This window comes from Streptomyces sp. NPDC054794 (genome assembly GCF_053611585.1).
Map to the genome: position 1 here is coordinate 2688 of NZ_JBSHAQ010000047.1, position 54086 is coordinate 56773.

Annotated in this window: 53 protein-coding genes and 3 pseudogenes; 30 read left to right on the forward strand and 26 right to left on the reverse strand. The window is 72.7% G+C overall.

Features of this window, described 5'->3' with window-relative positions:
- From ACWGKT_RS36145 to ACWGKT_RS36160, 4 genes are all read right to left on the reverse strand, one after another.
- Window positions 1–4361 (reverse strand): beta-ketoacyl synthase N-terminal-like domain-containing protein (locus tag ACWGKT_RS36145; RefSeq protein ID WP_453276967.1); only part of this gene is annotated, 4361 nt, incomplete at its 3' end.
- Between the two features lie 29 nt (window positions 4362–4390).
- Window positions 4391–5245, reverse strand: coding sequence for a thioesterase domain-containing protein (locus tag ACWGKT_RS36150; RefSeq protein WP_453276968.1), 855 nt, complete (start codon window positions 5243–5245; stop codon window positions 4391–4393).
- On the reverse strand, window positions 5232–5495 hold the full coding sequence (locus tag ACWGKT_RS36155; protein WP_235451968.1) for an acyl carrier protein: 264 nt from the start codon (window positions 5493–5495) through the stop codon (window positions 5232–5234). The genes ACWGKT_RS36150 and ACWGKT_RS36155 overlap by 14 nt, the downstream gene beginning before the upstream one ends.
- A 341-nt stretch (window positions 5496–5836) precedes the next feature.
- Window positions 5837–6730 carry an AraC family transcriptional regulator gene (locus tag ACWGKT_RS36160; protein WP_453276969.1) on the reverse strand — a complete coding sequence of 298 codons (894 nt, stop codon included), beginning with the start codon at window positions 6728–6730 and terminating at the stop codon, window positions 5837–5839.
- A gap of 157 nt (window positions 6731–6887) precedes the next feature.
- Here ACWGKT_RS36160 and ACWGKT_RS36165 point away from each other — a divergent pair, with 157 nt between their 5' ends.
- Entirely contained in the window at window positions 6888–7679 is a 792-nt protein-coding gene (locus ACWGKT_RS36165) for an IclR family transcriptional regulator (protein ID WP_453276970.1), read from the forward strand.
- A 208-nt stretch (window positions 7680–7887) separates the two neighbouring features.
- Here ACWGKT_RS36165 and ACWGKT_RS36170 read toward each other — a convergent pair whose 3' ends face one another.
- Together ACWGKT_RS36170 and ACWGKT_RS36175 are read right to left on the reverse strand one after the other, a co-directional pair.
- Window positions 7888–8280 carry an SCO5389 family protein gene (locus ACWGKT_RS36170; RefSeq protein ID WP_453276971.1) on the reverse strand — a complete coding sequence of 131 codons (393 nt, stop codon included), beginning with the start codon at window positions 8278–8280 and terminating at the stop codon, window positions 7888–7890.
- Window positions 8281–8338: 58 nt separating this feature from the next.
- The gene (locus ACWGKT_RS36175) at window positions 8339–9298 is read right to left on the reverse strand and encodes an ATP-binding protein (protein WP_453276972.1); all 960 of its coding nucleotides are present in this window, start codon (window positions 9296–9298) and stop codon (window positions 8339–8341) included.
- Window positions 9299–9539: 241 nt separating this feature from the next.
- Here ACWGKT_RS36175 and ACWGKT_RS36180 point away from each other — a divergent pair, with 241 nt between their 5' ends.
- The 3 genes from ACWGKT_RS36180 (at window position 9540) to pqqB (ending at window position 12099) form a co-directional block, all read left to right on the forward strand.
- Window positions 9540–9947, forward strand: coding sequence for an SseB family protein (locus ACWGKT_RS36180; RefSeq protein WP_356148244.1), 408 nt, complete (start codon window positions 9540–9542; stop codon window positions 9945–9947).
- Between the two features lie 73 nt (window positions 9948–10020).
- Window positions 10021–11133: a hypothetical protein gene (locus tag ACWGKT_RS36185; RefSeq protein ID WP_453276973.1), complete on the forward strand. Its 1113-nt coding sequence runs from the start codon at window positions 10021–10023 to the stop codon at window positions 11131–11133.
- Window positions 11134–11199: 66 nt separating this feature from the next.
- The gene (gene pqqB / locus ACWGKT_RS36190) at window positions 11200–12099 is read left to right on the forward strand and encodes a pyrroloquinoline quinone biosynthesis protein PqqB (RefSeq protein ID WP_453276974.1); all 900 of its coding nucleotides are present in this window, start codon (window positions 11200–11202) and stop codon (window positions 12097–12099) included.
- Window positions 12100–12126: 27 nt separating this feature from the next.
- Here pqqB and ACWGKT_RS36195 read toward each other — a convergent pair whose 3' ends face one another.
- Both ACWGKT_RS36195 and ACWGKT_RS36200 read right to left on the reverse strand, forming a co-directional pair.
- On the reverse strand, window positions 12127–12525 hold the full coding sequence (locus ACWGKT_RS36195; protein ID WP_356148253.1) for a MarR family winged helix-turn-helix transcriptional regulator: 399 nt from the start codon (window positions 12523–12525) through the stop codon (window positions 12127–12129).
- A gap of 72 nt (window positions 12526–12597) precedes the next feature.
- The gene (locus ACWGKT_RS36200; protein ID WP_453276975.1) at window positions 12598–12948 is read right to left on the reverse strand and encodes a VOC family protein; all 351 of its coding nucleotides are present in this window, start codon (window positions 12946–12948) and stop codon (window positions 12598–12600) included.
- 316 nt (window positions 12949–13264) lie between these two features.
- Here ACWGKT_RS36200 and ACWGKT_RS36205 point away from each other — a divergent pair, with 316 nt between their 5' ends.
- The 11 genes and pseudogenes from ACWGKT_RS36205 (at window position 13265) to ACWGKT_RS36255 (ending at window position 23324) form a co-directional block, all read left to right on the forward strand.
- The gene (locus ACWGKT_RS36205; protein ID WP_356148259.1) at window positions 13265–13552 is read left to right on the forward strand and encodes an ArsR family transcriptional regulator; all 288 of its coding nucleotides are present in this window, start codon (window positions 13265–13267) and stop codon (window positions 13550–13552) included.
- Window positions 13553–13757: 205 nt separating this feature from the next.
- A complete protein-coding gene (crcB, locus tag ACWGKT_RS36210; protein WP_453276976.1) occupies window positions 13758–14303 on the forward strand; it encodes a fluoride efflux transporter CrcB in 546 nt (181 codons plus the stop codon).
- Window positions 14300–14674, forward strand: a complete 375-nt coding sequence (gene crcB / locus ACWGKT_RS36215) for a fluoride efflux transporter CrcB (protein WP_453276977.1) — start codon at window positions 14300–14302, stop codon at window positions 14672–14674. The genes crcB (ACWGKT_RS36210) and crcB (ACWGKT_RS36215) overlap by 4 nt, the downstream gene beginning before the upstream one ends.
- Window positions 14675–14932: 258 nt before the next feature.
- Window positions 14933–15769 carry an undecaprenyl-diphosphate phosphatase gene (locus ACWGKT_RS36220; protein ID WP_453276978.1) on the forward strand — a complete coding sequence of 279 codons (837 nt, stop codon included), beginning with the start codon at window positions 14933–14935 and terminating at the stop codon, window positions 15767–15769.
- A gap of 167 nt (window positions 15770–15936) precedes the next feature.
- Window positions 15937–16614 carry a FadR/GntR family transcriptional regulator gene (locus ACWGKT_RS36225; protein ID WP_453277021.1) on the forward strand — a complete coding sequence of 226 codons (678 nt, stop codon included), beginning with the start codon at window positions 15937–15939 and terminating at the stop codon, window positions 16612–16614.
- Window positions 16615–16661: 47 nt separating this feature from the next.
- Window positions 16662–16913, forward strand: a pseudogene (locus ACWGKT_RS36230) (amino acid permease); the annotation flags it as partial.
- Window positions 16914–16957: 44 nt separating this feature from the next.
- On the forward strand, window positions 16958–17974 hold the full coding sequence (locus ACWGKT_RS36235; RefSeq protein ID WP_356148271.1) for an asparaginase: 1017 nt from the start codon (window positions 16958–16960) through the stop codon (window positions 17972–17974).
- A gap of 241 nt (window positions 17975–18215) precedes the next feature.
- Complete coding sequence (aspA, locus tag ACWGKT_RS36240) at window positions 18216–19628, forward strand: aspartate ammonia-lyase (protein ID WP_453276979.1); 1413 nt, start codon at window positions 18216–18218, stop codon at window positions 19626–19628.
- 50 nt (window positions 19629–19678) lie between these two features.
- Window positions 19679–20617: a glutaminase gene (locus ACWGKT_RS36245; protein ID WP_453276980.1), complete on the forward strand. Its 939-nt coding sequence runs from the start codon at window positions 19679–19681 to the stop codon at window positions 20615–20617.
- A 98-nt stretch (window positions 20618–20715) separates the two neighbouring features.
- Window positions 20716–22110 (forward strand): polyprenol phosphomannose-dependent alpha 1,6 mannosyltransferase MptB, encoded by a 1395-nt coding sequence (gene mptB / locus ACWGKT_RS36250; protein ID WP_453276981.1) that lies wholly within the window; start codon window positions 20716–20718, stop codon window positions 22108–22110.
- Window positions 22107–23324, forward strand: a complete 1218-nt coding sequence (locus tag ACWGKT_RS36255) for a glycosyltransferase 87 family protein (protein WP_453276982.1) — start codon at window positions 22107–22109, stop codon at window positions 23322–23324. The genes mptB and ACWGKT_RS36255 overlap by 4 nt, the downstream gene beginning before the upstream one ends.
- Here the strand turns inward: ACWGKT_RS36255 and ACWGKT_RS36260 are convergent.
- Window positions 23207–24349 carry a D-alanyl-D-alanine carboxypeptidase family protein gene (locus tag ACWGKT_RS36260; protein WP_453276983.1) on the reverse strand — a complete coding sequence of 381 codons (1143 nt, stop codon included), beginning with the start codon at window positions 24347–24349 and terminating at the stop codon, window positions 23207–23209. The two genes, ACWGKT_RS36255 and ACWGKT_RS36260, sit on opposite strands and share 118 nt — an antisense overlap.
- Before the next feature lie 178 nt (window positions 24350–24527).
- Between ACWGKT_RS36260 and ACWGKT_RS36265 the strand changes: the two genes are divergently transcribed.
- Both ACWGKT_RS36265 and ACWGKT_RS36270 read left to right on the forward strand, forming a co-directional pair.
- A complete protein-coding gene (locus ACWGKT_RS36265) occupies window positions 24528–25133 on the forward strand; it encodes a GOLPH3/VPS74 family protein (RefSeq protein WP_356148289.1) in 606 nt (201 codons plus the stop codon).
- 335 nt (window positions 25134–25468) lie between these two features.
- Window positions 25469–26534: pseudogene (locus ACWGKT_RS36270) on the forward strand (alginate lyase family protein).
- 25 nt (window positions 26535–26559) lie between these two features.
- Here the strand turns inward: ACWGKT_RS36270 and rho are convergent.
- A complete protein-coding gene (gene rho / locus ACWGKT_RS36275) occupies window positions 26560–27705 on the reverse strand; it encodes a transcription termination factor Rho (protein WP_356148295.1) in 1146 nt (381 codons plus the stop codon).
- 420 nt (window positions 27706–28125) lie between these two features.
- On the opposite strand from rho, the gene ACWGKT_RS36280 reads away from it, so the two are divergent.
- Together ACWGKT_RS36280 and ACWGKT_RS36285 are read left to right on the forward strand one after the other, a co-directional pair.
- Complete coding sequence (locus tag ACWGKT_RS36280; RefSeq protein WP_453276984.1) at window positions 28126–28548, forward strand: YciI family protein; 423 nt, start codon at window positions 28126–28128, stop codon at window positions 28546–28548.
- Between the two features lie 204 nt (window positions 28549–28752).
- On the forward strand, window positions 28753–29004 hold the full coding sequence (locus tag ACWGKT_RS36285; RefSeq protein ID WP_453276985.1) for a hypothetical protein: 252 nt from the start codon (window positions 28753–28755) through the stop codon (window positions 29002–29004).
- A gap of 3 nt (window positions 29005–29007) precedes the next feature.
- Here the strand turns inward: ACWGKT_RS36285 and ACWGKT_RS36290 are convergent, their stop codons facing one another.
- On the reverse strand, window positions 29008–29406 hold the full coding sequence (locus ACWGKT_RS36290) for a nuclear transport factor 2 family protein (RefSeq protein WP_356148301.1): 399 nt from the start codon (window positions 29404–29406) through the stop codon (window positions 29008–29010).
- Window positions 29407–29506: 100 nt separating this feature from the next.
- Between ACWGKT_RS36290 and ACWGKT_RS36295 the strand changes: the two genes are divergently transcribed.
- Entirely contained in the window at window positions 29507–30265 is a 759-nt protein-coding gene (locus ACWGKT_RS36295) for a class I SAM-dependent methyltransferase (RefSeq protein WP_453276986.1), read from the forward strand.
- Here the strand turns inward: ACWGKT_RS36295 and ACWGKT_RS36300 are convergent.
- The 3 genes from ACWGKT_RS36300 to ACWGKT_RS36310 form a co-directional block, all read right to left on the reverse strand.
- Window positions 30243–30986, reverse strand: a complete 744-nt coding sequence (locus ACWGKT_RS36300) for a GntR family transcriptional regulator (RefSeq protein ID WP_453276987.1) — start codon at window positions 30984–30986, stop codon at window positions 30243–30245. The two genes, ACWGKT_RS36295 and ACWGKT_RS36300, sit on opposite strands and share 23 nt — an antisense overlap.
- A gap of 130 nt (window positions 30987–31116) precedes the next feature.
- Window positions 31117–32298 (reverse strand): serine hydrolase domain-containing protein, encoded by a 1182-nt coding sequence (locus tag ACWGKT_RS36305; RefSeq protein WP_453276988.1) that lies wholly within the window; start codon window positions 32296–32298, stop codon window positions 31117–31119.
- Between the two features lie 91 nt (window positions 32299–32389).
- The gene (locus ACWGKT_RS36310) at window positions 32390–32581 is read right to left on the reverse strand and encodes a hypothetical protein (protein ID WP_453277026.1); all 192 of its coding nucleotides are present in this window, start codon (window positions 32579–32581) and stop codon (window positions 32390–32392) included.
- Here ACWGKT_RS36310 and ACWGKT_RS36315 point away from each other — a divergent pair.
- Window positions 32532–33249: pseudogene (locus ACWGKT_RS36315) on the forward strand (amidohydrolase family protein). The gene ACWGKT_RS36310 and the pseudogene ACWGKT_RS36315 sit on opposite strands and share 50 nt — an antisense overlap.
- A 36-nt stretch (window positions 33250–33285) precedes the next feature.
- On the opposite strand, the gene ACWGKT_RS36320 reads toward ACWGKT_RS36315, so the two are convergent.
- From ACWGKT_RS36320 to ACWGKT_RS36330, 3 genes are all read right to left on the reverse strand, one after another.
- Complete coding sequence (locus ACWGKT_RS36320) at window positions 33286–33870, reverse strand: Rv1733c family protein (RefSeq protein WP_356148316.1); 585 nt, start codon at window positions 33868–33870, stop codon at window positions 33286–33288.
- Window positions 33871–34113: 243 nt separating this feature from the next.
- On the reverse strand, window positions 34114–34869 hold the full coding sequence (locus ACWGKT_RS36325; protein WP_453276989.1) for a ferredoxin reductase: 756 nt from the start codon (window positions 34867–34869) through the stop codon (window positions 34114–34116).
- Complete coding sequence (locus tag ACWGKT_RS36330; protein WP_453276990.1) at window positions 34862–35467, reverse strand: sulfite oxidase-like oxidoreductase; 606 nt, start codon at window positions 35465–35467, stop codon at window positions 34862–34864. The genes ACWGKT_RS36325 and ACWGKT_RS36330 overlap by 8 nt, the downstream gene beginning before the upstream one ends.
- Before the next feature lie 174 nt (window positions 35468–35641).
- On the opposite strand from ACWGKT_RS36330, the gene ACWGKT_RS36335 reads away from it, so the two are divergent.
- Both ACWGKT_RS36335 and ACWGKT_RS36340 read left to right on the forward strand, forming a co-directional pair.
- Window positions 35642–36568, forward strand: coding sequence for an NADP-dependent oxidoreductase (locus ACWGKT_RS36335; RefSeq protein WP_453276991.1), 927 nt, complete (start codon window positions 35642–35644; stop codon window positions 36566–36568).
- Window positions 36565–37317 carry a GNAT family N-acetyltransferase gene (locus ACWGKT_RS36340; protein ID WP_453276992.1) on the forward strand — a complete coding sequence of 251 codons (753 nt, stop codon included), beginning with the start codon at window positions 36565–36567 and terminating at the stop codon, window positions 37315–37317. Before ACWGKT_RS36335 ends, ACWGKT_RS36340 begins: the two co-directional genes overlap by 4 nt.
- Before the next feature lie 43 nt (window positions 37318–37360).
- Here the strand turns inward: ACWGKT_RS36340 and ACWGKT_RS36345 are convergent, their stop codons facing one another.
- Window positions 37361–37762: a MarR family winged helix-turn-helix transcriptional regulator gene (locus ACWGKT_RS36345; RefSeq protein WP_453277022.1), complete on the reverse strand. Its 402-nt coding sequence runs from the start codon at window positions 37760–37762 to the stop codon at window positions 37361–37363.
- Window positions 37763–37886: 124 nt separating this feature from the next.
- On the opposite strand from ACWGKT_RS36345, the gene ACWGKT_RS36350 reads away from it, so the two are divergent.
- Complete coding sequence (locus tag ACWGKT_RS36350) at window positions 37887–38936, forward strand: hypothetical protein (protein ID WP_453276993.1); 1050 nt, start codon at window positions 37887–37889, stop codon at window positions 38934–38936.
- A gap of 254 nt (window positions 38937–39190) precedes the next feature.
- Window positions 39191–39976 carry a putative protein N(5)-glutamine methyltransferase gene (locus tag ACWGKT_RS36355; RefSeq protein ID WP_453276994.1) on the forward strand — a complete coding sequence of 262 codons (786 nt, stop codon included), beginning with the start codon at window positions 39191–39193 and terminating at the stop codon, window positions 39974–39976.
- A gap of 39 nt (window positions 39977–40015) precedes the next feature.
- On the opposite strand, the gene ACWGKT_RS36360 is transcribed toward ACWGKT_RS36355, so the two are convergent.
- Both ACWGKT_RS36360 and ACWGKT_RS36365 read right to left on the reverse strand, forming a co-directional pair.
- Entirely contained in the window at window positions 40016–40576 is a 561-nt protein-coding gene (locus ACWGKT_RS36360; protein ID WP_453276995.1) for a hypothetical protein, read from the reverse strand.
- A gap of 400 nt (window positions 40577–40976) precedes the next feature.
- Complete coding sequence (locus tag ACWGKT_RS36365; RefSeq protein ID WP_453276996.1) at window positions 40977–43043, reverse strand: SpoIIE family protein phosphatase; 2067 nt, start codon at window positions 43041–43043, stop codon at window positions 40977–40979.
- A 300-nt stretch (window positions 43044–43343) separates the two neighbouring features.
- Between ACWGKT_RS36365 and ACWGKT_RS36370 the strand changes: the two genes are divergently transcribed.
- From ACWGKT_RS36370 to ACWGKT_RS36385, 4 genes are all read left to right on the forward strand, one after another.
- Complete coding sequence (locus tag ACWGKT_RS36370; protein ID WP_453276997.1) at window positions 43344–44228, forward strand: hypothetical protein; 885 nt, start codon at window positions 43344–43346, stop codon at window positions 44226–44228.
- Window positions 44229–44349: 121 nt separating this feature from the next.
- Window positions 44350–44718 (forward strand): hypothetical protein, encoded by a 369-nt coding sequence (locus tag ACWGKT_RS36375; protein WP_453276998.1) that lies wholly within the window; start codon window positions 44350–44352, stop codon window positions 44716–44718.
- Between the two features lie 127 nt (window positions 44719–44845).
- Entirely contained in the window at window positions 44846–46861 is a 2016-nt protein-coding gene (locus ACWGKT_RS36380) for an oxidoreductase (RefSeq protein ID WP_453276999.1), read from the forward strand.
- A gap of 31 nt (window positions 46862–46892) precedes the next feature.
- Complete coding sequence (locus ACWGKT_RS36385) at window positions 46893–47450, forward strand: PadR family transcriptional regulator (RefSeq protein WP_453277000.1); 558 nt, start codon at window positions 46893–46895, stop codon at window positions 47448–47450.
- A 51-nt stretch (window positions 47451–47501) separates the two neighbouring features.
- On the opposite strand, the gene ACWGKT_RS36390 is transcribed toward ACWGKT_RS36385, so the two are convergent.
- Both ACWGKT_RS36390 and ACWGKT_RS36395 read right to left on the reverse strand, forming a co-directional pair.
- Entirely contained in the window at window positions 47502–48041 is a 540-nt protein-coding gene (locus ACWGKT_RS36390; protein WP_453277001.1) for a hypothetical protein, read from the reverse strand.
- 170 nt (window positions 48042–48211) lie between these two features.
- Window positions 48212–49207: a fibronectin type III domain-containing protein gene (locus ACWGKT_RS36395; protein ID WP_453277002.1), complete on the reverse strand. Its 996-nt coding sequence runs from the start codon at window positions 49205–49207 to the stop codon at window positions 48212–48214.
- Window positions 49208–49598: 391 nt separating this feature from the next.
- On the opposite strand from ACWGKT_RS36395, the gene ACWGKT_RS36400 reads away from it, so the two are divergent.
- A complete protein-coding gene (locus ACWGKT_RS36400; protein WP_453277003.1) occupies window positions 49599–50294 on the forward strand; it encodes a glycoside hydrolase family 75 protein in 696 nt (231 codons plus the stop codon).
- Window positions 50295–50333: 39 nt separating this feature from the next.
- Here the strand turns inward: ACWGKT_RS36400 and ACWGKT_RS36405 are convergent, their stop codons facing one another.
- From ACWGKT_RS36405 to ACWGKT_RS36420, 4 genes are all read right to left on the reverse strand, one after another.
- On the reverse strand, window positions 50334–50744 hold the full coding sequence (locus ACWGKT_RS36405; protein ID WP_235460921.1) for a PTS-dependent dihydroxyacetone kinase phosphotransferase subunit DhaM: 411 nt from the start codon (window positions 50742–50744) through the stop codon (window positions 50334–50336).
- Window positions 50737–51336, reverse strand: a complete 600-nt coding sequence (dhaL, locus tag ACWGKT_RS36410; RefSeq protein ID WP_235460922.1) for a dihydroxyacetone kinase subunit DhaL — start codon at window positions 51334–51336, stop codon at window positions 50737–50739. The genes ACWGKT_RS36405 and dhaL overlap by 8 nt, the downstream gene beginning before the upstream one ends.
- Before the next feature lie 46 nt (window positions 51337–51382).
- Window positions 51383–52375, reverse strand: a complete 993-nt coding sequence (gene dhaK, locus ACWGKT_RS36415) for a dihydroxyacetone kinase subunit DhaK (RefSeq protein WP_235460923.1) — start codon at window positions 52373–52375, stop codon at window positions 51383–51385.
- 106 nt (window positions 52376–52481) lie between these two features.
- On the reverse strand, window positions 52482–54086 hold a 1605-nt coding region (locus ACWGKT_RS36420), incomplete at its 5' end, for an ATP-binding SpoIIE family protein phosphatase (RefSeq protein WP_453277004.1).

The following is a 54086-nucleotide window of genomic DNA, read 5'->3' on the forward strand; positions in this document are numbered from 1 at the left end:
TCGACGCGCTTGATGGAGTCGATGCCGAGGTCGGCTTCGACGTCCATGGTGAGGTCGAGCATCTCGGCCGGGTAGCCGGTCTTCTGCGACACGACATCGAGGAGGGCGCCGCGAACGTCGTCGGCGGTGGCGGTGGCGGTCGCCGCGACCGGGGCGGACGGAGCCGTCGCGGTCGTCGCCGTGCGGCTGCCGGTGCCGGGCGTGGTGCTCGTGCCGGGAGTGGTGCCGGTGCCGCCCAGCTCCAGCACGAAGCCGACGATCTCGTTGAGGGTGCGGAGCTCAGCGAGTTGTTCGGGTCCGACGGGGGTGGGGCTGGGGAACCGCTCCTGGAGGAGGCCCATGATCTCGACGCGCTTGATGGAGTCGATGCCGAGGTCGGCTTCGACGTCCATGGTGAGGTCGAGCATCTCGGCCGGGTAGCCGGTCTTCTGCGACACGACGCCGAGGAGGGCGGCGGTGACGGCCTCGGTGCTGATGCCGATGACCGGGACGGAGGCGACGGCCGGTTCGGGGTCCGGCGTGCCGCCGAGGCTGAGTACGAAGCCGACGATCTCGTTCAGGGTGCGCAGTTCGGCGAGTTGCTCGGGGCCGACGGGGGTGGGGCTGGGGAACTGTTCCTGGAGGAGGCCCATGATCTCGACGCGCTTGATGGAGTCGATGCCCAAGTCCGCCTCCACGTCCATGCCGAGGTCGAGCATGTCCGCCGGGTAGCCGGTCTTCTGGGAGACCACGTCGAGCAGGGCCGCCGACACGTCGTCCGCCGAGACCGAGGACGTCGGCCGCGCGGCGGATGTGGGAGCGGGAGTGGTCGGTGCCTCGGAGTGCGCCGTCGGGGCGGCGGTGGCGGGGGCAACCGTGACGGCGGTGACCGTGGCCTCGGGGAGCGCCATCGGTGCGGCGGCGGCCGGCCCCTGGGCGAGCGCCGCCGGTGCGACGGTCGCGCCCGGCTGGACGGTCGGGGTCACGGGAGTCGCCACGGGCAGCTCGGCGACCGGAGCGGCGGAGTCCGCCGGTGCGCCCGCGCCGAGTTCCAACGACGCCAGGTCCCGCAGGATCTCGTTGGCCCGCAGATGCGTGCGCCCGATGGCCAGCCCGTGCTCCTTGACGGAGGCAACGCCCTGGATCACGGAGTCGACCCGGCCCTGCTCGTCGGCCCGCTCCAGGAGCCCCATCATGCGCTGGGCGCTGCTGAGCTGGCCCTTCAGATAGTCGTCGTGCAGGGCCAGGTGGTCGGCGATCAGCGAGGACAGCCGATCCTCGGCCTGTGCGGGGACGGGGGCGGGGTGATGTTCTGCCACGGGCTCGCTCTCCAGGACGTCTTCGGGGAGGGACAGGGCCGCCGGCACCGGCCGCGCGGCGCGCGGCCGCTCGGCCACGGCCGCGGCCGTCGCGGTGGCCGGCACCGGCAGGGGGGCCTTCGCGTCCCGTGGTACCGGCGGCGCGGCCTCGGCCGGCCGGTCCGTGTGGACGGGGCGTGCGGCCGGGTCGGACGGGGAGTCGCCCGGACGCTCGACCCGGTAGCCGTTCTCCAGGGCTTCGCGATACGCGGCCCTGCGGGCGTCGGGCACATGGTTGATGCCGTTGAGCGGCACGGTCATGCCCTTGACGGGCTCGACGGCCGGCGGCTCGGCGGCATAGCCGTCGTCCACCGTCAACGGAAGGCCGAGAACCGCGAGTTGAGCCACGGCGCGCTTGAGGGCGACGTCGGCGTCACCGCCGCTGCCCGGGTCCAGCTGCACCGCGTAGTGCTCGCGCTCGCCGAGGATGCGGTCGACCAGCCGGGTCAGCACGCCCTTCGGGCCGAACTCCACGAACGTACGGAAGCCCGCCGCGTACATCTCCTCGACCCGGTCGGCGAACTCGACGGGCTTGACGAGCTGTTCCACCAGGGTGCGCCGGTTGGCGTCGGCGTCCGAACCGTAGGTGGCGCCGGGCGAATTGGCGAACACCGGACGGCGCGGCGCGCCGATCCCGGCCTCGGCGACCCGGCGTCCGAACTCCTCCACCGCGTGGGCCACGAAGGGGGTGTGGAAGGCCGCGGACACCGGCAGCCGCAGGGCCCGTACGCCGGCCGCGCCCGCCGCCTCCACGAACCGCTCCACGGCCTCGGTGGCACCGCCGACCACGATCTGGTCGGGGGCGTTGCGGTTGCAGACGAGCAACTCGGGGTGCTCGGCGAGTAGTTGACTCGCCTGCTCGGCGAGCGCGGTGACGGCGGCCATGGCGCCGGCGTCGAAGCCGGGCTCGGATCCGGCGCCCCGCGGCGGCGCCATCGCCGCCCCGCGGGCCCGTGCCAGGGCGAAGTACGTGTCGTCGTCGACGGCGCCCGCGGCCCACAGCGCGGCCAGCTCGCCGAAGCTGTGCCCGAGGAACCCGTCGGCATCGAAGCCGAGCCCGGTCAGGTAGCGGTAGTGGCCGGCCGCCAGCGCGCCGATGGCGGGCTGGGCGTACTCGGTGCGGCGCAGCTCGCTCTCCTGGGCCGCGCGGGTCGCCTCGTCGAAGGCCGGCGGCGGGAACGCCACCCGGGACAGCGGCCGTGCGTGCTTCCCGAACGCGGCGTTGGCCCGGTCGAAGGCCGCCCGCAGCGGCGGCAGCGCGAGCACCGCGGCGCGGCCGGGCTCGACGTACTGGCTGCCCTGTCCGGCGAAGAGGGCACCCACCTTGCCCGTGGCGGCGGCCGAGCGGCCGAAGTAGAGGCCCTTGGGGTGCGACCAGGCCTCGGCCGCGGGCCGTGCGCGCAGCTGGGCGGCCGCGAGGGCGCGCAGTTCGGCGAGTTCCGCCTCGGTGCGGGCGACCAGGGCGAGCCGTGGATGGTCGGCGGGAGCCGGGGTGGACACGGGCTCCGCACCGCCCTCCACCGCCCGGACCAGCTCATCCATGTCAGGCGCATGCCATAGGTGAACGCGGCTCACGGGGAACATCACCCGCAGGTCGTCCCCGTCCCCGTGCTCCTCCAGCACCAGGTGGAAGTTGGTGCCGCCGAAGCCGAACGACGAGACGGCCGCCCGGCGCCGAGGACGGCGCGGGTCGCGGATCCAGGGCCGGGTGTGCGTGCCGACGTAGAACGGACTGGTGGGCCAGTCGATCGCGGGGTTCGGCCGCTCCACGTTGATCGTCGGCGGCAGCAGCCTGTGGTGCAGGGCGAGCGCCAGCTTGATCATCCCGGCAGCGCCGGCGGCCGCCTTGGTGTGGCCGATCTGCGACTTCACACTGCCGACGGCGGCGAACTGACGGTCCTCGGTGAACTCCGAGACCACCGCCGAGAGCGCGGAGAGTTCGGTCGCCTCACCGACCGCGGTACCCGTGCCGTGCGCCTCGAACAGCTCGATCGAGTCCGGGGTGACGTCCGCGTCCTCGTAGGCCCGGCGCAGCGCCGCCATCTGCCCCTCCTTGCGCGGGGCGTAGATGGACTTGAACCGGCCGTCGCTCGACGAACCGATGCCCCGCAGGACGGCGTAGATCCGGTTGCCGTCCCGCTCGGCGTCGGCGAGCCGGCGCAGCGCCAGCATGCCGATGCCCTCACCGATGAGGGTGCCGTCCGCGTTCTCGTCGAAGGGGCGGATGCGGCCGGACCTGGAGAAGGCGGGCGTCTTGCTGAAGCACAGGTACATGAAGATGGTGTTCTCGGCGTCGCAGCCGCCCACCAGCATCGTGTCCGAGCGGCGCTCCAGCAGGTCGCCGACCGCGGCCTTGACCGCGCCGAGCGAGCTGGCGCAGGCGGCGTCGATCGTCATGTTGGTGCCGCCGAGGTCGAGGCGGTTGGCGATGCGGCCGGCCACGACGTTGCCCAGCATGCCGGGGAAGGAGTTCTCCTCCCAGGGTGCGAAGGCCAGCTTGAACTTCTCGGCGATCTCGTCGGCGTCCCGGTCGGACAGCCCGCAGCTGCGGACGACCTCCTTGAGGACCGGCGTCTGCAGACGGGCGGAGAGCGGCTGGGTCAGCTGGTTGGCGCCGGTGACACCGAGCACGACGCCGGTGCGTGAGGCGTCGTACCAGCCCTCGTCGGCGCCCGCGTCCTTGAGCAGGTCGCGGGCCACGACGAGGCTCAACAGCTGGAGTACGTCGGTGACTTCGAGGGTGTTGGGCGGGAGCCCGAACTCCAGCGGGTTGAACGGGACGGTGGGGATGAAGCCACCGCGCTTGGAGTACGTCTTGTCGGGTGCGGCGGGGTCGGAGTCGTAGTGCTGCGAGACGTCCCAGTGGGTCGCGGGGACGTCCTCGACGCAGTCCGCGGCCGAGACGACGTTCGTCCAGAACTCGCGCAGGTCGCGGGACTTGGGATACAGAGCGGACAGTCCGACGATCGCGACCGGATCCTTGGCCAGTCGGCGATCGAGGTCGGCGGGGTTCGAAGCGTTCACGGCGAGGCTCTCTTGTCGGACGGGGACGGTCAGACGGCGTGCAGCAACGGTGCGATCACGTCGAGCGAGTCGGGCCGGCTGAGCATCGTGTAGTGGTCGCCCGGACAGACCTGCACGGTCAGTCCGTGCGGGGCGAGCGGCTGCCAGCCGAGCGTGGGATCGCCCGGGACGAGGCTGCGCTCGGCCTTCACCAGCACCAGGGGGAGTGCGGCGGGGGAGGGGTGGTGCGGGGCCGTCAGGCGGTTGTTGCGCAACAGCCCGTCGACATAGGTCTCGTAGAGCTTGCGAAGGCCGGGCAGCGGGGTCTCCGGGAGCAGGGCCCGCGCGGCGACCGCCGCGTCGAGCACCGCGGCGAGGCCCTCATCGGTGCCGCACCCGGCGAGCGCGCCCGGGTCGGGTACGACGCAGCGGCCCCGCTTCGCGCCCAGGTACATGGCGAACCAGCCGAGCAGCAGCTCGGGTTCGAGGGCGTCGTCGGGCTGCTTGTACTCCTCGGTGGGCGCGATGCTGTCCAGGAGCACCAGGCGCTCCGGCCGGCGCTCGGCGGGCATCGCCCCCGTCATGGCGAGCGCCAGGACACCGCCGAAGGACCAGCCCGCCAGGGTGTACGCGGTGGTTGTCGGCTCCAGGTGGCCCAACAGCCCCTGAGCCAGGGCCTCCACGGTCGTCGCGGCCCGCCCGCCGGTCAGCGCCGCCTCCGCGTAGGAGGGGACGGCACCCAGGTCGAGCACGGTCAGGCCGTCGCCCTCCGGCAGGGCGTCGGCCAGGCCCCGGTACACCTGTGCCGCGAGCGCGCCGGGGTGGACGACGTACACCGTCCGGTGGCCGGGGGCGGCGGCGCGGAACGCCCGGGCGACCGGCGGCCGCACATCACGCGGCCGCACGCTGCGCGCTCTCCTCGGCTATGTAGGCCGCCAGCTCCTTGACCGTCGGGTGGTACCAGAGGGTCGTCGTGCTGAGCTCGAAACCGAGCCAGTTCTCCATCTCCCCGGCGAGGATGAGCGCCTCGGTCGAGTCCAGGTCCAGTTCGTCGAAGTACACCTCGCGCGAGACCTCGCCGGTCGCCACGCCCAGACGGTGGGCGATCTTCTCGATCAGCCAGTCCTCGGCCTCACGAGCGGTCACTACGGCCATGGTCGGTCGTCCTTCCCTGAGAACACGGGAATGCCCCGGGATTTGAGAGGCACGCCATTTCCTGCGAATACCGCGGGTAACAAGGACGGCAACTCATCAGTAAGTTGTCGTCGCGCGGAACGGAGCCCAATGGGGCATCAATGGTTCAGACATTTAGTTCGCTGGTTCGCCGAAGACTTCGGAGTGGCCGCCCGAAGCACGCAGGCCACAGTCTTGCCACGTTCCCGAATCCCGAACAACCGCTCTTCCGGAGAGTGGAAAGAAATCCGGGTTGACGGACGTGGACCTGCGCACGGCTAAAGTGTCCGGCGGGTGAAGGACCGAGGTGCGGCGCCGGATTACTACTGGTGGCGTGCCTGCGCCTCGCGTCGGAAGGCGCCGGGGGTCGAATTCACCCGTCGTGTGAAGAACTTGCCGAAGTTGGTCACTTCGGAGAATCCGAGCTGCCGGGCGATGGCGCTCAGGGGCAGGTCCGTGTGGACCAGGAGGCGGCGCGCCTCCAGGGCGACCCGGGCGTCGATCACGTCCTTGGTCGAGGTGCCCGCGACGGCGCGGCAGGCCCGGGCCAGGGCGCGTGTGCTGCAGTTGAGGGCGGCGGCGTAGTCCTCCACCAGCCGGGTGGAGCGGTACGAACGGTCCAGTTCGTCACGGAACTTCAGGAAGAGCTCGCCGTGGTCGCCGCCGAAGGTGTCGGGTTCTGTGTCCTTGTGGCGGAGCCGGCACGTCTGGTCGATGTGGAGCAGCACGACGGCCAGCAGATGCTTCAGGAGCTCCTGGCCCCGGCCCCGGTCCGGCCGCTCGAACTCCTCCTGAAGAAGCCTCAGGACCCCGCGCAGCGCCGTGTGTTCGTTGCTCGTCAGCTGCCAGTGGGAGGGGCGCAGCACGTCGTCGAGCATCCCCGTTCGGGCGCCCAGCCGCAGTGGGAAGTTCTCCGTGAACATCACGACGTCGGCGTCCATGCCGGACGGCGCGAAGCACTGGACCACCTGGTTCGGCCGGGTCCACAGCAACGTGCCCGGACGGCAAGGGAATCGGGTGGAGTCGATCGAGTAGCTCCCGGTCCCCTCCGTGACCAGAACGATCTGGTGGAAGTCGAGCCGGTGCGGGGCGGAGCGGAAGTCCGCGGAGACCGTGCCGCGCAGCTCGCCCAGGGTCGTCGTCGCCAGGCCGAGGCGCGGTCGGCAGGCGGGGGAGTAGGGGATGACGGGGATCCGTAACGATGCGAAATCGACCATGAACGTTCCGGGATCGACCTTTCAATGGCCACTTGAGGGTTCAATGATAGAGGCGGTCGCCCGGTGCCAGGTCACTTCTGGTGCACACAAAAGTCAACACGCACCCATGCCGTGCTTCACGCGCTCATGGCGTGAAGGTGAAGGGAATCAGAACGGGATGACCGCTCCCCGCTCCGCCGCTCCGGAACGCTCAGTCGTCGATCGGACGCTCAGCATCCTCGGCGCCTTCGACAAGGACAATCGCACTCTCACGCTCAGCGATATCAGCCGCCGCTCGGGGCTGCCCGTCGCCACGGTCCACCGCATTGTGAACAAACTCCACGGCTGGGGTGCTTTGGAGCGGTGTGCCGACGGCGGATACAGCATCGGACTGCGTCTGTGGGAGACGGCCGTACTGGCGCCGCGCTCCTCCGCCCTGGCCGCCGCCGCGCAGCCGCACCTGGTCGCGCTGCACGGGCAGACCTCGCTCGCCACGACCCTCGCGATCCGCGACGGCGGCGAGAGCATCTGCCTGTCGTTCGTCTCCAACGACGCGGACGCCGTGGCCTGTTACGGCGGTCCCGGCCGCCGGCTGCCGCTGCACGCCACGGCCGTGGGGCTGGTGCTGCTCGCCCACGCCGGTGACCTCGTCCAGAAGGAGGTGTGCGCCGGCCCGCTGCGCCCGTACACGCGGCACACGATCACCAGCGGCACGCTCCTGAAACGCTGTCTGGCCAAGGTCGGACGGGAGGGCCACGCGGTCGTCCACGGCGCGCTCACCGAGGGCCGGGGCGGCTTCGCGGTCCCCGTGCGCGACGGGCGCGGCGTCGTGGTCGCCGCCGTGGGGGTGGTCGGGGCGGTCGACGTCATCCGGCCGGCGCGGCTGGCACCCCAGGTCCGTGCCGTGGCCGACGCCGTCTCCCGGTGCCTGAGGGCGGACCGTCCGCGGGTCGCGGAGGTCGGCGCCTGACAGGGCGGGGCGAGTCCCAAGACCGGCGCCCGAGTGGGGCGGGCGCCGGTCGTGCGTGGGGGGACGTGCGCGGGGCAAGGCCTTGGGCTTCGCACGGGGCGAGCGCGGCGGTGTAAACGCTCTCATGCTTCCCCGTGCGACCGCGCTGCACACGGTGAGCAAAAGGTATGGCGAAATGGTTCACGTGGCCGCCCCCGCACCGCCGGTCTCAGCAGTCCCGGAACTCCGGTGACTGGTTGAGGATCTGGGCGCGCGGCGAGGTGAACCGGGTGTGCGTCGAACCCCCGCGCGACTCGGGGCGGAAGGCCGCGACCCGGTGGCAGTTCTGGAACGCGAGCGCGACACCGAAATGGCGCTCCAGGCTGCCCCGGATCGCGTCACTGGACAACGCGCGCAGCAACTGCCCGCGTTCCCGCTCCGAGGGCGGCGGGGTCTGGTTGTCGGCGAACTCGGCCTCACCGCCGCGCAGTTCGGCGGTGAGACGGGCGATGAGGTCGTAGGCGTACGGCAGGGACGTGCGGACCGTGGTCACGAAGTCCTCCTCCCGCACCGGGCCGTTCTCGGCTTCGGCGAGCAGCTGCGGGGAGACGTCGAGCGACATGAAGAAGTGTCCTGTCTGTTGTTCGGGTGGATACGTGGGGGACAGTCGCGAGCGGTGGTCAGGCGAGGGCGGCGAACGCCTGTGGCCCGGGCCGGAATTCGGGATCGACCTGGGTGGCGAGCTCCAGCCCCGTGGCCGCGTCGGCCCAGGCGGCAGCGTTGCGCAGATGGAACTCGACGGCGTGCCGGTGGAAGGCGGCCCAGTCCTTGGGCCGCGCGTCGACGGCCGTGCGCAGCCGGTCCAGGGCGCGCGCGTTGTGCGGCTCCAACTCACCGTGGTCCCGGCCCTGCTCCTGGGCGCGCACGAAGGGCGACAGCAGGCAGTGGGCGAGTAGGTCGCCCCCGACGTGGGCGCGCAGGAAGTCCAGGTCGTCCTCGCCGGTGACCTTGTTGCCGACCACGGCGACCGGGACGCCGAACTCGGCCGCGTGGTCGCGGTATTGCCGGTACACCGACAGGCTCTTCAGGGTCGGCTCGACGACCAGGAAGGTCAGGTCGAAGCGGGTGAACAGACCGGAGGCGAAGGCGTCGGCGCCGGCCGTCATGTCGACCACGACGTACTCGCCGGGACCGTCCACCAGATGGTTCAGGTACAACTCGACCGCGCCGAGCCTGGAGTGGTAACAAGCCACCCCGAGATCGCTCTCGTCGAACGCGCCCGTGACCATCAGCGGCACCCCGCCGACCACCCGGACATGCCGGGAGTGGAGCTCGTCGTCCCCCAGGAGGCGCAGCAGCCGCGAGCCACGGCCCGGCGGGGTCGTCTTGACCATGGCGTCGCGGGACGGGATGCGCGGGTTCGTACCCCTCAGATAGTCCTTGATCTCCCCGGTCCGCGTGCTGAGCGGCGGGCCCGCGAACGGTTCCTCCTCGCCGAGCCCGAGGGCGTGCGCCAGGTGCTGGTTGATGTCGCCGTCGACGGCGACGACCGGCGCGCCGCATCGCGCCAGATGACGTGAGAAGAGGGCCGACAGGGTCGTCTTGCCGCTGCCGCCCTTGCCGACGAATGCCACACGCATGACCAACCCCCCTTGTTGAAAATGGATGTCATGATCACATGTTGGTGAGGGTCCGACGCCGTGTCAAATCGGCGGGCGCCCCCGGCGGGTCGCGCCGCCGCGGCGAACTCCGTGGTCCCACGCGGCGAACTCCGCGGTCCCGTGGGTGTGGTCCGGGCCCGGCCGGGTACGCGAGCAGGGCCGCGCCGCCCGCCACGGGTCCGGAGCGGTCCGTACCACCGCCGCTACCAGGGGATACGCCATGGAGACACCCGCCTACGACTACTTCCCGACGCCCGCCCAGCAGGCGCTCGACGCGCTGGCCGTGAACGCCGAGGACCCGGCCGCCCTGGACACGCTCGCGAGCAGCGACGTGCTCATCCCCGTGCCCGACGACGCGTCGGACGCGGACGCCGCCGACCCCTCGGCGGTGGCCCTGCCCGTGATGGACCGGCCCGGAGGCCAATCGGTCGTACCCGTGTTCACCTCGGAGGGGGCGATGGCCGACCTGCTGCCGTTCGTCTCCCGCTACCGACTGGTCCCGCTGGGCGCCCTCGCCTCGCAGTGGCCCGACGACGACCTCGCCCTCGCCATCGACGGCAGCTCCGCCCACGCCCTGACCCTCACCTCGGAAGGCGTCCGCACGCTCCTGGCCCGCCCGACGGGCTGAACGGGGCCCGGCTGCCGCACGCGGGCGGCCCGACCCGGCGGTACGCCCGCCGGGTCCGGTTCAGAATGGCCGCATGGAATGGATCTCCGGCGTGGCCGGGGCGCTGTTGCTCGCAGTGGTCCTCAGCAGCATCCTGCGCACGCTCGTGGTGCCCCGCGGCCTGTACTCCGGGCTGGTGTTCCGCCTGTGGTGGACGCTGCGCCGACTGCTGCGCCTCACCAGCCCCCGCGGCGGCTACGAGAACATCGACCGCGCGCAGACCTGGCTCGCCCCGCTGATGCTGATCGGCACGCTCGCCAGCTGGCTCGGCGGCGCCCTCCTCGCCTTCGGCCTGCTCCTGTACGCGGTGTCCCCGCTGTCCTGGTCCAACGCCTTCCGCGAGGCCGGCTCCAGCATGTTCACCCTCGGCTTCGCCAGCGGCAACCGGCTCAAGCTGTCGGTCCTCGACTTCGTCGCGGCGGCCACCGGACCGGTCGTCATCGCCCTGCAGATCGCCTACCTGCCCACGCTCTACGCCGCCTACAACCGCCGCGAACTGGAGGTCACCCTCCTTCAGTCCCGGGCCGGCGAACCCTCCTGGGGCCCCGAGATCCTGGCCCGGCAGTGGCTCGTCGACACCGAGACCGCCCTGCCCGAGCTGTACCGCTCCTGGGAACGGCTCGCCTCGGACATGGGCGAGAGCCACTCCACGTACCCGATCCTGCTGACCTTCCGCTCCCCACGCGCGCACCGCAGCTGGCTGGTCGGTCTGATCGCGGTCATGGACGCGGCGGCCATGCAGCTGGCGCTCGCGCCGCGCAGCGCCCCGCCGGAGGCCCGGCTGGTGCTGCGCGCGGGGTTCAGCGCGCTGCGCGACATCGCCCGCGCCCTGCGCATCCCCTTCGACGCCGACCCGCGGCCGGACGCCGCCCTGCAGCTGACCCTGGTCGAGTTCGACGCGGCGGCGGCGATGCTGGAGGCGGCGGGCTTCAGATCCGAGCGCACCGTCGAGGAGGCGTGGCCGCAGTTCCGCGGCTGGCGGATCAACTACGAGACGATCGCCTACGAACTGTGCCGCCGCTGCGACGCCGTACCCGCCCTGTGGACCGGTCCGCGCGACTTCGCCGCGAGCCCCATCCCGCCCCGGCGCCCGGCGGACCGCCGTCCCGGCGAAGGTCGGCCGGAACTGCCCCCTGCCAGGGGGTAGTGCACCCGGTTCCGGAGGGAAGATCCCAGCGAAGGACGCTAAGGACAGGGATGGCGAGAGGGGCGGATGATCGTGAGGGTCGTCCTGCTGGGCACGGCCGCCGGCGGCGGATTCCCGCAGTGGAACTGCGCCTGCGTGCTGTGCGTGGCCGCCCGGGACGGCAAACTGCCCTCCCGCACCCAGGAATGCGTGGCGCTCAGCGGCAACGGACGCGACTGGTGGCTGCTCAACGCCTCGCCCGACATCCGTACCCAGCTCAACGCGGCCCCGGTCCTGTGGCCCGGGCCCGGACCGCGCGACACCCCGCTGCGGGGCGTCCTGCTCACCGACGCCGAGGCCGACCATGTCACCGGCCTGACCGTGCTGCGCGGGGCGGCCGGCCTGAAGGTGTACGCGGCCCCGCCGGTCCGCGCCGCGCTCGCCCCCGCACGCGTCGCGCTCGACCGCTACGCCCCCTGGGAATGGGCCGACAGCCTGGCCGACGGCGGGTTCGTGCTGGCCGGCGGGCTGGTGGTCACCGCCCACCCGGTGGGCACCAAGGTGCCGAAGTACGTACCGGTCGCCGGGTCGCCGGAGCCGGACGACCGCTGGGTGACGGCCTACCGTGTCGAGGACCTGTCCACCGGAGGGGTCCTGGTGTACGCGCCCTGCGTGTCCGCCTGGTCGCCGGTGCTGGACGAGTTGTGCGCCTCGGCCGACTGCGTGCTGCTGGACGGCACGTTCTTCGGCGCCGACGAGATGGGCACGGCCGTGCGACCGGGTGCCGGGCAGGCGGAGATGGGGCACCTTCCGGTCATCGGACCGAACGGCAGCCTCGCCGCGCTGCAACGCCACCCCGGCGCGCGCCGGATCTACACCCACCTCAACAACACGAACCCGCTGCTCGACCCGGCATCGGTGGCCCGCGCGCAGGTGGCCGAAAAGGGTGTGCAAGTCCTGCCGGACGGGGCCGAGTTCAAGGTCTGATCAGCTGTACTGCCGGCCCGGCGCCTGCTACTCGGCCGGCTCTTCGAGCATCCGGGCCAGTACTCCGCGCTGCAGCGGCAGTACCTCCGTGTGCAGGTCGCGGCCCTTGCGGGTGAGGGCGACCCAGACGCCGCGCCGGTCCTCCGCACAGACGGACCGCTCCACCAGGCCCTCCCGCTCCAGCCGTCCGATCAGCCGGGACAGCGCGCTCTGGCTGAGGTGGACCCGCCCCACCAGGTTCTGCACGCGGTACTGGTCACCCTCCCGGAGCGACTCGGAGGCCAGGATGTCGAGCACCTCGAAGTCGCTCGCGCCCAGCCCGTGCGGATGCAGTGCCCGGTCGATCTCGCACATCGTGCGCGCGTGCACCGACAGGATGTCCCGCCAGCGCTGCTCCAGCAGGCCCTCGGCCGTCTTGACTGCCATACCCGCACGGTAACACCGATTCAGCCAATTGTTGAGCGTGCAACTAGTGCGGGTGCGGGCGGTCGTCGGGCCTCAGGCCACCGGGTCCTGGATGAGCCCCAGCAGGTTGCCGTCGGCGTCCTTCACGGAGGCGATCAGCTTGCCGCCGCCGACGTCCGTCACGTCCTGGAGCGTCTCGGCGCCGGCCTCCAGCAGGGCCGCGAGCCGGGTCCGGATGTCGGAGACGTGCCAGTACGGAACCGGCCCGGTCATGCCCTTGGCGTGCCCGTTCGGGTCGAGACCGATCTCCTGCCCGGCGGTCCGGAAGCCGACGTAGTACGGCGCGTCGGCGTAGGGCTCGACACCCAGCGCGGCGGTGAACAGGGCCTTCGCCCGGTCCAGGTCCTTGACGGGGTAGATGATCGTCTGCAGGCCGGTGGTCATGGAACTCACTCCTTCGCAGGATGGACGCCGACACGTTCCGTCGGCGCTTTCACGCTAGGTCCTGCGACCACGCCACGGCTTCTCCGATCCTGACCGCTTGGCACCCGCTTCGGCCATCGCCGAGCCCGCGCCGACCGGGCCCGGCCGTACGGGGGTGACCGGGCTGTTCCGCCTGTTCCGGCCGCCGGGGGCGAACGGGCGCCCGTCATGGGGCCGTTCGGTCCCGGACAAGGGCCGCGGAGTCCCGGGCGTGGCGGCTTCGAGTGCGGGACAGTGGGAATTCGGGGTACGAGGAGGCTCGGACGGAGGCGACGAGATGTTGAGGACTCCCGTCGGTGACAGGCGCCTGGACATCCTGGAGTGGCTGAAGGACCCGGCCGCCCACTTCCCTTCCCCACGTCATGCCGACCCCGCCGAGGACGGCGTCACCGCGCGTGCGGTCGCCGCCAAGCTGGGCGTGTCCCGCCGCGTCGCCGACACCCACCTCGGCCTCCTCACCCGCATCGGCCTGCTCCGCACCAAGAAGATCCGGCACCGCACGTATTACCGGCGCGACGAGGTCCGCATCGCCGAGGTGGCCCGGATGTTCGAGAAGGGCTGGTAGGGCTGATAGGGCTGGTGGGGGAGCGGGCCCGGCCCGGCCGCCTGCCGCGGGGGCGCTGACCGGGCTGCGGTACCTGCTCGGCGTGCTGGAGGCGATCGGCTCACGAACGCGGTGAAGTACGCGAAGTGACCCCGGTGGACACCCGCCGGTAGCCTGTGGCCCGGCCGCGAGCGCTCGGCAGGGGCCGAACAGGAGACGTACGAGGATGACCGCCCCGGAAGCAGAGAGCCTCCGTGTCCGCCCCACCCCACCACGCCGGTCGGCCTGGCGTGCCCAGCTACCGGTCGTGGGGGTGGTCGCACTCGGCGGGGCCCTCGGCGCCACCGCCCGTTATGCCCTCTCCCTGGCCTGGCCCACCTCGATCGGGGGCTTCCCGTGGGCCACTTTCCTGATCAACGTCGTCGGCTGTGCCGTGATGGGCGTGCTCATGGTGCTCATCACCGAGGTGCGGACCGTCGACCGACTGGTGCGCCCCTTCTTCGGCACCGGCGTGCTCGGCGGCTTCACCACGTTCTCGACGTACGCCGTCGACGTGCAGCAGCTCGCCGACGACGGCCACCCGGCCGAGGCGCTCGTCTACCTAGCCGCGACCCCCCTCGCGGCGCTCACGGTGGTCTGGCTCGCGTCGGCCACGGCCCGCCGCGTCCTGTCCGGGAGGCGACGGCGACCGGGCTCGCCCGCCGCGCCGCTCGGTGCGAGCGAGGCGGACGAATCGGGCGAAACGGTCACCGGAGGTAAGAAGTCGTTGTGAACTGGCTGTTGGTCGTACTGGGGGCCGTGGTCGGCGCCCCGCTGCGCTATCTGACCGACCGCGCCGTTCAGTCGCGGCACGACTCGGCGTTCCCCTGGGGCACTTTCGTGGCGAATGTCACCGGCTGTCTCGTTCTCGGCCTGCTGACCGGCGCGGTCTCCGTGGGCGCGGCCGACGCTCACCTGCGGCTTTTGGTGGGCACCGGGCTGTGCGGGGCCCTGACGACCTACTCGACGTTCTCGTACGAGACGCTGAAGCTGACCGAGACCGGTGCGGGGCTCTACGCTGCGGCCAACGCCGTCGCGAGCGTGACGGCGGGTCTGGGTGCGGCCGTCGGCGGCGTGGCGCTCGCCGAGGTGTTCTGGGCGTAGGCACACCGCGGATGTCCGGGCATACTTGCTTCGTCTACAGCGCTGTCGACCAAGTCTCCGGAAGGCCGGGCCTTCGGGAGACCGGCCTCGGGGAGACCGGATCTCGGAAGTCGGGCTTTTGGAAGGCCGGCCCGCGCAAGGCATCCTCGGAAGACCGCATCGCCGGCACATCGACCCTCACCACGCCGCATCCCGGAACAACGCACCCCCCGCAGAAGACCACACCGCCCGAAGACCACCTCGTCAGAACTGGATCCTATGAGCGCCATCTCCGTCGGTCAGGCCGTCGTCCTCGGAGTCGTCGAGGGGGTGACCGAATTCCTCCCCGTGTCCTCCACCGGTCACCTCAAGATCACCGAGGGGCTCATGGGCATCCCCGTCGACGACAAGTCCGTCGTCGGGTTCTCGGCGGTCATCCAGGTCGGCGCCATCGCCGCCGTGCTCGTGTACTTCTTCAAGGACATCGTGCGGATCGTCTCCGCCTGGGGCCGTGGCCTGCGCAACCGCGAGGAGCGCCAGCACCACGACTACAAGTTCGCCTGGTGGGTGATCTACGCGACGATCCCGATCGTCCTGGTGGGCCTGGCCGCCAAGGACCTCATCGACGGTCCGCTGGCCTCGCTCTGGGTGGTCGCGGGCTCGCTGATCGTCGGCAGTGGTGTGATGTGGGCGGCGGACCAGATGGGTCGCCACAAGCGTGGTGAGGACGACACCTCGTTCAAGGACGCGATGCTGGTCGGCTGCTCGCAGATCCTCGCCCTGCTCTTCCCCGGCTTCTCCCGCTCCGGTGCCACCATGTCCACCGCGCTCATCCTGGACCTGGACCGCGTCGCCGCCACCCGCCTCTCCTTCTTCCTCGGCATCCCGGCCCTGACCGGCGCCGGCCTGTACGAGCTCAAGGACGCCCTCGGCGCCGGCGTGGGCGCCGCCCCGCTGGTCGTCGGCACGGTGGTCTCCTTCGTCGTCGCGTACGCCTCCATCGCCTGGCTGCTGAAGTTCGTCGCCAAGCACAGCTTCAACGCGTTCGTGATCTACCGGATCGTGGTGGGCCTGGCGCTCTTCGGGCTGCTGACCGGCGGGGTCATCGACAGCTGAGCGACTCCGCTCCCGACACGGGGTGCGATGCCTGCATTCAGGCGTCGCACCCCGTGAATGTTTTCTTTCCACCGGTCTTGACAGTTCCCTCCCGCAACCCGCACGATCGCACCGTGAACCTGTCAGACAGCCAGACAGGTGGCCGGGCCCCTCGGCGCGTCAGCGCCATGGAAGCGGTGCTCGCCCACCTCCGCGGAGCCATCGAGCGCGGCGAGTACGCCATCGGCGACAAGCTGCCCTCCGAGGCGGAGCTCTGCCGCACCCTTGAGGTCTCCCGGCCCGTGCTGCGCGAGGCCCTGCGGGCGCTGCAGACGATGGGCCTGACCGTCTCCCGGACCGGCAAGGGCACCTTCGTCGTGGCCGGGGCCGTCGAAGACCCCACCTTCGGCGACTACGCGGCCAGCGATCTGCTGGAGGTGCGCCGTCACATCGAGATCCCGGTCGCCGGGTACGCGGCCGCGCGCCGTACGCCCGAGAACCTGGACCACCTGGCCCATCTGCTGGACCGGATGGAGCGGGAGACGGACACCACCGCCTGGGTCGCGATGGACACCCTCTTCCACCTCGCCGTGGCCGAGGCCGCCCAGAACCCGGTGTTCCGCCGGGTCATCGAGGAGATCCGCGACGCGCTGGCGCGTCAGTCGGCCTTCCTCAACGAGCTCGGCGGCCGCCGCGAGCAGTCCAACCGGGAGCACCGGGCGATCGTCGAGGCGCTGGTCGACGGCTGCGAGCACGACGCGGTCCAGGCCATGAGCCACCACCTCGACCGCGTCGAGACGACCCTCACCGACATCGTGCGCCCCACGCGCGCGGACACTCCCACGGAAGGCGGACCCGAGGCGTGAGCGAGCAGTTCCTCATCCGCCGACGTGTTCCAGATCGTCCTGAACCCTGCCACCCGCTCTTCCGGCGGAAGACCCAGCAGGGCGAGCTCACCCGGCCCGGCCACCGACTGCCGGGTTCCCCCTGGACCGAACTCGTGACGCCGGCCTTCCCGGCCGCCGTCCTGGTCCTCATGTACGCCGACGGCGGCGCCGGACGCACCACCGTGCTGTGCCTGCCGCTGATCGTCGGAGCGCTGGTCGCGGGCTGGTACGCCATCCGCGGCCGTGTGGCGCGCAAGTCCACCGGAGCCGACGCGTGAAACCCGTGTCGGTCCACTCCCACCCACCAGTGATCCGGGCAGTCATGTACAGCAGTTCACCCGCGGACGCACCCCTTGTCCGTGAGCCCCTCCACGCTCCCGTCGCCCACCTGATACGCGGCGGGGTCGTGGAGGGCATCCACTACGGTTCCGTCGTCGTCCTCGGTGTCGACGGCCAGGTCCAGTTCCAGCTCGGCGACATCGAGGCCGCCTTCTACCCGCGTTCCGCCCTCAAGCCCGTGCAGGCCGTGGCCATGCTGCGGGCCGGGCTGCCGCTCGACGGCGACCTGCTGTCGCTGGCCGCGGCGAGCCACTCCGGCGAGGAACGCCACCTCGCCGGCACCCGGCGGATCCTTCAGCTGGCCGGCCTCGCCGAGGACGACCTGCGCAACGTCCCCGACATGCCCTTCGACCCGGTCGTCCGGGACGCCTGGGTGCGCGAGGGTCGACCGCCCTCCCGCCTCGCCCAGAACTGCTCCGGCAAGCACGCGGCCATGCTCTGGACCGCGAAGCTGGCCGGCTGGTCCCTGGACGACTACCTCGACCCGGCCCACCCCCTCCAGCAGGCGATCGCGGCGACGGTCGAGGACCTCACCGGGCAGCGCGTCGCTCGGGTGACGGTCGACGGCTGCGGCGCCCCGCTGTTCTCCATCTCCCTGCACGGCCTGGCCCGGGCCCTCGCGCGTATCACCACGGCCGCGCCGGGCACCCCCGAGGCGCGGGTCGCGGACGCGATGCGCGCACACGCCGAGATGGCCTCCGGCGCCGGCCGGGACGTGGCCGCGCTGATGCGCGCCGTGCCCGGGCTGCTCGCCAAGGACGGCTTCGAGGGCGTCCAGGTCGCCGCCCTGCCCGACGGCCGGGCCGTCGCCGTCAAGATCGCCGACGGTGCGAACCGCGCCCGCGTCCCGGTGGCCGCGTCCGCCCTCGCCCGGGCCGGCGTCGACCCCGCCCTGCTCACCGAGTTCGCGGGCGAACCCCTGCTCGGCGGCGGGCAACCGGTCGGCTGCGTCCGTCCGGTGCGCGCCCTGGACGCGGTGCCGCTGACGGCCTGCGCGTAGGGCTCCGCCGGTTCGACACGTTCTTCGTCCGCGGGCCGTCCGTCTCTGTCCGCGGGTCGTCCGTGGCTGGTCGCGCCGTTCCCCGCGTCCCTTTGGGGGCGCTCGTCCGCCGGCGGTCTGCGTGTAGTGCTCCGCCGGTTCGGCCGGTTCTTGGTCTGCGGGTCGTCCGTGGCCGGTCGCGCAGTTCCCCGCGCCCCTTCGGGGCGCTCGTTCTCACCCCTCAGAAAGAAGCCGCACCCTCATGACGACCGCCGCCACTCGAAGTGAGCACGACCTGCTCGGCGACCGCGACGTCCCCGCCGACGCGTACTGGGGCGTGCACACCCTGCGCGCCACGGAGAACTTCGCCATCACCGGCACCCCGATCTCCGCCTACCCGCATCTGATCGACGCCCTGGCCGCCGTCAAGGAGGCCGCCGCCCTCGCCAACGAGGAACTCGGCCTGCTGGAGCCGAGGAAGGCGGCCGCGATCGTCGCCGCCTGCCGGGAGATCCGGGCCGGCGAGCTGCACGACCAGTTCGTCGTGGACGTCATCCAGGGCGGGGCCGGCACCTCGACGAACATGAACGCGAACGAGGTCATCGCCAACCGGGCGCTGGAACTGCTCGGCCACGAGAAGGGGCAGTACCGGCACCTGCACCCCAACGAGGACGTCAACCTCGGTCAGTCCACCAACGACGTCTACCCGACCGCCGTCAAGGTCGCGACCGTCTTCGCCGTGCGCGGGCTGCTCAAGGCGATGGCCGTGCTCCAGGACACCTTCGCCCGCAAGGCCGTCGAGTTCCGCGACGTCCTGAAGATGGGGCGCACCCAGCTGCAGGACGCGGTGCCGATGACGCTGGGGCAGGAGTTCTCGGCGTACGCCGTCATGCTCGACGAGGACCGCAGCCGGCTCGCCGAGGCGGTCGAGCTGATCCACGAGATCAACCTGGGCGCCACCGCGATCGGCACCGGGCTCAACGCCCCCGCCGGATACGCCGAGTCCGCCCGCCGCCACCTCGCCGACATCACCGGGCTGCCCCTGGTGACCGCGGCCAACCTGGTCGAGGCGACCCAGGACTGCGGCGCCTTCGTCCAGATGTCCGGCGTGCTCAAGCGGATCGCCGTCAAGCTCTCCAAGAGCTGCAACGACCTGCGCCTGCTGTCCTCCGGTCCGCGCGCGGGCCTCGGCGAGATCAACCTGCCGCCGGTGCAGGCCGGTTCGAGCATCATGCCCGGCAAGGTGAACCCCGTGATCCCCGAGGTGGTCAACCAGGTCGCCTTCGAGGTGATCGGCAACGACGTCGCCATCACCATGGCCGCCGAGGCCGGGCAGCTCCAGCTCAACGCCTTCGAGCCGATCATCCTGCACTCCCTCTCGGAGAGCATCACCCACCTGCGGAGCGCCTGCGTGACGCTCGCCGAGCGCTGCGTGGCCGGCATCACCGCCAACACGGCGGCGCTGCGCGCGACCGTGGAGAACTCCATCGGCCTGGTCACCGCCCTCAACCCGCACATCGGGTACACGGCGGCCACCGACATCGCCAAGGAGGCCCTCGCCACCGGCCGTGGGGTCGCCGAACTCGTCCTGGAGAAGGGCCTGTTGCCCGCCGAGACCCTCGCGGACCTGCTCCGTCCCGAGATCGTCGCGGGCAGCACCGCTCCCGCCGCCTGACCTGCGTACACCCACCCGCGACCACGCGCCCGAACCGGCTCGGAGGCACAATGGTGATCATGACAACGACGTCGTCCCTCGCCTTTCTGCCGGTCCTGGAGCGCATCGCGGAGGAGATCGAGCGGACGCCCGGCCGCGGGCGTCCCGCCGACTACATCCCGGCGCTCGCCGCCTGCGATCCGCGCCGCTTCGGCATGGCCGTCGCCGAACTGGACGGGACGGTGTACGGGGTGGGGGACTGGCGGCAGCCGTTCTCGACGCAGTCCATCACCAAGGTGTTCACCCTCGCCCTCAGCCTGGCCCGCGAGGGCGACGAGCTCTGGGAGCACGTGGGCCGCGAGCCCTCCGGCAACCCGTTCAACTCCCTGATCCAGCTGGAGTACGAGAACGGCATCCCGCGCAACCCGTTCATCAACGCGGGCGCGCTCGTCGTCACCGACCGGCTGCAGACCCGTACCGGCGACGCGGCCGGTGAGCTGCTGGCCTTCCTGCGGACCGAGAGCGGCAACCCGGAGCTCGACTTCGACCAGGAGGTCGCCGCCTCGGAGTCCGCGCACGGCGACCGCAACGCCGCGCTCGCCCACTTCATGGCCTCCTACGGCAACATCGACAACGACATCCCGGTCCTGCTCGACCAGTACTTCCGCCAGTGCTCCGTCGAGGCATCCTGCGCCGACCTCGCCCTGGCCACCTCCTTCCTGGCCCGGCACGGCATCCGCGCCGACGGCACCCGGCTGCTGACCCGCAGCCAGGCCAAGCAGGTCAACGCGGTGATGCTGACCTGCGGGACGTACGACGCGGCGGGCGACTTCGCCTACCGGGTCGGGCTGCCCGGCAAGAGCGGGGTCGGCGGCGGGATCATCGCGGTCGTACCGGGGCGGTGCACGCTGTGCGTGTGGAGCCCCGGACTGGACGAACGCGGGAACTCCGTCGCGGGTGTGGCCGCCCTCGACCGGTTCACGACCCTGACCGGACTGTCCGTGTTCTGAGACCGGACTCACACTCCGGTCACGCGCAGGCCGCTCTCCAGAGGGCGGCACGTCGCTTTCCGGCCACCCGGCCTTGACACGCTTTCCGAGTGTTGGCCATGGCTTTTCCCGTCGATCTCCGCCGCTGCCAGATACTGGGTCTGGCCGGTACCGCCTCTCTCGCCCTGGGCGGTGAGACGGCCGGAGCGCTACCCGTCCGGGAACTGCTGGCCCCCGCCTCCGCCCAACGGGCCCTCGGCCTGGTCGGGGTGTACTTCGGCGTCGTCCTGCTGATAGCGGCCTGGCTGCTGCTCGGACGCCTGGTCCGCGGCTCCGAGCCGCCGACCCCGCGCTCCCTGCTGCTCGTGCTCGGCGTCTGGGCGGCCCCGCTGCTGCTCGCGCCCCCGCTGTTCAGCCGGGACGTGTACAGCTACCTCGCGCAGGGCGCCATGGTCGACGCGCACATGGACGTGTACGCGCACGGGCCGGCGCAATTGGGCGGACCGCTGGCCGACGAGGTCGCCCCGGTCTGGCAGAACACCGCCGCCCCGTACGGCCCGGCCTTCCTCGCCGTGGCCTCCGCGCTGTCCGGCCTCACCCGCGGTGAACTGCCCGCGGGACTCTTCGGGATGCGGCTCGTCGCCCTCCTCGGGGTGGCGCTGATGGCGGCCGCCCTGCCCCGGCTGGCCCGGCACAGCGGCGCGGACCCGGCCGCCGCCCTGTGGCTGGGCGCCCTCAACCCGCTCGTCCTGCTGCACCTGGTCGCGGGCGCCCACAACGACGCGATCATGCTCGGGCTGCTCGGCGTCGGACTGGCCGCGGCCCTGGGCCGCTGGCCCGTCCTGGGCGCCGTCCTCGTCACCCTGGCCGCCCTGGTCAAGGCTCCCGCCGCGCTCGGCCTCCTCGCCGTCGTGGCGGTCCAGGCGCGCGCGGGCCGCCACCCGTTGCGCGCCGTCCTCACGACGACGGCCGCCGCCGCCGCGACCACCGCGGTGGCGACGGCCGTCGCCGGTACGGGCTACGGCTGGATACGCGCCCTGGACACCCCGGTGTCCCCGCACAACTGGGCGCTCACCAGTCTGTTGGGCCGCGCCACCGGCGCGCTCCTCGACCACCTGGGCAGCGACCTCGCGCCGCTCGCCGTCCCGGCCTGGCACCTGCTGGGCCTCGCGGTCACCGCCGTCGCCGTCCTGTTCATATGGCTGCGGCTCCGCCTGAGACCGGTGTACGCGCTCGGCCTCAGCCTGCTGACGGTGGCCGTGTTCGGCCCGGCCATCCGCCCCTGGTACGTGCTGTGGGGGCTGTTCCTGATCGCGGCCGCCGCGCCCAACACGTCGGTACGACACCGGGTGGCGGCCCTGGCCGGAGTGCTTGCGCTCGCCGTCCTGCCGAGCGGAGGCCCCGCCGACACGGGGCAACTGGTGCTCGCCGTCTCCGGAGGTGTCCTCGGCGTGGTCGTCCTGTGGCAGGCCCATCAGGCGGCGCAGGCCCCGGCGCTAGGACGGACGGCATGAGCCGGCCCCGTACCGAACGAGGGCGCCTGGCCCTCGTCCTCGTCCTCGCCGCCGCCGTCACGGTCTTCACGGCGACCGTGCCGCTGCTGCGCGACTGGTTCGACCTGCGCGTCTACTACGGGACCGTGGACGCCTGGGCCCACCACGGCGGCCGGATCTACGACTACCTGGTGCCCGGGACGACGTACGGCTTCACCTACCCGCCGTTCGCCGCGGTCGGCATGCTGCCGATGGCGGTGCTGGGCTGGCACGCGGCGGTCGTGGTGGCGCTGCTGCTCAACCTGGTCGCGCTGGCCGTGGTCCTGCGTGTGCTGGCCGGACCCGAGTGGCGCCGGTACGGCTGGTACGGCTGGTCCCTGGCCGCCTGCGCTCTCGCCCTGTTCGAGCCGCTCCGCGACACCTTCAGCTTCGGCCAGGTGAACGTCCTGCTGCTGGCGCTCGTGCTGGGCGACTGTCTGCTTCTGGCGACCGGGCGGGGCCGTTGGGCGGGCGCCGGGATCGGCCTCGCCGCCGCGATCAAACTCACCCCGGCCGTCTTCATCGGACTGCTGCTGCTCGCCCGCCGGTGGGGGGCCGCCGCTGTCGCCACCGCCGTGGCGATCGGCGCGACGGCGCTCGCGGCCTGGGTCGATCCGGGAGCCTCGCGCTTCTACTGGACCAAGGCGCTGTGGGACACCAGCCGGGTGGGCCGGCTCGACTACGTCTCCAACCAGTCGCTGCAGGGCGTGCTGGCCCGGCTGGGCGAACCCGGCCGCCCGTTCTGGGCGGCGGCCGTCCTGCTCGTCCTGTGCGTGTGGGCGTGGCGGGTGCACCGGGCCGTGGAGGCGGAGGACTGGATTGCCGCGTTCGCGCTCACCGGTCTGACGGCCTGTCTGATCAGCCCGATCACCTGGGTGCACCACCTGGTGTGGCTGCTGCCGTCCTTCGCCGTGCTGGTCCGCGCGGGCCACGCGCGGGTCGCGGGCGTCCTGTACGCGCTGATGTGCACGAGTGTGGTGTGGCTCTGGTTCGAGGACGCGGGCGGCATCGACGGGTTCCTCGGCAGCAACACGTACACGTGGATCACGCTGGGGCTGCTGCTGGGGCTGCCGACGGGTCAGTCGCGCGACGCCCTACCGTTCTTGCCCCGCAGTGCCAGCACCAGCGCTCCGGCGCCGAGCCCGGCGGCGCCGGCGATGACACCGGTGTCGGGCCAGTCGGACTCCCCGTCCTGACCGGTCGTCGCGGCGGCCGCCACCGCCGCGGCGGCACTGGGCCGGGCCGCGCTGCGCAGGCCGTCCAGCGAGCCCACCGGTTCGACGCGGCCGGCCGCCCCGAAGCCCCAGTCCAGCAGCCCGCGGGCCTCCTCGTAGACGGTCAGCCCGCCGTCCTCCTGGGGGTTCATCACCGTGACCACGAGCGTGCGTCCGCCCCGGCGGGCGGCGGCGACGAGCGTGTTGCCGGCCTCGCTGGTGTAGCCGTTCTTGATGCCGATCAGACCCGGGTACCGCGCCACGCCGTCCTCGCCGGTCAGCAGCCGGTTGGTGTTCTCGATGCCGAACGTCCCCGCCTCGCCGGGGAACTGGGCCGAGGCGGTGGAGCAGTAGCGGGCGAAGTCCGGGTTGCGCAGCCCGGCCCGGCCGAAGACGGCCAGGTCGTAGGCCGAGGAGACCTGGTCGGGCGCGTCGTAGCCGTCCGGGGAGACGACATGGGTGTCGCGGGCGCCCAGGTCGCGGGCCTTGGCCTGCATCCGGGTCACCGTGGTGTGCCAGCCGCCGTTGAGGGAGGCCAGCACGTGCACGGCGTCGTTGCCGGAGCTGAGGAAGACTCCCCGCCACAGGTCGGCCACCCGGTAGGTGTGCCCCTCTTCGACGCCGACCAGGCTGCTGCCTTCGCCGACGCCCGCCAGCTCCTCCGCCCGCACCGTGTGCTGGACGCCGCCGGGCAGGGTCGGGAGCACGGTGAGGGCGAACAGGGTCTTCAGCGTGCTGGCGGGGGGCAGCTTGCGGTGCGCGTCGTGCGCGGCCAGCACGTCGCCGGTGCCGGCGTCGGCCACCAGCCACGACAGCGCGGAGACGTCCGGGACCTCGGGCGCCCCGGGCAGTGGCCTGACCTGCGTACCGGACCGGTAGAGGACCGACGGCTGCGGCACCGTCGCCCCGGTGCGGGGGCCGGCGGCGGCGGGCGTGATCATCAGGACGCCCGCCACCCCGAGGGCGCAGGTCGACACGAGCACCCGGGAAGAGAATCCGATCGTCATATGATCAACCTAGAAACGGAGCCGTCGTGCGGCGCGGTGCCCGGGCCGGACGGTGGACGCGAGCAACCCGGATGCCGCACTGGCGGGGCGGGACGCGGGCCCGCATCGGGTGCGACCGCCGTCATCACTCCCTAGGCTCGGCGTTGCCGTACCGATGCCTGTGAGGTGGAGTGTCCTCATGACCACAGCCCGGGACCTGACGTTCACCGCCATGGACGTGTCGCCCAGCCGCCCCGTGGAACAGGGGGACCTGTCGCTCGCGCTGGCGGGAGCCGAGCTGATCGACCTCCTCACCGGCGAGGCCGTCACGCTGGACGACGACCTGATCGTGCCCGGTATGCGGGTGGCCACGGCCGACCGTCTGCTGGGGCAGGCCGACGAGGCGCTGGTCCGGGAGCGGCCGTACGAGTCGGTCGAGGACTGGCTGTGGCGCCGGGGCCGTGGCCTGGCCTCGGCGTATGTGGCCGCCTTCGAGAAGGAGGGGCAGCTCGCGCGGCAGCGGCACCGCTGGCTGCCGTTCCGGGAGGGGCGCACGGAACTGGCCGACTCGCCCGACCGCCACGCGGCGGCTGACCGGTGGGCCTCGCGGGAGCCCGTCCTGGTGGCCCTGGCGGCGGCCGTCGGGATCGGTGAGAAGACAACCGGGGACACCTCGGGGGTGGAGAACGCGGACGTGGAGACCGTGCTCGCCACGGTCGACGACGCGCTCCTGGAACTGGAGGCCGTACGGCAGCGGCGCGCCATCGAGAAGGCCGCCTTCGACAACGTCTGGCGCGGCGAGTGACGAGCGGGCCCACCTCCCGGCCCGGTGCGCGAAGGCGCGGTCTTGAACCGGCGATGAACTTCGTGGGCCCCAACCACCGTGCGTGTGGCGCGAATTGACGTGTGAGTCGCGGGAATCGTACGTTCCCCGCGTCTTCGCCGACCACGCGACGGAAGGTGCTCCATGCGCCGGACCACAGGGGCAGCCATCGCCATGGGGGTGGCGGCAGGTCTTGCCGTCGCCGGCGGTGTCGCGCACGGCGCCAATACCGCCCCGGCCACGCCCCGGCCACCACGACGTCATCGGCCGCCGCGCCGGCCCGGCCCGCGGCGCCCGCGCGGTTCGCCCACCCGGGAGTGCTCAACAGCCGGGCACGGCTGGACTTCGTACGGTCCAAGGTGCGGGCCGGCGCCGAGCCGTGGAAGTCCGCGTACGCCCGGATGACCGAGAGCCCGTACGCCTCGCTGTCCCGCAGGCCCAAGCCCGCGAGATCGTCGAGTGCGGCAGCGGTTCCCGCCCCCACCTGGGGTGTTCGGACGAGCGGCAGGACGCCGTGGCCGCCTACACGGACGCGCTGATCTGGTACGTCGGCCGGGACACCCGGTACGCCAGGAAGGCGATGGAGATCATGGACGCCTGGTCGGCCAGGATCAAGGACCACACCAGCAGCAACGCCCCCTGCAGACCGGCTGGGCGGGCTCGGTCTGGCCGCGCGCGGCCGAGATCGTCAGGTACACCTACACCGGCGGCTGGTCGCACCAGCCCCGCTTCGCGAAGATGCTCCGCGAGGTGTACCTGCCCAAGGTGATCGCCGGTGCGCCGAAGAAGAACGGCAACTGGGAACTGATCATGATGGACGCCGCCGTCGGCATCTCCGTCCACCTGGACGACAGGGCCAGTTACGACAAGGCGGTCTCGCTGTACCTCCGGCGCGTGCCGGCGTACCTCTGCCTGCGCTCGGACGGCGCGCTGCCGAAGGCCCCGCCGCGCACCGACATCGACACCCGCGACGAGTTCGTCAAGTACTGGAACGGCCAGAGCACGTTCACCGACGGCCTGGCGCAGGAGACCTGCCGGGACTTCGGGCACACGGGCTGGGGCATCGCGGCCACCGCGCATGTCGCGGAGACCTCCCGTATCCAGGGCCAGGACCTCTATCCGCGGGTGAAGGACCGGCTGCGGTACGCGCTCGGCCTCCACACCAAGTACGAGCGCGGCGCGGCGGTCCCGTCCTGGCTGTGTGGTGGCACGCTGCACACCGGCCTGGGACCGGTGACCGAGGTCGCCTACAACGCGCTGCACAACCGCATGGGCGTGGCCATGGACAACACCCGCCGTTTCACCGAGGCGCACCGCCCCTCGGGAACGGACGGCTACTTCGTGGCCTGGGAGACACTGACCCACGCCGACAACCCCGAGTAGGCCCGGACGCAGGCGAAATCCCCGGCTAGCCGGTCGGCAGCGTCGGCTGCACGCGGCGCAGGAACGTGGCGTTGTCGGGGGTTTCACGCATCCGCTCCAGGAGGGTTTCCAGGTTCGCCGGGCCGCCGTCCCGGGAGCGCAGCGCGCGGCGCAGGCCCCGGGCGACCGCCAACTCGGCCGGGGACAGCAGGAGTTCCTCGCGGCGGGTGCCGGACGCGTCGAGGTCGACGGCCGGGAACAACCGGCGGGAGGCCGCTTCCCGGTCCAGGCGCAGCTCCATGTTGCCGGTGCTCTTGAGCTCCTCGAAGTAGAAGCCGTCGGCGCGTGAGCCGGTGTCCACCAGGGCGGTGGCGAGGATCGTGAGCGAGCCGCCCTCCTCGGCGTGGCGGGCGGCGCCGAAGAACCGCTTGGGGCCGATCAGCGCCGTCGCGTCGACACCGCCGCTGAGGGTGCGGCCACCGGCGGCGGCCGCGTTGTTGTGGGCCCGGCACAGCCGGGTCAGGGAGTCGAGCAGGATGACGACGTCCTCGCCGTCCTCGACGAGCCGCTTGGCCCGTTCGACGACGAGTTCCGCGAGCGCGATGTGCTGCTTGGGCGCCCGGTCGAAGGTGGAGGCGTACACCTCGCCGCGCACGGAGCGCCGCATCTCGGTGACCTCCTCGGGGCGTTCGTCGAGCAGCACCACCATCAGGCGGCACTCGGGGTGGTTGCCGGCGACGGCCGCCGCGATCTGCTGGAGCAGCACGGTCTTGCCGGTCTTGGGTGGGGCCACGACGAGCCCGCGCTGGCCCTTGCCGACCGGAGCGAACAGGTCGGTGACCCGTCCGGCCAGGCCCGATGCCGGGTGTTCCAGACGGATCCGCTCGCGCGGGTGCAGGGGAGTGAGGTCGCGGAAGTGGCGGCGGCCCCGGAGTTCGTCGGGCGTACGCCCGTTGATGCGTGCGACCTCGGTGAGGGCGCGCTGCGGCCCGCGGACGCCCTCGACGAGGTCGCCCTTGCGCAGGCCGTGCCGGCGGATCAGCGCGGGGCCGACCTGGGGATCGGAGGGGGAGGGCAGGCAGCTCGCGGCGCGCAGCTGTCCCTTCCCGTTCGCGTCGATGTCGAGGACACCGGTGACGAGCCGGGGCGCCGGCTGCTGCTCCACCTGAGGGTGTTCGAGTGTGGTGGTCATGGACGGTCCTTTCACGGACGGATGGCATGAGAAAGAGGGGGAAGGGGCCGCGAGCGGGAGGCGTACGGACGTGCCTCCGGGCGGCGGGAACGTCACCTCGGACACGAGGTGTTGTGGGAAGACCAACGCGCCTGGCCGTTCGACACGACGGCCGGATCAGCGCGATGAGGGAGGAACTGGCACCGGCGCCCACAGCGGGGGCGTGCACAAGTGCTGACCGCAGAGTACCACTCGACCGAGCGGCATGTCCGCGAACACGTCAACACGTCAACACGGCGTCCGCGCGACCTATTCCGTTCCGGTGGGGTGTCGATCCGGCCCGGCCCCGTTCGTCGGTGGGATGTAGGAAGCTCAGGAACACCGGGAGGAACGAAAGTACATGCTGCTCGTCTGTGGCGACGACACCGCCGACGCCCGGCGATGCCGCCCGTCGAACCGTGGGTCGAGGAACTCGGCGACCGCCGGGTGCGTCTGCACGGCCACCGGCTGCGGCGGCCCGACGGCCCGTTCGCCGAGACGAAGGAGTACGTCGCCGGCTTCGACGTCCTGGAGTGCGACAGCCTGGAGGAGGCCGTCGAGGCCGCCGCCAAGCACCCGGTGGCGACCGTCCGGGCCATGGAGGTACGGCCGTTCTGGGACGACGTGGACGCGCGGGAGGAGATCCGCCGGCTCGACGCGGAGCTGACCGAGGCGGCCCGCGAGCGCGACGTCGACCGGCTGCTCTGCTGCTACACGCCCGACGTCGCGGCGTTCCACCTCGCCGACGGACGGCCGCTGCACGGGCTCGACGCCTTCCGCGAGAGCGGCGCGGCACCCGCGTCGACGCGGCCGGGGAACTGGTGACGCTGCAGGAGCAGGACCGCACCGCCTGGGACCGCGCCGAGATCGACGAGGGCGCGGTCCCGCCTGGAGGCGACCCTGCGCCGCGGCCGTCCGGGCCCGTACCAGATCCAGGCGGCCATCGCGGCCTGCCACACCACCGCGCCGACGGCCGAGGACACCGACTGGGCCGACATCGCCGGCCTGTACGGCGCACTCGAACGCCGGGTGCCCTCCGCCGTCGTACGGCTCAACCGGGCGGTGGCGGAGGGCATGGCCGAGGGTCCGGAGGCGGGCCTTGCCCTGGTGGCCGAGCTGACCGGCTACCACCTGCTGCCCGCGACCCGGGCGGACCTGCTGCGCCGCGCGGGCCGCGCCGACGAGGCCGCCGCGGCGTACGGGCAGGCCCTGGACCTGGTCGAGAACGACGCGGAACGCCGCTTCCTGGCGAAGCGGCTCGCTCAGTGCCGGCCCGGGTGAGGCTCAGGCCTCGCGCGCCTCGGCCTCCTTCACGATCCGGTCGAACTGGGCGCCCATGGCCTCGGCCAGCGCCTGCGCGCCCGACAGCGGGCGCACCATGACCGTGAACTCGTCGATCAGACCGTCCTCGTTCAGGTGGATGAAGTCGCAGCCGCTGAGCTGCCGGTCGCCGACCCGCGCCGTGAACACCAGCGCGTGGTCGCGGCCGTCGGCGCCGGCGAGTTCGCGCTCGTACCGGAAGTCCTCGAAGACCCGCGACACCCCGTTCAGGATCGCCGCGGTGATCGCCTTGCCCGGATACGGCTTGAAGACGACCGGGCTGGTGAAGACGACGTCCTCGGCCAGCAGCGCCTCGACGGCGTCCAGGTCGCCCGCCTCGACCGCCTCGCGGAACGCGCGCATCGGATCACCCCATAGTCAATTTGTTGAGTAGATGCCGATGAGAGTAATCACCCGCTCCTGCGCTGTCCACCGCATCGGCCCGGTCACCTAGGCTGACCGCATGTTCAGCCCCGAAGGCCCGAGCCTGCGCGAACTCGCCGTCCAGGCACTGTCGTCCGTCGAGCGCGGCTACGACCTGCTGGCCCCCAAGTTCGACCACACCCCGTTCCGTACGCCGGACTCGGTGCTGGAGTCCGTCGCGGCGGCGCTCGACCGGCTCGGCCCCTTCGAGGACGGGCTCGACCTGTGCTGCGGCACCGGCGCCGGAATGGACGTGCTGGCCCGGGTGTGCGGCCGGAGCGTCACGGGCGTCGACTTCAGCGCCGGCATGCTCGACGTGGCCCGGCAGGCCCCGCAGGCCGGCCCCGGAGGGCCGCGCGTCGCCTGGGTGCGCGGCGACGCGCGGGCCCTGCCCTTCGCGTCGGCCTTCGACCTGGTGGTGAGCTTCGGGGCCTTCGGCCACTTCCTGCCGCGGGAGCTGCCGGGGCTGTTCAGCCAGGTCCGGTCCGTGCTGCGGCCGGGCGGCGGCTTCGCGTTCCCCGTCCTCGCGCCGCCCCGGCCGTCGAGCCCCGGGTACTGGATGCTGCTCGGTTTCGACACGGTGATGCGGGTGCGCAACGCCGTGTGGCGGCCCCCTTTCGTCATGTATTACCGGGCCTTCCGGCTCGGCCGCGTGCTCGACGAGCTGGCACGGGCCGGATTCACGGTGGACCTGCACACCCTGCCCGAGTTCGGGCACCGCGCCGACGGCAGCCCCCGGGTCCGGCTCGTGCTGGCCCGGGTGCCGGGCGCCCCGGTCAGCTCGCCGCCGGGACCGTGAACTCGTAGACCAGCGCGTCCTGTTGGGCGTCGACCACGAGGTCGGTGATCTCCAGCGGACGGGCGTACTGGTCGTGCACGCGCCGGGTCACCCGTACCGAGGCGGCGTCGGCGACCTGGGTGATGGAGTCCCGGTGGTGCAGCGACAGGCCCGCCTTGCGCATCCAGTCGTAGGCCCGGCGCAGCTGTGCGGCGGCGGCACCGTCGGCGCGGTCCCGGTACCGGCCCAGCTCCTCGACCTCGGACAGCGCCACCGCCGAGAAGGAGGTCACCGCCGCGCGCAGGGTGCGGCCGTCGGGCGCGGCGGACTCGTAACGGTGCACCAGCGTCGGCCGGTGCGGGGCGAGCCCCAGCGCCTCGGCATGCTCCGGCGGGGGCGTCTCCCAGGTCACCGTGGCCCGGTCGACCGCGCGCGGGTCGGCGGTCCGTGCCCCCACCGGGAAGGCGAGGGACACCGGGTCCTCCATCGGGTGCCCGGACAGGTTGGCGTGGCTGCCCCGCCGGTCGGTGACGACCAGGCCGTCGCGGCGCAGCACCTCCAGCGCCTGCCGGACGGTCTCCCGGCTCACCCCGAAGTGAGCGGCCAACTGCCGCTCCCCCGGGAGCCGTTCGCCAGGCGGAATCACCCCCTCGCGCAGTGCGGCGAGCAATTCCGTCGCGATCCGCCAGTACAGAGGCCGGTCCTCCGTCTGCGGGTGGTCGTGGGGGGTGGTGCGGGCCATGCCGCGCCTCCTGTTGGTCACAAGACGTAGCCGTGCGGGCTCATTGCGCGACCACATCTAGCATTGGTCTAAACCATCAGGGAAGAGCGGCCCGCCGTTTCGGCCGAAACCGGACCGCGCGGCTCCCGCCTCACAGTGCCCCGTACACGGCGTCGACCAGCGCCATCTTCCGTGGGTCGTCGGCGATACGAGGCCCCATCCGGTTCATCACATAGCCCAGCGACACACCGGCCTCCGGGTCGGCGAGCCCGCAGGAGCCGCCGAAGCCGTCGTGTCCGAAAGCCCGCGGGTTGGGCCCGTACGAACCGTTCGGTCCGCTGAGCCACACGCCCAGCGCGATCTCCGTGTCGTTCTCGAAACCGGCCCCGAGCACCAGGTCGCGGCAGCTGCCCTGCCCTTCGCGGACCCGCTCGGCCGCCTCGGGGGACAAGACGCGTCGGCCGTCGTGGGACCCGTGCCCGGCGAGGACGCCGTACAGCGCCGCGACGGCCCGCGCCGTGCCGTGCCCGTTCGCGGCCGGGATCTCGGCCGCCCGCCAGCGCGATGAGTTGGCCTCGGCCGCGCCCACGATCGGGTTGGCCAGCGCCGCGATCGCCGTGGGTGTCAACTGGCTGAAGATCGCGGCCTGTTCACTGCTCCGGCCGGCCGGTGCGTGCACCAGCTCGGCCGCCCGGCCGGACTCCTTCTCCGGCAGGCCGACGGTGAAGTCGATCCCGAGGGGCCCGGTCACCTCCCGTGCCAGGAAGGCCCCCGGCCGCAGCCCCGAGACCCGCCGCACGACCTCCCCGACCAGGAAGCCGTAGGTGAGCGCGTGATAGCCCGTCCGCGTCCCCGGCTCCCACCAGGGCTCCGTCGCCGCGAGCCGCGCGGTCGTCAGCTCCCAGTCGTACAACTCCTCCAGCGAGTGCGGTTCGCGCAGACCGGACAGGCCGGAACGGTGCGAGAGCAGATGCCGCACGAGGACCTTCTCCTTGCCCGCCGCGGCGAACTCGGGCCAGTGATCGGCCACCGGCGCGTCGAGGTCCAACAGCCCCCGGTCGGCGAGGAGATGGGCGCACAGCGCCACCGGGCCCTTCGTCGTCGACCAGACGTTGACCAGGGTGTCCCGCTCCCACGGCCGGGTACGGGCCGCGTCCGCCCAGCCGCCCCACAGGTCCACCACCGGCTCGCCGTCGACGGTCACCGACACCGCGGCGCCGAGCTCGCCCCGGTCCCGGAAGTTCTCCTCGAACGCCTCCCGGACCGCCGTGAAGCGTGGGTCGCAGTGGCCGTGCACCGGTGACTCGTTCTCCTGCTGCTCCTGCTCCGACATCGGCCCTCCGTCGTCCGCCGGGACTTCGGGCCGCGAAGCCGCGGCCCCGGGCCCCAGAACGTACCGACTGGTCGGACCGGAGGGAAGACCCTCAGGTGTACGACCGCAGCCGGCGCAGCTCGGCCGCCCGGTGGTGCGGGCCGCCTCGATCGCCCGCACCGTGTCCGTGAACACCCGCCGGTGTCCGGGTCGCGCTCGCGCCCTGCTCGCTGTTCTCGGTGACCAAGGAGGTGATGACCGCGAGCGCCGAGCTGGCCGAGCGGTACGACGTGCGGTTGCACACGCACCTCGCCGAGGACCCGCACGAGGACACGTACTGCCGGGAGACCTACGGCTGGCCGGCCCGTCGAGTACTTCGAGGACTGCGGCTGGCTGACCGACCGCGCCTGGGTCGCCCACTGCATCCACCCGAACGACGACGAACTGCGCCGCCTCGCCGCCGCCGGGGTCGGCGTGGCCCACTGCCCGAGCTCCGACATGCTGATCGGCGGCGGCACCGCCCGGGTGACCGAGATGCGCGACCTCGGGATGCCCGTCGGCCTCGGCTGCGACGGCTCCGCCTCCACCGACCACGCCTCGCTGTGGCTGGTGACCCGGGCCGCCCTGCTGCTGGCCCGCTACCGCGGCGGGCCCGGCGCGATGAGTTCCCGGGGCGCCCTCGACATCGCCACCCGCGGCTCGGCCGGCTGCCTGGGCCGCGCCGACGAACTCGGGCACCTGCGGCCGGGCGCCTGCGCCGACCTCGTCGTCTGGGACCTCCATGAGGTCGCCCTGGCGGGCGCGCTCAGCGACCCCGTCGAGGCCTGGCTGCGCTGTGGGCCCGCCCGGGCCTGGACGACGGTGGTGGCGGGACGGGTCCTGGTCGACCGCTCGGAGCCGACCCTGCCGGCCCTCCCCGACGCGCTGCGCGCCCACGCGCGGATCGCCCGGCGCCGGCAGGAACAGGCCTAGCCGCCGCGGTACTTGGCGTGCCCCCTGGTGCCCTGTTCACGCCTCCCGGCGTGTCCACTCCGGCTCCGTGTGGGCCCAGTCGCGCTCCCACTCGGTCATGCGGTGGCGCAGCGAGGCGCGCCGTACGACGCCGTGCGCGACGAGGGCGAGGGCCGCCGCTCCGCCGGCCGCGCACACGCCGACGGTGACGGTGTGCTGCCAGACGGCCGCCTCGTCGGGCGGCGGGGCGACCCCGCGTCCGCGGGTGTCGAACCACACGTCCACCACGTCACCCTGCCGGGCCCCCGCCGGGACACGGGCCAGGGCCGTGTGCGTCTCGTTGCCCGGCTCCGTCCAGCGCACCGGCGCCCGGAACGCGTGCTCCCGGCCGCCCTGGACCGCGGGGAGCCGGTCGGTCCGGTCACCGATCACCTGGGCGCGGACGTGATGCCGCTCGGCCCGCTGGGCGGCGGCGAGCGTCCGCGCCTCGCCATGGGCCCACAGGCCCGCGAGCGCCCCGGCCAGCGGCGCTCCCACCACCAGCAGCACGGCGACGACCAGCGCCGTCCATGCCTCCACGACGTCCGACCGGCGCCGCAGCGGGTTGTACCGCCAGCGCCAGCCACGAACCCGGGTTCGCATCCCGACCTCCTCGGCGTCACCGGAGCCCGAGAGCCGGAGCGGCCCCTGCCGGGGCCGGCCCCACAGCTCCCCGCTCACCGCCTGCGCGTGCGAGCGTCCACACCGGTGTGGTACCCCGTACGGCGCAGTCGCCTCACCTCACCGACCCCCCGGAGCGGCACGCCCTCACACCCCGGATGTACCGACCATGGCAGAGAGCCCCACAGGGTCACTCGACAGTTGCTGGCGCCCGCCCGCGTCGCCTCAGCCGAAACGCTCGATGCGGATCCGGTGCACGGGCTGGCCCGCCTCGACGAGCAGCCGCGAGGCGTGCTCGGCGAACCCGTTCGACCCGCACACATAGGCCTCCCATCCACCCTCGGGCTGCTCGGCCAGGAGTGGCGCCACATGTGCGGCGGTCATACGTCCCACGGACACACCGTCCGGCGCGGTCCGGGTGAAGACGGGTGTGGTCTCGGCGCCGAACTCACGCGCGTAGATCAGCTCCTCGGGACCGCGGGCGGACACCAGCAGCCGCAGCGGCACGGTCAGGCCCCGCGCCCGGTGGTGCCGCACCATCGACATCAGCGGTACGACCCCGGAGCCGGCGCCGAGCAGCAGCGCGGGCCGGTCGCCGGGCCAGGCGAAGAAGCCGCTCAGCGGGCCGCGCACCTCGACGGTGTCGCCCGGCCGGGCCACCGTGTGGAACCACCCGGAGACCTCGCCGCCCTCGACGTGGTCGAGGGTCAGCTCGATGTGGTCCGAGTCGTCCGGCGCGGACGCGATCGAGTAGTGGCGCTGGGCCACATAGCCGTCCGCGGCGGTGAGCCGCAGTTGCAGGTGCTGTCCGGGCAGGTGGCCCGCCCAGGCCGGCACCGCGAACCGGAAGGTGGCGGCGTGCGGGGTCTCGCGCCGGATCTCGGTGAGGGTGGCCGTCTGCCACAGCGTCGCGGTCTGCTCGCCGACCGCGATGCGGCCGGGCACGGCGAAGCGCGTCGGGGGAGTGAAGGTCTCAGTCACCGGAGTAGCGCTGCTCCTCCCACGGGTTGCCCCGCGCGTGGTAGCCGTTCTGCTCCCAGAAGCCCGGCGCCTCGTGGTCGAGCAGGGTGAGGCCCGCGATCCACTTGGCGCTCTTCCAGAAGTACAGGTGCGGCACCAGCAGCCGGGCCGGACCGCCGTGCTCGGCGGCGAGCGGCGCGCCGTCGTACTCCCAGGCGATCCAGGCGCGCCCGCCGGTCAGATCGGCGAGCGGGAGACTCGCGGTGTAGCCGGTGTGCGCATAGGCGACGGCATGGGTGGCGGACCCATGGGGCCGGACCACATCGAGGAAGGCGTCCAGGGACACGCCGGTGAACCGCACCCCGAACTTGGACCAGCTCGTCACGCAGTGGATGTCACCCTCGTACGCCGAACCGGGCAGCTCGTGCGCCGCGTCCCAGCCCCAGGTGCGCGGCTCGGCGACCAGACCGTCGACGCGGAACGTCCAGTCGGCCGGCGTGAGATCGGGGGTGACCTCGGCGGACAGGACGGGCCAGTCGTCGCCCGCGTCGTACTGGCCGGGCGGCAGCCCCGGACGGTGGGCGCGGGCGCTCCCGGTGAAGCCTCGGGTGACGTTCATGTTTCAACCGTACGTGGCCGCCGGGGGTGCTCCGTCCACGGGGCCGGTGGCCCGATCACGGCGGCGCCACGCACACCCGCGCGCGCCCGGGAATAGCCGCCGGGCACTGATCCTTGCAGCTCAGTGGCGACACCGGTGCTCCGGTGACGGCGCGAGGAGAGTGAGGGAGCTCAGATGCCGAAGGCATACGTCTTCACGCGGTACGGCGGGCCGGAGACCGAGGCGTTCGCGGAGGTGGACCGGTCGAGTCCCGGGCCCGGTCAGCTCCTGGTCGCCGTCCGTGCGGCGGGCGTGAACCCGGTCGACTGGAAGCTGCGCGGGGGCCTGCGCCGTCCCGGCGACACGGGTGAGCGGGTCTTCCCCGCCGTCTTCGGCAGCGAGGTCTCCGGCGTCGTCGAGCAGCTCGGGGACGGCGTGACGGGCTTCGCGGTCGGCGACGAGGTGTTCGGCAACACCGTAGCGGGCGGGTACGCCGAGTACGCGCTGCTGGCCGCCGAGGTGACCGCGCACAAGCCCGCGAGGCTGTCCTTCGCCGACGCCGCCACCCTGCCGGTCGCCGCGGCCACGGCGTACGACGGTGTCCGCCAGCTCGACCTGCCCGCCTGCGCGACCCTGCTGATCACCGGAGCGGGCGGTGGGGTCGGGGCCGCCGCCGTACAGATCGCCCGCAACTTCGGGCTGCGGGTCGTGGGCGTGGCGAGCGCGGCCAAGAAGGACTTCGTCGAGTCGCTGGGTGCCGTGCACGTGCCGGCGGGGCCCGGTCTGCCCGAGCGGGCACGCGCCGCCGCGCCGGACGGCGTCGACGCCGTGTACGACCTCGTCGGCGGCGCGGTACTGGCCGAGGCGGCCGGCCTGCTCGCCGACCGCACGAAGCTGATCAGCGCGGGCGCCGCGCCCCGGACCGTCGCGGAGCTGGGCGGCTCCCGGGTCGCCCGCGCCCGCACCGCCGCCGTCCTGGACGCGGTGGCGGACCTCGTGGTCGGCGGACGTCTGAACCCGTACGTCACACAGCGCTTCCCGCTCGACCGGGCCGACGAGGCCCTGCGCTCGGTCGAGGACGGCCACGCCCTGGGCAAGACCGTCATCGAGGTCGCCGAATGACCCGGGAGAGCGGGATGCGCGCCGCGCACACCGGTGCCCCGCACGTCCTCGACAACCCCGCCCGCGCCTCCCTCACCGGCCCGCACGCGCACTTCGCCGAACGGCGCGGCCGCGTGCTGCGCTACCCGGTGGACGTGTCCCCCTGGCTCGCCCTGCCCGACGAGCCGGACGCCGGCGACTGGGCGGACCTCGCGGCGCTGGCCGGACCGGGCGCCGAGGTCCCGTTGCCGGGCTTTTGCGGACCGGTCCCGGACGACTGGGAGATCACCTTTCGGGTCGAGGGCGTGCAGCTCGTGGGCGACGGCGTGGCCGGCGCACCGGAACCGGAGGCGGTCCGCCTCGGCCCCGCCGACGTACCCGAGATGCTCGACCTGGTGGAGCGCACCAGGCCGGGACCGTTCGAGCCGCGCACCATCGAACTCGGCACCTATCTCGGCATACGCCGGGACGGCGCGCTGATCGCGATGGCGGGGGAGCGGCTGCACCCGCCCGGCTGGACCGAGATCAGCGCGGTCTGCACCGACCCCGCCGTCCGCGGCGAGGGCCTGGCGACCCGGCTGATCCTCGCCGTCGCGCACGGCATCCGGGAGCGCGGCGAGAGCCCGTTCCTGCACACCGGCGCCGGCAACGCGAACGCCATCCGCCTGTACGAGTCGCTGGGCTTCCGGCTCCGCCGCACCACGGTGTTCCTGGCGGCCCGGGCCCCGCAGCGGCTGGCCGACGGACGCGAGGCCGTACCGGTTCCCTAGGGCGGGAAGCCGTACCGGCGCCCCGGCAAGGGCGCGGGTCCGCTCAGTCGGGGTCGGCGGCGGTCGTCGGCCCCGCGTTGTACCGCTCCAGATAGCGGGCGAACCTCGTCAGGTCCTCCTCCGGCCAGTTGGCGAGCCGCTCCCGGAACGCGGCCCGCCGGCTGAGTGTGACCTGGGCGAGGATCTCCGCGCCCGCCTCCGTCAGATGCAGCACCTGGACGCGGTGGTCCTCCGGGTCGACACGGCGCTCGATGAGCCCGGCCCGCTCCAGCGCCGTCACCTGACGGCTGACCGTGGACTTGTCCAGGGCGTAGTGCGCGGCCAGGTCGGCGGCCCGGCAGCCGCCGCTCTCCTCGACGTGGCCGAGCAGGGTGTACGAGACCAGGGACAGTTCGGGGTGCATGCGTCCCGCCGAGGCCCGGGCCCGGCGGGCGAAGATCGTCATTTCGCGCTGGATGGCCTCGACGGCCGTCTCCGCTGCTGTCACGGATGCCTCCTCCGGCGTTCTAGTTGTATAGTACAACTTGAAGTGAGAGTTGTATAAGCCAACTATGAGGAGGTCGAGCGCGATGAGGTCCCCGGCGCTGCGCCATGTGCTCACGCACCTGATCACCCCGCTGCTGATGTGTCTGGGTATGGGGCTCGCGTACATGGGGGCCTTCGTGACCCCGGAGCCCCACCATCTGCCCGTCGCCGTCGTCGGCCACGGACCGAAGGCGAAGGTGTTCGCCCAGACGGTCAAGGACGCCGCCGGCGACAAGCTCGACATCCGCACCGTGCCCACCCGGGCCGACGCCGTCGACCTGCTCAGGTCCCGGGACGTCACGGGGGCCTACGTGCCCGCCAAGACGGCGCCGGAACTCCTCGTCGCCAGTGCCGCGTCCGACATGGGGGCCACGGCGGTCGAGAAGGTCTTCACCCCCGTCGCCGCCGAGCAGGGCGCCCCGCTGAAGGTCACCGACGTGGCCCCGCCGGCCGCCGACGATCCCACAGGGCAGGGCCTGTTCTTCCTGCTGATCGCGCTGAGCATCGGCTCGTACGCCTCGGTCGCCGCGATCGGAGCCGCCGGTGCCGCGCTGTCCCTGCGGGTCCGAGCCCTGCTGGCGCTCGGCGTCTCCGCCGTCGTCGGCGGCATCGGCGCGCTCCTCGCCGGGCCGGTGTTCCACCTCGCGGACCACGACCTCACGAGCCTGTGGGGGATGGCCTGGCTCTACTCCGCCGGCATCCTCTTCATCGGCGTCGGCCTGCACACCTTCCTCAAGCGGTGGACCACGCTCACCATGATGGTGCTGTTCGTGATGCTCAACTTCACCAGTTCCGGCGGCCTGTTCCGGCCCGAGCTGCAGAACGGCTTCTTCGGCACCCTGCACGCCTTCTGGAACGGTGCCGGGTTCGTCGAGGGCGCCCGCAGCCTGCTGTACTTCGGCCACGACGGTCTGCCCCGCAACGTGTGGACGCTCGCGGTCTGGCTGCTGCTCGGCCTCGCGATCACCGCGACCGCGGCGGCCTACGAGCGGGCCGCGGCGCCCACGGAGGCGGCTGTCGTCCTGTCGCACCGCGTGAGCGAGGGGGAGCGAGCCGAGGGGAGATCGAAGAGACCGTCGGCGTCTGAGCGTTGACCGACGTCCGACCGTTGACGGATCCGAGCGTCGACGGGTCTGAACGTCGACCGGTATCCGCGTGTTGCCGTCCGGTCGTTGGGATAGGGTGGCCGTCCGGCCGGGGAAGTCCCGGCCCGAGTCGACGAGGAGGTGAGACCCATTACCGCTGTGTCAGGTCGGGTGCTCTCTCCTCCGGACGGCGCGGATCACCGCCCGTAGGTGACCGCGGGAGCGCCCTTCGGCCCCAGGCTTCCGAAAGGCTCTCGGCTTCCATGCCCCCATTGCCCTCGCTTTCCCCCACCGCCGTCGTCACCGCGCTGCGCGCCGCCGGGTGCGTCTTCGCCGAGGACGAGGCGGAGTTGATCCTCACCACCGCCCGCACACCGGACGAGCTCGCCGCGATGGTGGACCGGCGCGTCGCCGGACTGCCCCTCGAACACGTCCTCGGCTGGGCCGAGTTCCACGGACTGCGCATCGCCGTGGAACCGGGCGTCTTCGTCCCCCGCCGCCGCACCGAGTTCCTGGTCGACCAGGCCCTCGCGCAGGCCCCGGACGCGTCCGTCGTCGTGGACCTGTGCTGCGGCTCCGGCGCGGTCGGCGCGGCCCTGGCCGCCGCCCTCGGCCCGGTCGCACTGCACGCCGCCGACGTCGACCCGGCCGCCGTGCGCTGCGCGCGGCGCAACCTCGCCGCGTACGGCGGTCACGCCCACGCAGGTGACCTGTTCGAGGCGCTGCCCGCCGAACTGCGCGGCCGTGTCGACGTCCTCGCGGCGAACGTGCCGTACGTCCCCACCGACGAGGTGCAGCTCCTGCCGTCGGAAGCCCGTGAACACGAGCCCCTGGTCGCCCTCGACGGCGGCGGGGACGGCCTTGAGGTCCTGCGCCGCGTCGCCGCCGCCGCACCCGGGTGGCTCGCCCCCGGCGGCTGCCTCCTGGTGGAGACGAGCGAACGCCAGGCCCCGTCGACGATGGACGCGTTCCGGCGGGCCGGGCTGACCACGCGTCTGGCGGTGTGCGAGGAGCTGTACGCCCACGTGGTCATCGGCATCCGGTCGTAACGGCGGGTCCCGGAGGCGGTGCGTCGCGGCGCGCCGACGTCAGGTCGTCGCGCCGCTCCCGGTCGGGCTCGGAGACATGGTGCGGTCGGGGCCGCCCCACGGCCCGTGGCCGCGGAAGCCGCCGTGTCCGCCGTCCGGTCCCCAGTCGGTGAAGGCGCCCTTGACCGCGACCACCGCGGTCCGGGTGCTGCCGGAGCGGGTGCCGGCCAGCACGGCCTTGTCGCCCTTCTTCAGCGCGCCGGCGCCCGAGCCCGAGGAGCCGTCGCCGAACGTCTTCGTGTCGGACCCGACGGTCCAGGTCCACGCGGTTCCGTCGTCGCTCTTCACGGTGACCTGGTCACCGGCCACCTTGTCGACGGTGCCCCGCTGGAAGGCCCGGACGACCCACTTCCCGGAGTCGCGGTCCTTCACCGTGGCCTCGCCGTGCGCGATCTCGCCACCGAGGCCGAACCAGCCGGGGCCGTGTCCGTGCCGGTGGTCCGGCGAGGGCGACCCGGACGGGGATCCGGCGGCGGGTACGGCCTGTGAAGTGGAACCGCCGGAGGTGGCGGCGAAGGCGACCGTGCCGCCCAGGGCCAGCGCCGCGACCGTGACCGCCACGGCCACCGCCCGGGCGCGCGCCGATCGCCTGCGCCACCGCGTGCGCGGGGGCACACCGGGCTCAGGGCCACCGCCCGGTCCGGCGATCACTTCCGTCCTGGGGTCCGCCTCCGCCCCGGGGACCGGTTCCGCCCCGGCGGCCCACGGCGGATGCGCGGGCCTCGGCGGAATAGGCGAAATCGCCGGGTTCGATGGATCCGGCGGATTCGACGGATTCAGCGGATTGGGCACATTCGACTCGGCGGGCCGGTCGGCGTGGCCGTGTTCCCGCTCCGGTTCGTGCATCACAGCTCGCTCCCATCGGCCATGACACGCGGCATCCCGTGCGCATGCCTCCCTGTGATTGTCGTAGGGCACCGATAAGACCCCGGTAATAAATCGCTGTGAATCGGGCGGCGGGCTACGTCAGCTCCTGCGCCCGTGCGATCAGCAGGGCCACGTCGTCGTGGTTGTCGGGGTGGTGCAGGGTGCGCAGCAGCAGGTCGCAGGTCTCCTCCAGCGGACGCGCCGGGTCGTCCAGGAGGGAGAGGAGGAAGTCGAGGCGCTCGTCGAGCGAGTGGTGGCGGGTCTCGACCAGCCCGTCGGTGTAGAAGACCAGCTCCTCGCCGGGAGCCAGGTCGACGGTGGTGGTGGAGAAGGCGACACCCCCGACGCCCAGGGGCACCCCGGTCGGCAGGTCGAGGAGCTCCGGCGGGTGCCCGGCGCGGACGCGGGCCGGGGGCAGGTGGCCGGCGTTGGCGATGCGGCACTGGCGCAGCTGCGGGTCGTGGACGGCGTACACGCAGGTCGCGATGGAGTGGTCCAGGCCCGAGGTGATCTTGTCGAGGTGCTCCAGGAGCAGCGCGGGATCGAGGTCGAGCGCGGCCAGTGTGGCGGTCGCGGTGCGCAGTCGGCCCATCGTGGCGGCCGCGCCGATCCCGCTGCCCATCACGTCACCCACCACCAGCGCGGTCTTGCCGCCCTCCAGCGGGATCACGTCGAACCAGTCGCCGCCGACCTCGCTGGTGGCCCCGGCGGGCTGGTAGCGGGAGGCGACCTCCAGGCCGGTCGTCACGGGCGGGTGGCTCGGCAGCAGGCTTCGCTGCAGGGTGAGGGCGGTGTTGCGGGCGTTCTGGTACCAGCGCGCGTTGTCGATCTGCACGGCCGCGCGCGAGGCCAGCTCCCGGGCCAGCAGCAGGTCGTCCTCGCCGAAGGGCACCGGATTGCGGGTGCGCTTGAGGTCGAGGGCGCCGAGGACCTCGCCGCGCGCGATCAGCGGCACGGCGAGATACGAGTGCAGACCCGCCCGTCCCAGCTGCACGGCCGCCTCGGGCGAGCGGGCGATCCGCGGCAGGTCCTCGTCCTTCACCTGCGGCACGAGGACCGGGCGGCCGGTCCGTACGCACTCGGTGACCAGGCGGTCGGGGCCGTACCGGGCGAGCTTCCCGGGCGGATCGGCGGCCCGGAGCGCTTCCCCGTCCTGCTCGGCCCGCACGGCGAGGGCGCGGATCAGAGCGGGCTCGGACGGGCTCAGCATGCTGGGGCGGCCCTCCACCACCGCGTCGAGCAGGTCCACGGCGGCCACGTCGGCGAGTTCCGGCACGGCGACGTCGGCCAGCTCCCGGGCCGTGCGCTCCAGTTCGAGCGTGGTGCCGATGCGGGCGGAGGCGTCGGCGATGACGGTGAGGCGGCGCCGCGCGGTCTCGGCGGCGAGGGCCGCCCGGTGCTGCTCGGTGGTGTCCACGACCGACATCGCCACACCCAGCGCCCGGCCCATGGGGTCCTCCAGCCGGTACAGCGACATCGACCAGGCGTGATCCTGGTCCGGGTCCGCCGGGGTCCGGCCGACGGAGGACCGGTCGACGAGCGGTGCCCCGGTCTCCAGCACCCGCCGGAACGCGGCCTCCAGGCTGTCGTTGTCCAGCATCGGCAGGATGTCGCGCATCCTGCGCCCCACGTGCTCCTCGGGGGGAACGCCGTTGATCCTGGCCAGGGCCGGGTTGACGGAGACGTACCGCAGCTCGGTGTCCAGCACGGCCAGTCCGATGGGCGACTGGTGCACGATCCGTTGCGAGAGCGCCAGGTCCCGTTCGAGGCGGCGCACCGTCGACCGGTCGGCGGCGAGCCCCAGTGCGTAGATGTCGCCGCGGTCGTCCATCAGCCGCATGTTGCGGAACTCCACCAGACGCGTGCTGCCGTCCTTGACCCGGACGGGGAACGCCCCGGCCCAGCTCTGACCGGTCTCCATCACGTCGGCGAAGAGCTTGCGGATCAGTTGGAAGTGCTCCTCGTGCACCACCAGCCGGGCGGCGTACTGCCCGAGCGCCTCCTGCGCCGGATAACCGAACAGCTCCTCCGCCTGGGGGCTCCACAGCACGATGCGGCCCTTGGAGTCGAGCACCACCGAGGCCACGCGGAGCATGTCGAGCAGCCCGCTGGGCCGCACCGGACCACCACCCTCGGCCACGGGAGCTTCGGCTGCACCCATCACACGCACCGCCTTCGACAGATCGCACGGCACGCCGTCCCCCGTGCCGACTCCCCTTGTTCTATCGCGCTCACACCGAATCTCCGACGCTGCCGACGACTGTCTCCACGATCCCTCAACACGGCGGCGGTCGTCCGGCGAAGCCGCGGCCGCGAGGCCGGGCGAGCGTATGACGCGCATCACCGCCGGCCGTACCTGTTCACCTCCCGTTTCGAATTTGGTCTGTACATGACTATCCGGTCGGGCCAGACTGTCGGCCGCAAGCGCGTCCCCACCCCCGAAACCGAGGAGTAGGCCCCCATGCCCGCGCCCGCCCGGCAACGTTGTCACGCGCTCCTGTCCGCACTGGTCACCCTCGCCACCGCCGTCGTCCTGTCCCTCACCGCGCCCGCCGCACCCGCCTTCGCCGCCGACACCTGGACCGAGCTCGGCTCCGACCGCGCCGACCCGCTGACCGAGAGCCAGGGCCTGACCTCGGTCGAGGTCCCGGCCGGCAGCCCCAACCGGTACACCGGCATCGGCACGATCCCCCTCGGTGTCAGCAGCCGTGGCTGGAACCACGTCGGCGACCCCGACGCCTCGTACAACGGTTACTACATCGAGCCGTACCAGCGGGACTCCGGCAACTCGAAGATGTTCCGGGTGCAGGCGCCCGGCGGCGCCTGGTCCGAGTACGTCCACGCGCTCGGCCCGGGGGAGGCGCTGAACAACTCCTGGGTCGCCGTCTCGCCCGACGGCCAGTGGATGCTGGCGGGGGAGTACGGCACGATGAGCCGGCTGCTGGTCTTCCCGACCCCGGGTGTGAACGCGAGCACCTCGCCCTCGGCGAACCTGCCGCAGGCCTCCACGGTCAACCTCGACCACGCCGTCCGCGACGTCCAGGGCTGCGACTTCTCCGGTCCCACGACCCTGCTCTGCTCCTCCGACGACCCGGCCGGCACGCTCTTCGGCGTCACCAAGCCGCTCCTCCAGGTCGACCTGTCCGGCCCGCCGAACGGCTCGGCGGACGTGTCAGGACACGTCACGGCGCTGCGCCAGTTGCCGCTGCGCAGCTCCTGTTCCGGCACCTTCGAGACCGAGGGCATCGACTACGACCGGCGTACGGGCACCCTGCGGGTGATCGTGATCTCGCCGGGCTTCTGCGTGCTCACGGACAGCAAGACGTACCGGTTCACTCGCGGCTGAGGTCTCGACCGAGACCCGCGACGGGTGGTGCGCGCGCGGAAAGTGGTGGTTTTCTGGGGAGGTGGCGCGGTGCACGGGGGACCGGCCGTGCCGCGCCGCCGCCACGAGAGGAGCGATCACGATGGCCCGTGAGCGAACCCACGACGAGTCCGTCTCGGTCGAGATCAGCGGATGCAGCAAGGAAGACGCCCGGATCGTGTTCGACGCGCTGTGCACGTGCTTCGAGTCCGACCGGTGCGCCGAGGACGTACCGCAGCAGCTCCACGAGACCCGCCCGATGGTGTGGCTCGGCACGTTCGAGGTCACCGACGCGCACGAGTGCACGATCCCGGCACGCCTCTCGTCCACCGTCGAGGCCGACGCGCACGGCGGTTACTGGGCGATCGACCGGCTCCGCACGACCCTCGACTCCCTGTTCACGGTGAGCAACCTCTCCTCGGTCTCCGGCGACCAGGAGAAGGAGCTGCACGTCCTGCTCGAAAGCCGGTGACGCAGGCCCCGCCGCGCGGCGCCCGGTGACGTGGCCGGGCTCACCCCTCCGCCATTGTGCAACTAGTTGCACAATGGGTCGGCCGTCCTCTACAACAGAGGCGACGACACCGCGCACGGAGGGCCCCATGAGCCGTTACCCGCACCTGATGACCCCGCTCGACCTGGGCTTCACCACACTGCCCAACCGTGTGCTCATGGGCTCCATGCACGTGGGCCTGGAGGAGGCCGAGCGCGGATTCGAGAGGATGGCGGAGTTCTACGCCGCCCGCGCGCGCGGCGGCGTCGGCCTGATCGTCACCGGCGGCATAGCCCCCAACGACGAGGGCCGGCCGTACGAGGGCGGGGCCAAGCTCACCACCGGGGCGGAGGCCGAGCAGCACGCCGAGATCACCGCCGCCGTGCACCGCGCGGGCGGGAAGATCGCGATGCAGCTCCTGCACTTCGGCCGGTACGCCTACCACCAGGACCTGGTCGCGCCCAGCCCGGTCCAGGCGCCGATCAGCCCCTTTTCGCCCCGTGAGCTCACCGACGCCGACGTCGAGCGCACGATCGACGACTACGCCCGCGCCGCCCGCCTCGCCCGGCAGGCCGGCTACGACGGCGTCGAGATCATGGGCTCCGAGGGCTACCTGATCAACGAGTTCATCGCCGCGCAGACCAACCAGCGCACCGACCGCTGGGGCGGCTCGTACGAGAACCGCATGCGGTTCCCCGTCGAGATCGTCCGGCGGGTGCGCGAGGCGGTCGGCGAGGACTTCATCATCATCTACCGGCTGTCCATGCTGGACCTGGTCCCCGGCGGCTCCACGTTCGACGAGGTCGTCACCCTCGCCAAGGCCGTCGAGGCCGCCGGGGCGACCATCATCAACACCGGCATCGGCTGGCACGAGGCCCGCATCCCCACCATCGCCACCTCGGTGCCGCGCGGCGCGTACACCTGGGTCACCAAGAAGCTCATGGGCGAGGTGTCCGTGCCGCTGGTGACCACCAACCGCATCAACACCCCCGAGCTCGCCGAGGAACTGCTCGCCGGTGGCCACGCGGACATGGTGTCCATGGCCCGCCCGATGCTCGCCGACCCCGACTTCGTGAACAAGGCCGCCGCGGGCCGCCCCGAGGTGATCAACACCTGCATCGGCTGCAACCAGGCCTGCCTCGACCACACCTTCAGCGGCAGGATCACCTCCTGCCTGGTCAACCCGCGCGCCTGCCACGAGACCGAACTGGTCCTCTCCCCGACCCGGCGGCGCAAGCGCGTCGCCGTCGTCGGCGCGGGCCCGGCCGGTCTGGCCTGCGCGGTGAGCACCGCCGAGCGCGGCCACGAGGTGACGCTGTTCGACGCCGCGAGCGAGATCGGCGGTCAGCTGAACGTGGCCCGCAAGGTCCCCGGCAAGCAGGAGTTCGACGAGACGCTGCGCTACTTCCGCCACCAGCTCGACGAGCACGGCGTGGACGTCCGGCTGAACGCCTGGGTGTCCGCCGACGACCTGGCCGACTACGACGAGGTCGTCGTCGCCACCGGCGTCACCCCGCGCACCCCCGACATCCCCGGCGTCGACCACCCCCGCGTCCTCGGCTACCTCGACGTCCTGCGCGACGGCGCCCCCGTCGGCGACCGGGTCGCCATCCTCGGCGCCGGCGGCATCGGCTTCGACGTGGCCGAGTTCCTCACCGACGCCGGCGACAAGGCGCACGAGGACCCGGCGACGTACTTCCGTGCCTGGGGCGTCGACATGGACTACCAGGCCGCGGGCGGTCTCACCGCACCGCGGCGGCCCACCCCGCCGCGCACCGTCCACCTGCTCCAGCGCAAGGCCACCAAGGTCGGCGCCGGCCTGGGCAAGACCACCGGCTGGATCCACCGCACCGAGCTCAAGCACCGCGGCGTGACCATGGTCCCGGGCGTCCAGTACGACCGGATCGACGACGCGGGCCTGCACGTCACCGTCGACGGGCGGAGCACGGTCCTGGAGGTCGACACGGTCGTGCTGTGCACCGGTCAGGAGCCGCGCCGCGACCTGTACGAGGCACTGCTCGCCGCCGGCCGGAGCGCGCACCTCATCGGCGGTGCCGACGTCGCGGCCGAGCTGGACGCCAAGCGCGCCATCCAGCAGGGCACGGAGCTGGCGGCGAGCCTGTAGGGGCCACGCGGCGCGTCTCTAGGATGAGGTCATGTCACTCCCGCACGCGATCCTCACCGCCCTGCTCGAAAGGCCGTCGTCGGGGCTGGAGCTGACCCGCCGCTTCGACAAGTCGATCGGCTACTTCTGGTCGGCGACGCACCAGCAGATATACCGGGAGCTGGGACGGCTGGAGGCCGAGGGGTACGTCCGTGCCCTTCCGGCCGAGCAGCCGGCCCGCGGGCAGAAGAAACGCTACGAGGTCCTGCCCGCGGGCCGCGCCGAACTGGCCCGCTGGACCTCCGCGTCCCAGGACCCCAAGCCGCATCGGGACGCGCTGCTGCTGCGGCTGCGCGCCGCGGCGGTGGTCGGCACGGGCGGCCTCAAGGACGACCTGCGCCGCCACCTCGAACTGCACCGGCGCCAGCTGGCCGAGTACGAGGAGATCGAGCGGCGCGACTTCCCGCCCGGCAGGGACAGCACCGAGGACCGGCTGCGCCACCTGGTGCTGCGCGCGGGCATCGACCTGGAGACCTTCTGGACCCAGTGGCTCACCCACGCCGTGAAGGAGTTCGACGGCTTGCCGGGCGCCGAGGACACGGCGGACTGAGGTCCGCGGTTCTCCTCGACCGCCCGGCTCCCGCCGGTGCCGCCGGACGGTTCAGAAGCGGTACGGCTTCGAGCGCTTGCGCAGGTACCAGGCCGTGGCGATCACGCCGGTGCCCACGAGAGCCGCGCCGATGCCGAAGGTGATCGGGCCGTAGTCGCGGGCGGCGCCGCCCAGACCGCCCATGACGCCGCGGGACGGCGACGAGGTCGCCGAGGTCGAGGAGATCGTCGGGCCCGAGCCGGCGGAGACGATGACGGACTGGGTGCCCGCCGTGGTGCCGTTCGAACAGACCACGACGACCGTGTAGGTCCCCGGGCTGACGCCGGACCACGCGGCGGACTGGCTGATGGTCGTCCCCGCGAGCGCCACCTGCCGGCCCTGGGCGAAGTTCGCCTGACGGCTGGTCAACAGGGACGCGTTGCCCCAGTTGCCGTTGGTCTGGGAGCAGGCGCTGGTCGTGACCGAGACGGTGGACCCGATGGTGCTCACGGAGATCCCCGAGACCGCGGTGGACGGCCCGGCGAACGCGAGTGGAAGCGCGGCGGCCGCCACTATCGGGCCGGAGCGGAGAAGGAATCGAGTTGTGCGCATTGGGGTGCCCTCCGGCGGCACGGTTGGCGGAACGTCCCATGCGCCGCCGAGGGTCGGGAAACGTCCGTGCTGCCTCAGGCTCAGCCAACGACGCGGCGCTTCGCCCCGCACTCGGGCCGCCGCCAATCAGGTGACTGTTTCCGCTGTTGGTGGCATCGGCTGGCGGGCGGTCACCGGCTCGTGCCGGCGCCGTCCGACCCCGTCGTCACGGTCCGCTCCACCGAGAATCCGCCCCACGTCCCGTCCGGCAGCCGCGCCCGGATCCGCACCCGGTGGACCTCCCCGGCGGCGCGGCCCAGGTAGAAGCTGTAGTCCGCCCGGCCGCGCGGCGGGGTGCCGCCCCACACCAGGGAGGTGGCCGGGGCGCCGTCGAGCCGGATCTGGTACTCCGTGACCACGCCTTCCGTGCGCGGCGGTTGCCAGGACAGGTCGATGTAGTACGCCCCGTCGGCCCGGTGGGTCGCCGCCCGGAACCCGGTGGGGGCGGTGTCCCGGCCGTCGTCCGTGCCCGGTGTGGTGAGGCGGACCGGGGCGCTCGCCGGCGAGACGTTGTCGGCGGCGTCGCGGGCCCGGACGGTGAACGTGTAGCGGTGGCCCGGGCGCAGGCCGGTGACCACCGTCGCGGTCTGACCGCCGCCCACGCTGTGGATCTTCGTGGCGCCCTGGTGGATCTCGTACGAGAGCACGCCCCGGTCGTCGGTGGAGGCGGTCCAGGACAGCTGGACGGCCCGGCTGCCGACCGCCCGTCCCGTGGGCTCGCGCGGGCGGGTCGGCGCCGAGCGGTCCGCCGCGACGACGGCCGGCGTTCGCGCGCGCACCTCCCGGCTGCTCGGGCCCACGCGCCCGTCGGTGTCCCGGGCCCGCACCGTGAAGACATACATGGTGGACGGCCTGAGCCTGGTGACGTCCACCATGTGCTGCGAAGCCGGTACTTCGCCGACCTTTGTGGTGCCGCGATATACCTCGTAGGCCCGGACGCCGGGGCCCGAACTCACCGCGTTCCACATGACGTGCACGCTGGTGGCGCTCCCGGCCGCGGCGGTCACCCCCGTCGGAGCGCCGGGCATCCGCCGGCTCTCGCCCTCGGCCGCGCCGCCCCAACCGCAGGACACGAGCAGCAGCAGGCCCCCGAGGGCCAGGACGGGAGGAAGGGGAACACGTCGCACGGCTCAGCCTCCCGGGGGACGGGATGACGGCAATGGTCCGGACCAATATGGCCCGACTGTCGCGGTCACATCAAGAGGGCGGAAACCCGGGGCGGCAGCATTGGTGACCATCGGAGCGCGTTGCGTATGCTGAAGCTCCTTGGCTGAACTCCCCGCGACAGCAGGGAAGTTCACGTCTGTGGCGCGGAACGCTGTCGTCGCTGATCCCGCGCCGACACGGGTGGCCGGGACGGCCTGGGCCGATACGGGCTCAGGTTCCCGGCCCCTGTCAAAAGTCAACGGGGTGTCAGACGCCGTAGATCGTCCGGACCCCCGTACGGTGGCCGGGTGCCCGGGCGGGCTCCGGATCGGGCTCGGTGACCACCCATGCCCCCAGGAGAGGTCCCCTATCGTGCGTGTCCAGTCGCTGACGCTGGCCGCGGCCGGCGCCGCCCTGCTCACTCCCCTCCCGCCCGTCCCCGCTCCGCTGCTCCCCCTGCGGGTGCCGGTGGTACGCAGCGAGGGCCGGGTCGACGCCGCCGACCTGCTCGCCCGGGTGCGTCACTGCGCCCCCGTCTCCCGCGGCCGCTACCGCACCGACGAGTCCGCGCCCGCGACCGTCGCGGTCTGCGGCACCCGCGACGCCGTGTTCTGGAAGGCCGACATGGACATCGACTGCGACGGCCGGTCCACCAGGCGCTGCAACGGCCGCACCGACCCGAGCTTCCTGCCCGCCACCGCCTTCCAGCAGTCCGACGGCCGTCATCTCAACGCCGAACGCCTGCCCTACATCGTGGTGCCCGCCCCGAGCCGCCGCTGGGACCACCGCGCGGGCGGCGTGCGCGGCGGTTCCGTCGCCGCGGTCGTCTACCGCAACCGTGTGCGGTACGCCGTCGTCGGGGACACCGGCCCGCGCGAGATCATCGGCGAGGCCTCCTACGCCACCGCCCGGGCCCTCGGCATCAGTCCCGATCCGCGCAGGGGCGGGGCGTCCTCCGGGGTCACCTACATCGTCTTCAAGGACTCCCGGGTCAAGCGCATCCAGGACCACATGGCGGCCGTCGCGACCGGGGAGCGGCTGGCGGGCCGGTTCGTCCGGCACCCCTGAGCCGCCCCCCGACCGCCGGGACCTCTTCGACCGCGGTCCTCACACCTTGCGGTACATGTACGCCTCGGTGGCCGCCGCCTCCACCGCGTTCAGGTCGCCTCCCGCGGCCGCCGTGACCACCGCGGCCACCGCGCCCTCGACGAACGGGGCGTCCACCAGGCGCGTGCCGCCCGGCAGTTCGTCGCCCTCCGCGATCAGCGCCTTCACCGTGAGCACGGCGCTGCCCAGATCCGTGAGCACGGCGACCCCGGCTCCCCGGTCCACGGCCGCGGCCGCCGCGGAGATCAGCTCGGCGCTCGTACCGAGCACGCCGGCCTCGGTGCCGCCCGCCGTGGCGACGGGCACCGCCTCGGCGCCGCCCGCGAGGCCCTTCGCCAACTCGGCGACCGACGACGCGACCTCGGCGCTGTGCGACACCAGCACGATCCCGACCGGCTTCCCCTCACTCACCGGCGGCCTCCACCAGCGCGGCGATCAGCAACGCGGACGAGGTGGCCCCCGGGTCCTGGTGCCCGATGCTGCGCTCCCCGAGATAACTCGCCCGGCCCTTGCGGGCCTGCAACGGCACCGTCGCCAGCGCGCCCTCCTCGGCGGCGGCCCGGGCCGCGGCGAAACCGTCGGGCATCGCGTCCACGGCCGGCACCAGCGCGTCGAGCATGGTCTTGTCGCCGGGCGCGGCCCCCCCGAGGGCCATCACCCCGTCCACGCCCGCCCGCAGCGCCTCGGCCAGCTGCGCCTCGCTGACCTCCGTGGCATCCCCGAGCGCCTTGCCCGTGCGGCGCAACAGCGTGCCGTACAACGGCCCGGACGCGCCGCCGACCGTCGAGATCAACTGGCGGCCCGCGTGGGTCAGGACCTCGCCCGGGGTGTCCGGGGCCTCCTTCTCCAGCGAGGCCGCCACGGCCCGGAACCCGCGCTGCATGTTGGTGCCGTGGTCGGCGTCGCCGATGGCCGAGTCGAGAGCGGTGAGCCGTTCCGCCTCGCGGTCGACGGACGCGGCGGTCACGGTCATCCAGCGGCGGAAGAAGTCGGCGTCGAGCACTGGTTCTCCTTGCGTGGTAGGTACGTTGGTCGCGTCCGCCGCCGTGTCACATGCCCCAGCGCAGGGCCGGCGTCCGCACCGGCGCGTCCCACAGCCCCAGCAGTTCCTCGTCGACCTGGCACAAGGTGACCGAGGCGCCCGCCATGTCCAGCGAGGTGACGTAGTTGCCCACGAGCGTGCGGGCCACGGTGACCTTGCGCTCGCCGAGCACCCTCTGCACCTCGGCGTTGAAGCCGTACAGCTCCAGCAGCGGTGTCGCGCCCATGCCGTTGACCAGGACGAGGACGGGGTTGCGCGGTTCGAGGTCCTCCAGTACCGCGCCCACCGCGAAGTCGGCGATCTCACCGGACGTCATCATCGCTCGCCGCTCCCGGCCCGGCTCGCCGTGGATGCCGATGCCCAACTCCAGTTCACCGGGCGGCAGATCGAACGTGGGGCTGCCCTTGGCCGGCGTCGTGCACGCGCTGAGTGCCACGCCGAAGCTGCGGGAGTTCTCGTTGACCCGGCGCCCGATGGACTCGACCTGCTCCAGGGGCCGGCCCTCGGCGGCCGCCGCGCCCGCGATCTTCTCGACGAAGAGGGTCGCGCCGGTGCCGCGCCGGCCGGCCGTGTAGAGGCTGTCGGTGACCGCCACGTCGTCGTTGACGAGCACCTTCGCGATCTGGATGCCCTCGTCCTCGGCGAGCTCGGCCGCCATGTCGAAGTTCAGTACGTCACCGGTGTAGTTCTTCACGACGAACAGCACACCCGCCCCGCTGTCCACGGCCGCCGCCGCCCGGGCCATCTGGTCCGGAACCGGTGAGGTGAACACCTCGCCGGGGCAGGCGGCCGACAACATCCCGTGCCCCACGAACCCGCCGTGCAGCGGTTCGTGCCCCGAGCCGCCGCCCGACACCAGCGCCACCTGCCCGGCCACGGGCGCGTCCCGCCGTACGATCACCCGGTTCTCGACGTCGACGGTCAGCTCGGGGTGGGCGGCCGCCAGCCCCCGCAGCGCGTCGGCCACCACGGTCTCCGGAACGTTGATGAGCATCTTCATCGATACCTCCTGGTGGACCCGGTAGGTAGGCCTCCGGCCCGTGTGCCCAGGGCCGACGCCGACCTGTTGCCTACTCTCGGAAGTATCGACCTTGAACGGGTGATCGTCACCCGTCGCCGCGCGCCGGCGGGTGCTTGAAGCTGAACCAGGTCGTCTTGCCCTCGTCCGTCGGCCGCACGCCCCAGTCGTCGGCGAGGGCGCGGACCAGGAGCAGCCCCCGGCCGGACTCGGCGTCCTCGGCCGCCACGCGCGGCTGGGGCAGATGGGGACTGCGGTCGGTGATCTCGACCGTGAGTTCGATGACGGTGCGGCAGACGTGCACACCGATCGGGCCCTGCGCGTGCAGGACGGAGTTGGTGAGGATCTCGGACGCCAGCAGACAGGCGTCGTCCGCCCGGTGCGCGAGCTCCCACGCGTCCAGCACCCCGGCGAGGAATTCGCGGCCGGCCGGCACCGACTCGGGCAGGGCGGGCAGGGTGGTCGAGGCCGAGGCCAGCGGAGCCGCGGGCAGCCGGGTCAGCAGCAGGGTGACGTCGTCGTCGTGGCCGTCGGCGCCGGGCAGCAGGCTGGCCAGCACATGGTCGGCGACGAACTCCAGGTCGGGCGTGCTGTCGGCGAGTTTGTCCAGTGTGCCGATGAGTTCGGTGAGCTGGTCCTCGATGTCGCTGCCCGGCGTCTCGACGAGCCCGTCCGTGTAGAGCACCAGGGTGGCGCCGCGCGCGACGGTGGTGCGGCACTGCTCGTAGATGACGTCACCGACGCCCAGCGGCGCGTTCACCGGCGAGGGGAGGGGACGCACGCTCTCGACGGGGTCGGTGACCAGGACGGGCAGGTGCCCGGCGGAGCACACCGTCACGTCCCCGGTGTCGGCGGCTATGACCAGGTAGCAGCAGGTGACGAGCTGGTCCGGGACGTCCAGGTCGGCGACCACGGTGTCCAGGGCCTGCATCAGCTGACGGGGCTGCATCCCGGTCTTGGCCAGCGCGTGCGCGGCGGACCGGAGCTGGCCCATCACGGCGGCCGCCTCCAGCCCGCGGCCCATCACGTCGCCGATCAGCACCCCCACCCGGCCGGCCCCCAGCGGGATCAGGTCGAACCAGTCGCCGCCGACGCCGGCGCCCTGGGTGGCGGGCAGATAGCGACTCGCGGTGGCGAGGCCCGGGATGGCCGGCGGGGTGCCCATGAGACTGCGCTGCAGGGTCAGGGCGATGTGCCGCTGCTGTTCGTACAGCTCCGTCAGCTCGGCCTCGGCGCGCTTGCGGTCGCTGATGTCGCGGACGATGGCGCACGCCCCGATGACCGTGCCGTCCGGGGCGCGGGTCGGCCACAGCGTCACGTCCACGTCCAGCAGGCCGCCGGTGCGGGTGAGCCGCAGCGTCTCGAAGTGCTCGACCTTCTCGCCCCGGCGCAGCCGGTCCAGCAGCACACCGATCTCGTCGTGCCGGTCGGTCGGGGCCAGGATCGACACGTGCTGCCCCACCGCCTCCGCCGGCGTGAACCCGTACAGCGAGTGGGCCGCGGCGTTCCAGTAGGTGATCCGGCCGTCGAGGGTCTTGGCGAGGATCGCGTCCTGGGAGGACTCGACGAGCGCGGCGAGTTCGTTGATGCGTTCCTCTGCCGCCTTGCGTTCGCTGACGTCGCGGACGGCGGCGGAGACGAGGAGGCCGTCGGCGGTTTCGAGGGGGCTGAGGCTGATCTCGACGGGGAACTC

Bases quoted from the DNA above. Each gene is read 5' to 3' on its own strand.
- ACWGKT_RS36155 (WP_235451968.1), bottom strand. From the start codon at position 5,495: ATGGCCGTAGTGACCGCTCGTGAGGCCGAGGACTGGCTGATCGAGAAG.
- ACWGKT_RS36160 (WP_453276969.1), bottom strand. From the start codon at position 6,730: ATGGTCGATTTCGCATCGTTACGGATCCCCGTCATCCCCTACTCCCCC.
- ACWGKT_RS36165 (WP_453276970.1), top strand. From the start codon at position 6,888: ATGACCGCTCCCCGCTCCGCCGCTCCGGAACGCTCAGTCGTCGATCGG.
- ACWGKT_RS36170 (WP_453276971.1), bottom strand. From the start codon at position 8,280: ATGTCGCTCGACGTCTCCCCGCAGCTGCTCGCCGAAGCCGAGAACGGC.
- ACWGKT_RS36175 (WP_453276972.1), bottom strand. From the start codon at position 9,298: ATGCGTGTGGCATTCGTCGGCAAGGGCGGCAGCGGCAAGACGACCCTG.
- ACWGKT_RS36180 (WP_356148244.1), top strand. From the start codon at position 9,540: ATGGAGACACCCGCCTACGACTACTTCCCGACGCCCGCCCAGCAGGCG.
- ACWGKT_RS36185 (WP_453276973.1), top strand. From the start codon at position 10,021: ATGGAATGGATCTCCGGCGTGGCCGGGGCGCTGTTGCTCGCAGTGGTC.
- pqqB (WP_453276974.1), top strand. From the start codon at position 11,200: ATGATCGTGAGGGTCGTCCTGCTGGGCACGGCCGCCGGCGGCGGATTC.
- ACWGKT_RS36195 (WP_356148253.1), bottom strand. From the start codon at position 12,525: ATGGCAGTCAAGACGGCCGAGGGCCTGCTGGAGCAGCGCTGGCGGGAC.
- ACWGKT_RS36200 (WP_453276975.1), bottom strand. From the start codon at position 12,948: ATGACCACCGGCCTGCAGACGATCATCTACCCCGTCAAGGACCTGGAC.
- ACWGKT_RS36205 (WP_356148259.1), top strand. From the start codon at position 13,265: ATGTTGAGGACTCCCGTCGGTGACAGGCGCCTGGACATCCTGGAGTGG.
- crcB (WP_453276976.1), top strand. From the start codon at position 13,758: ATGACCGCCCCGGAAGCAGAGAGCCTCCGTGTCCGCCCCACCCCACCA.
- ACWGKT_RS36220 (WP_453276978.1), top strand. From the start codon at position 14,933: ATGAGCGCCATCTCCGTCGGTCAGGCCGTCGTCCTCGGAGTCGTCGAG.
- ACWGKT_RS36225 (WP_453277021.1), top strand. From the start codon at position 15,937: ATGGAAGCGGTGCTCGCCCACCTCCGCGGAGCCATCGAGCGCGGCGAG.
- ACWGKT_RS36235 (WP_356148271.1), top strand. From the start codon at position 16,958: ATGTACAGCAGTTCACCCGCGGACGCACCCCTTGTCCGTGAGCCCCTC.
- aspA (WP_453276979.1), top strand. From the start codon at position 18,216: ATGACGACCGCCGCCACTCGAAGTGAGCACGACCTGCTCGGCGACCGC.
- ACWGKT_RS36245 (WP_453276980.1), top strand. From the start codon at position 19,679: ATGGTGATCATGACAACGACGTCGTCCCTCGCCTTTCTGCCGGTCCTG.
- mptB (WP_453276981.1), top strand. From the start codon at position 20,716: ATGGCTTTTCCCGTCGATCTCCGCCGCTGCCAGATACTGGGTCTGGCC.
- ACWGKT_RS36255 (WP_453276982.1), top strand. From the start codon at position 22,107: ATGAGCCGGCCCCGTACCGAACGAGGGCGCCTGGCCCTCGTCCTCGTC.
- ACWGKT_RS36260 (WP_453276983.1), bottom strand. From the start codon at position 24,349: ATGACGATCGGATTCTCTTCCCGGGTGCTCGTGTCGACCTGCGCCCTC.
- ACWGKT_RS36265 (WP_356148289.1), top strand. From the start codon at position 24,528: ATGACCACAGCCCGGGACCTGACGTTCACCGCCATGGACGTGTCGCCC.
- rho (WP_356148295.1), bottom strand. From the start codon at position 27,705: ATGACCACCACACTCGAACACCCTCAGGTGGAGCAGCAGCCGGCGCCC.
- ACWGKT_RS36280 (WP_453276984.1), top strand. From the start codon at position 28,126: ATGCCGCCCGTCGAACCGTGGGTCGAGGAACTCGGCGACCGCCGGGTG.
- ACWGKT_RS36290 (WP_356148301.1), bottom strand. From the start codon at position 29,406: ATGCGCGCGTTCCGCGAGGCGGTCGAGGCGGGCGACCTGGACGCCGTC.
- ACWGKT_RS36295 (WP_453276986.1), top strand. From the start codon at position 29,507: ATGTTCAGCCCCGAAGGCCCGAGCCTGCGCGAACTCGCCGTCCAGGCA.
- ACWGKT_RS36300 (WP_453276987.1), bottom strand. From the start codon at position 30,986: ATGGCCCGCACCACCCCCCACGACCACCCGCAGACGGAGGACCGGCCT.
- ACWGKT_RS36305 (WP_453276988.1), bottom strand. From the start codon at position 32,298: ATGTCGGAGCAGGAGCAGCAGGAGAACGAGTCACCGGTGCACGGCCAC.
- ACWGKT_RS36320 (WP_356148316.1), bottom strand. From the start codon at position 33,870: ATGCGAACCCGGGTTCGTGGCTGGCGCTGGCGGTACAACCCGCTGCGG.
- ACWGKT_RS36330 (WP_453276990.1), bottom strand. From the start codon at position 35,467: ATGAACGTCACCCGAGGCTTCACCGGGAGCGCCCGCGCCCACCGTCCG.
- ACWGKT_RS36335 (WP_453276991.1), top strand. From the start codon at position 35,642: ATGCCGAAGGCATACGTCTTCACGCGGTACGGCGGGCCGGAGACCGAG.
- ACWGKT_RS36340 (WP_453276992.1), top strand. From the start codon at position 36,565: ATGACCCGGGAGAGCGGGATGCGCGCCGCGCACACCGGTGCCCCGCAC.
- ACWGKT_RS36345 (WP_453277022.1), bottom strand. From the start codon at position 37,762: ATGACGATCTTCGCCCGCCGGGCCCGGGCCTCGGCGGGACGCATGCAC.
- ACWGKT_RS36350 (WP_453276993.1), top strand. From the start codon at position 37,887: ATGAGGTCCCCGGCGCTGCGCCATGTGCTCACGCACCTGATCACCCCG.
- ACWGKT_RS36355 (WP_453276994.1), top strand. From the start codon at position 39,191: ATGCCCCCATTGCCCTCGCTTTCCCCCACCGCCGTCGTCACCGCGCTG.
- ACWGKT_RS36365 (WP_453276996.1), bottom strand. From the start codon at position 43,043: ATGGGTGCAGCCGAAGCTCCCGTGGCCGAGGGTGGTGGTCCGGTGCGG.
- ACWGKT_RS36370 (WP_453276997.1), top strand. From the start codon at position 43,344: ATGCCCGCGCCCGCCCGGCAACGTTGTCACGCGCTCCTGTCCGCACTG.
- ACWGKT_RS36375 (WP_453276998.1), top strand. From the start codon at position 44,350: ATGGCCCGTGAGCGAACCCACGACGAGTCCGTCTCGGTCGAGATCAGC.
- ACWGKT_RS36380 (WP_453276999.1), top strand. From the start codon at position 44,846: ATGAGCCGTTACCCGCACCTGATGACCCCGCTCGACCTGGGCTTCACC.
- ACWGKT_RS36385 (WP_453277000.1), top strand. From the start codon at position 46,893: ATGTCACTCCCGCACGCGATCCTCACCGCCCTGCTCGAAAGGCCGTCG.
- ACWGKT_RS36390 (WP_453277001.1), bottom strand. From the start codon at position 48,041: ATGCGCACAACTCGATTCCTTCTCCGCTCCGGCCCGATAGTGGCGGCC.
- dhaK (WP_235460923.1), bottom strand. From the start codon at position 52,375: ATGAAGATGCTCATCAACGTTCCGGAGACCGTGGTGGCCGACGCGCTG.